Source organism: Psychrobacter sp. JCM 18900 (assembly GCF_904846625.1).
In the GTDB taxonomy this organism is placed as follows: domain Bacteria; phylum Pseudomonadota; class Gammaproteobacteria; order Pseudomonadales; family Moraxellaceae; genus Psychrobacter.
This window is the reverse complement of record NZ_CAJHBL010000004.1, coordinates 346,030-403,700: the sequence shown is the minus strand read 5'-3', so window position 1 is coordinate 403,700 and position 57,671 is coordinate 346,030. Positions and strand designations below refer to the sequence as shown.

Here is a 57,671-nt window from a genome sequence, read left to right as displayed (position 1 = left end):
TGGCAAGACCATAACCATTGATATAGACCATACCAGTATCAAATTGCTCACGTGCTAAACGAACAGCTTTCTCTTCATCTTTCGAGAAAATCGCGCCACCTAAACCATAACGACTGTCGTTAGCGATGCGCATTGCGTCGTCTTCATCTTTTGCACGAATTAGTGAAGCGACAGGGCCAAATAGTTCGTCATCGTATGCAGGCTGACCTTTTTCAACGTTCTCTAAGATAGTTGCTGGATAAAAGCTACCTTTACCTTCAGGTACCTTACCGCCAACAGCAATCGTTGCACCTTTAGCCACACTCTGCTCTACTTGCTCATGTAGTTGCTCACGTAAATCTGCACGTGCTAATGGACCGATATCTGAGCTATCATCCATTGGATCACCCGCTTTGGTACCTTCAAATTTCTCAACGATACGTTTACGGAACTCATCATATACGCTATCGACTACGATAAAGCGTTTGGCCGCTACACAAGTTTCGCCGTTATTGATTAAACGTGCTTGAGTACAAGTTTCTACTGCAGTTTCGATATCTGCATCTTCTAATACGATAAATGCATCATTTGAACCTAGCTCTAATACCGCTTTCTTAATCGCCTTAGCTGCTTGTTGTCCAACGATTACACCTGCTTTGTCACTACCTGTTAGTGTCACGCCGCGTACTTTGTTATTGCCAATCAATGCTTCTGATTGATCATGGTCAATGATAATCGTACGGAACAAATCACTTGGTAATTCAGACTCGTGAAGAATTTTTTCAATTAGTAGACCAGAGCCTGTTACGTTTGATGCGTGTTTTAGTAAAACACTGTTACCTGCCATCAAGTTTGCGATGGTATAGCGGAATACCTGATACGCTGGGAAGTTCCAAGGCTGCATACCATAGATGATACCGATAGGTTGGTACGTCACTAGCCCTTTCTCCATGCTTTCGATATCGCGTACATCATCAGCTAAAGAAGCGACGCCATTTTCAGCAGTGTAGTCACAAATGGCTTTGCAAAGATCAATCTCTTGCATGCTTTGGCTATACAACTTACCACGCTCTTCAGTCATCAGTTTAGCCAACTCTTCTTTATACTCCATCAGCTTATCACCGATAGATTTGATGACACGACCGCGCTCTTCGTGACTCACTGTACGCCATTCTAAAAATGCGTTATGTGAAGCATCGACAATCTTATTGACTTCGTCGTTGCTCATATAATTATAGTTACTGATTTCTTCGCCCGTGGTTGGGTTAATAGTAGTAATGTCTGACATAGTTACTGTCCTTATTATTCGAATTTATAATTGGAGTTACCGCCACTTGTAATTATTTTGCTGTGACAGTTTTAATTATTAAATTTACGTCGATAGCACAATCTATTGGTAGCTCGTTTTCTATCTGCCGTTATCTTAACAAGCTATTTGATGAAGAGTTTTACAATATATTGTGAAGTGTGTTGAAGATGTTAATAGTGTGACTGAATTATTAAGTATAACTAAATATTATATACTAACTATTAAACGCTAGAACACAAAAAACCAGCCTAGTGGCTGGCCTAATAACTATATAGAGTGGGAGCTAAAGAGAAATATTTTTATTAAAAATTCAGATAATCAGGAATATTCCGCTCTGATAAAAGATAGATTCAACTCACACAAACCAATCAAAACAAATGATTAATGACCGGTATCTCTTGTGGTGGATTTTCTTCTTCAGCGACGACTTGTCGTGCCACATGCATAATTAACTGACGTAACCAGCGATGGGCTGGGTGATGCTGCAACAAAGGAGACCATGCCATCGTAAGCTCAAACTCAGGAATAAAAAACGGCGGATCTTCCATCATAATGCTGTCATTGTTTGCCTGCATTCTTGCCACACGCGTGGGCAAAGTCGCTATCAAATCTTTATTTGCTGCAAGCATAGCAGGCATTTGATAATGTCGAGTAAAGACACTGATTTGGCGTTTTTGACCAAGACGCTGCAGGGCCTGATCGATAGACCCTAGTCCACCAGATTTTTCTGGATTGACCCCAAAGCCCACGCCCATCCCTGTTTTAGATACCCAAACGTGCTGTGCTTTAAGGTAGTTCTTTAAATTAAAACGATTGGCATAAGGACTGTCAGAAGATAATAGGCAGCTAAAAGTATCACGCCATACTAGAACCTGATGGAAACTTTGAGGTATCTCATTAAAACGGTTAATCGCTAAATCAACTCGTCCCTGCTCCATATCTCGATAAGAGACGTCTGATGGAGTCAAAAAGTCCAAAATAACATTGGGTGCTTCAGAACGTAGTGCTTTTACTAGCTTAGGTACTAGGGTCGCTTCGGCATAATCTGATGTCATGATACGGAACACACGAGAAGTACTATAAGGACGGAATTCAGTACGTGGCTCCAACACTTGAGTCAAGTCAGCGAGTATCTCACGGATACGTGGCTGTAACTCAAGGGCACGTTCAGTCGGCGTCATACCCTCAGATGAGCGTACCAATAATGGATCATTAAACAGCTTACGCAAACGGCGCAAGATATTACTCATAGCAGGCTGAGTAATCCCAAGCTGCTCGGCTGCGCGAGTAACGTTTTTTTCTCGTAGCAACACATCTAGATGGACTAACAAATTTAAATCAACCCGCTGCAAATTCATATTTGGTTCTCTTGGCTTTTGAATAAACGCCATATTAAGGCTGGCATTTGTAGTGCTGCTACGGTGATTTGTGCGCTGTAACAGCATAATTTCATTATTTTTTACTAATTTTGTTCTGGATTTTTCTATTAGCTATCCATTATAACTCATTCAACCTATCGTAAGGCCCTGTTATATAAACATTATATCATACAGAAATACCAAAGATAACTATCATAAATTAGATAAATCTTGGTAAGGTGGTTATAGTGAGTTCTATAAAGGATTTGCAGCATAGATGACGAACTTTAGGTTCATAAGCTGTTTTCATCCGATTAAATATTGTCGCTAAGTAATATATTAATGGTTTTTATCAGTCGTTAAATACGGTTAATTGACCTCATTATTGTAACATCTCTTGCTACCAATTATGACATCACTGCCTATTAAGTATTCAGATACCTTTTAGATATATAGTGAGAATCGATAAATATTTATAAACCAGCAATTATTTTCAACTGTTGAGTTCAGCAAATTTCTTGTAATAGCGTAGCGGTTTGTTTAGGGTAAATAGAGCTTCGATAGATAAACGATAGACCAAATTTTGAATATTATTTTTTAGCACAAAGGTTTTAGTAAAGCGGATTTTAGTAAAGCGACAGACCCATTATTTTAACAATTAACTTATTTGTTTTTACACCCCACCAAGGAGACTATAGATGTCAACTGCATATAAATCAGCGATCGACTTAGTACGTGAATTAAAGCAAAAGCACGGCAACTGGCAGAACATTAGCGAAGTTGATGCTGCACGTATGATGTCACAGAACCGTTTCAAAACGGGTTTGGATATCGCAAAATATACTGCAAAAATCATGCGTCAAGACATGGAAGATTATGACAATGATACGTCTCAGTACACACAGTCTTTAGGTGCATGGCATGGTTTTGTTGCACAGCAAACTATGTACGCTAAGAAAAAATATTTCGGTACGACTTCTAAAACTTATATCTACCTTTCAGGTTGGATGGTAGCTGCCCTACGCTCTGAGTTTGGTCCACTACCTGACCAATCTATGCACGAAAAGACGTCAGTACCTAAGCTAATCGAAGAAATCTACACCTTCTTGCGTCAAGCAGATGCTAAAGTATTGAACGACTACTTCCGTGAGCTAAACGCTGCTGAAGAAGCTGGCCAAGACACTTCAGCTATCCTAGAAAAAATCGAAAACTTTGATTCACATGTTGTGCCAATCATCGCTGATATCGATGCAGGTTTCGGTAACGAAGAAGCCACTTACCTATTGACTAAGCAAATGATCGAAGCTGGTGCTTGTGCCATTCAGGTTGAAAACCAAGTATCTGACGCTAAGCAATGTGGCCACCAGGCTGGTAAAGTAACGGTACCGCATGAAGACTTCATCTCTAAGCTAAACGCTATCCGTTATGCATTCCTAGAGCTTGGTGTTGAAGACGGTGTTATCGTTGCTCGTACTGACTCTGAAGGCGCATCACTAACGCAAAAAATTCCAGTATCAAATGAGCCAGGTGACCTTGCTTCTAAATACATCGATTTCATCGAAATGGAAGAAGTAACGCTAGAAAATGCTCAAGAAAATGACAGCCTACTTAAGCATAACGGCAAGCTAGTACGCCCAGTTCGTCTACCTAACGGTCTATATCAGTTCCGTGAAGAGACCAACATTGACCGTGTTGTACTTGACTGTGTAACTGCTCTAGAAAACGGCGCTGACCTACTATGGATCGAAACACCGACTCCAGATGTAGAGCACATCAAAATGATGGTTGACCGTATCAAGGAGCAACAGCCTAAAGCAAAGCTTGTATACAACAACAGCCCATCATTCAACTGGACGCTTAACTTCCGTAAGCAAGTTATCGCACAGTGGGAAGAAGAAGGCAAAGACATCTCTGCATACAATAAAGATGACTTGATGAGTGCTGATTACGACGGTACTGAACTTGATGCTGCAGCTGACGTAGCCGCTAAGAACTTCCAACGTGATGCGTCACGTAAAGCTGGTGTATTCCATCACTTAATCACGCTACCGACTTACCACACGACTGCTCTTAGCGTTCATGAACTTGCTAAAGGCTACTTCGGTGAAGAAGGTATGCTTGCTTATGCAGCTGGCGTACAGCGTAAAGAAATCCGCGAAGGCATCTCTTGTGTTAAGCACCAAGCAATGGCTGGTTCTGACCTTGGCGATGACCACAAAGAAATTTTCTCAGGCGATAACGCTCTGAAAGCTGGCGGCGGCAAGAACACAATGAACCAGTTCTAATAGCCGACAGACTAGCAGTATTTATCAAAAAACCGCCCTACATCATGTAGGGCGGTTTTTTATTGCGGTTTAAATAATCAGAGAATGGTAGACTAATAATTGTTTATCACAACTATCGATCAGAGCCATCAGTCAGAATTATTAGGAGCTAATATGCAAGAGATAGAGCTGAAGTTTTTGGTACCAGAGTCGCGACTAAAGGGTTTAATGCGTCAAACGCACGTTAAATCTTCACAAGTGACGCAACTGGCTGCACATTATTACGATACGCCTGACCAACAGCTTGCACAGGCAGGTATCGGTCTGCGTATTCGCAAAGAAGGTGATACATGGGTCCAAACCATTAAAGCTGGTGGTGATGGTATCGCGGCACGCTTGGAGCACAATGCCGTACTCGATAATGAGCAAGTACAAATAATGCTCGATAATAATGAGCTGATGCCTGATTTAGCGATATATCAAGACACTCCAATCGCTGCAGCATTGGCTGACTTTAAACTCAAAAAGTTAGCGAAGACGCTAACACGCCTGTATGTTACTGACGTCGAGCGCACTACGCGGTTGCTAACAAAAAGTAATGAAGATGAAACCGATAGCTGTATCGAAATGGCTTACGATCAGGGAGAGATTATTCATGGTACTGATGACTCGCTACGTAAAGCTATTCAAGAGATAGAGTTTGAACTGGTGTCAGGAGATTTAGATTTTCTATTTACGACTGCCAAAACATGGTGCAAGCGCTATAAGCTGTGTCTATCTACCGTTACCAAAGCTGAAAACGGTAGCTTACTTATTAACGGACAAAATCACAGTCCAGCGGTCAACGCAAATCTAAGTCAATTGCAAATAGACAAAGACAGTAGTGCGCCTGCTTTTATACGTGCGGTCGTACATAATTGCTTATTACAGATACTACCAAATAGCAGTGCTATCGTCGCTGGCAGCATAGATGACGATCATATTCTACAGTTGCGAATTGGTATTGATCGCTTGCGTACTGCGTTGAAAGCATTTACCGACTTCTCTGATGAGATCAACCCTGAATGGCTGCCGATACTAAAGCAAACTGCAACCTTGCTTAGCGATTACTATCAACTTGCTTATATCAATGTACAGATCGAACCTGAGCTACAAGCATGTGGCGCGCCTGCCGTCGACTGGACAGCAGATATTGAAAATATCAAAATCACGCCCATCAATACGCTACAAGCCAATGATTTTCAGATAACCTTGCTAGAGCTGATTGCCTTTACTATGAGCGACCCAAGCATTGAACCTCAGACTGATCAGCTTGCCTGCGATAAGCTAACGAAAGTCCTCTCTAAACAATATAAGAAATGCCTTAAAACCAATAAAGAAGCTGACGAAGTAAGTGATGAAGTAAGTGTTGCTGAGCTTGTGAGCGATGACACAAATGTAAGCACAGATGTTGCTGATAATGACCAACCTGAAAGCGACCTGCTTAATCAGTTAAAAGATTTGCGTTACATCAGTGAATTTTCCACACCTTTACTAAGTAAGAAAAAAGCTAAAAAGAAAACCAAACGTTGGCTAAAAAGGCTGATAAAAGCGCAAAAAGCGTTAGAAAAACTAAACGATGATAATCAACATCAGCAGTTCTATGAGTTGAAATCAAAGACAGATACTAATGCTTTATATGGTACAGGTTGGTTTACGGCCATACTGACTGATGACCAGAGTCATATTGATGCACGTTTAGCAAAATTTGCGGACAGCTCAACGTTTTGGTAATAGTAATATCATTTTTATGACAGATACTGCTTTCATAAAGTAAAACCGCTCCATAAAAAAGACAGCTAGTTATATAACCAGCTGTCTTTTTTTATTGTGTTTAAATAGTTTCTGTCAGCGCCATAGCTAAATTTGTGCGCAACACGACCTAGTCAGCAACAATCGTAACAGGCATACCTTCTTCTACTTGCTCAAATAATTCTACAATATCTTTATTACGCATACGGATACAGCCATGTGATAGCGGAATACTCATTGGTTCAGTATCTGGTGTACCGTGAATATAGATATAGCGCTCATAAGTATCGCAACCACCTTGGCCATTACTACCTTTGTTTAACCCTTCTTCAAGACCGCTTAACCAAAGAATACGGCTCAATATCCAGTCACGCTTGGGATGTAGCTCACCAAGATTGGCATCATATATCTCACCTGTCGGCACACGCCCGACAAATACCGCATTCATAGGCTCGCTACCACCTATTTTTTGTTCAATGACATGCCTACCAAGCGGTGTGCAACCACTATCCTGCTGACTACCAATACCATTCTTTGCAGTGGAGACTACGTATCTCGCGACCTCAGTCTGCTGCTGGTACAGCGTTAATGTTTGCTCAGCGATATTAATCACGAGTTGTTTATCAAGCGTCTTATTATTGGTCATAAATGCTTCCGACTATTAGTCATTCATCAGATTACTATCAAGGTTATTAGTAAAATGATTGAAAATTTCTATTATCAAGGGATTGTATCAAGACATTTGGCACCGTAATATAGGGGCACACTTTTTGATGCTAGCAGATTATGACGACTATTTCACCGACACGTGTGTCGATGTATGATTTTTTATATCATGATACCCAGCCTATGCTGTCACTTTTGGCCGATGCGGCACAGCTCTCTCTACCGCAAGCTCGCTTAGGGATGGATGCCAGTCTACAAGCCATCGTAAGTGCGCTGCTCGCCTATCAGCAGCGTCATCAAGGACAGGCAGTCAGCAAAAAACTGTTTAGTCGTAGTGCTGTCAAAGAGTTACGACAGTATAACTCAATGAACTTTGCCACCATTAGCGCCACACTCTATCATCGTCACGATGCGGCAGATGCTGTATTTAGTGATAATGCCCGTGTCATAAAGGCAAGCGAACATATCGCTGAGAAGATTGATGCAACGATGCAGCAAGCTCAAACTCTACTCACTTCATTGTGCGTAATTGTGCTACGTGAATTGGCTATCCTGACAGAATACAGTCAACTAGACAGTGATGAGATCAATAAATGGTTTGCACTACAACCACAGTTTTTATCAGCGGCTCGATTTATCCCAGAGCATACGCATACCTTATCTGCTGAGACAGAAAGCAATAGTGACCTGCTCGAATTAACTACTGAAGCTGCTGAAGCGATAGAGAACAATCAAGAGAATAATGCGGAGCATACGTTATTAAATGCTAAGCAGTTATCAAGCACTCCACCTTCTTTTGATCCTTACTGGTATGAGCTGACCGGATTCAAACCTGAAAACTATGAACCCGTGCAAGACATGCAAATGGCAACAGGCAATTACTTAAAAGCCATTGGACGCTCACCTGACAATCTACAGCAAGGTCGTCACAACGATATGCTGGTATTTACGGACATGCATGCCGTTGCCTTACCACATCAACGTTGGTTATTACAGTTAGCCAAAATATCAGATATCTATCTCAGTCGAAATCGACTGCGCGTTAATTCTGAACCAGCCAATCCGCCTAAACCGCCTTTGGTGAGTTTGGGACTAATCGGCGGCAATAACGACAACACACCGACCACTACTAGTGAAAAGCCCATCGAGTATGAGGCTTCCACACCGCTATGGAAAAATCCTGTCATTCTTATCATCATACTTGTCGTTGGTGTCCTTGGTGCGCTCGCTACCTTAAAGTACCAATCGCAAAAATCTAACGGTGCTATCCTTGCAACTGAAGAAGTGTTAGAACAAGATGCTATTGATGAGCGTCAACAGCAAGATGTGGCCATTGTAATGGTAGACGAAGATGAATCTGACGTTGTAGAGACAGAAAAAGCTGAATAAAAAGATTTACTGTTAAGACAGCCACTCTCAAAGTAATGGTTTTATTAATAAGTTATTAGCCATAAAAAAAGAGGCTCTATATTAATAGAGCCTCTTTTTTGTTGTGCGATCTAAGTTACGAATTGGCTATCAGTAGCCCAAAAACTTACTTAGATAAATCGCGACCACGGCTAGCTTCGATAGCTAGACGTAAGCCATTTAGACGTATAAAGCCTTCTGCGTCTTTTTGATCATAAGCACCCGCATCATCTTCGAAAGTGGCGATTTTTTCATCAAATAATGAATCGTCAGATTTACGGCCGACGACGCTCACGCTACCTTTATACAGTTTTACACGTACAGTACCGTTGACGTATTCTTGTGACTTGTCAATCAATGCTTGTAGCATCATACGCTCAGGGCTGAACCAATAGCCATTGTAGATGATTTTTGCATAGCGTGGCATTAGCTCATCTTTTAGATGGGCAGCTTCACGATCAAGCGTTAACGACTCAATACCTCGATGCGCTTTTAACATAATAGTACCCGCTGGCGTCTCATAGCAACCACGTGACTTCATGCCTACGTAACGGTTTTCAACGATATCTAAACGGCCGATACCGTGTTTGCCACCGATTTCGTTCAGCTTAATCATGACTTCATAAGGCTTAAGCGCTTCGCCATCGATAGCAACGATGTCGCCTTTTTCGTATTCTAGTTCTAGATATTGCGCTTCATCAGGTGCTTCTTCTGGGCTAACAGACCAGCGCCACATGTCATCTTCTGCTTCAGTATATGGTTCTTCTAGGACACCGCCTTCATAAGAGATGTGTAATAAGTTAGCATCCATTGAGTAAGGAGATTTTTTCTTATTGCCCGCATAATCGATTGCGATATCATGCTCTTCAGCATATTTCATCAGGCTTTCACGGCTTGATAGATCCCACTCGCGCCAAGGAGCAATAGTCACTACGTCTGGTGACAAAGCGACAGCACCTAGCTCAAAACGAACTTGGTCATTGCCTTTACCAGTCGCACCATGGCTGATAGCATCGGCGTTATGTTCTTTAGCAATCTCAACCAAACGCTTGGCAATCAATGGACGAGCAATGGACGTACCTAATAAGTACTCACCTTCGTAAATGGCGTTAGCACGGAACATAGGGAATACATAATCACGAGCGAACTCTTCGCGCAAGTCTTCAATATGGATATGCTTGATACCCATTGCTTGAGCTTTGGCTCGTGCTGGCTCAACTTCTTCGCCTTGACCGATATCAGCGGTAAAGGTGATTACTTCCGCATCATAAGTTTCTTGTAGCCATTTAGCGATGATTGAGGTATCAAGACCACCTGAATAAGCCAAGACGATTTTATTGATATTTTTTGGATCAAGTTGAGCCATGAATAACTCCCATTATGAAATATAGTTTTAGAAAAGGCGACGATCAAATCAAAAGCAAGTCGAACGATAATTACCTGCTCAGTGTACATCATATTTACTATGGGCAAAAGTCTAACTGCCATAAGGCGTGCGCTTTTGACTTAAATTCTAGTCAACCTCATTTTTGCCATCAGAATTTAAACATCGTTTAAAGATAAGATATTCATCTTAGCTCGATGAATTATGTACAGATATCTAGCCTTATATTTAGTCAAGTGGGCAAATCTGTTATGATAGACCCACAGTATTACTCCCTTTTGTTTCCTTTATTTGACGATATAGAGCGCTTTGACACTATGACTGATTCGATTAGAGAATTGACCATCCTTCAGCCAGATGACTGGCATATTCATTTGCGTGACGATCTCGCTTTGAGCACGACCGTACCTCATGCAGCAAGCAGCTTCAACCGTGTCATCTGTATGCCAAACCTTGTGCCTCCAGTCAAAAATGCACAAGAGGCTATTGCCTACCGCGCACGTATTATGGAGCAGTTAAAATCAAGCAATTTAAGTCTTGAGCGCAAGTCAGCTTTCGATCCGCGTATGACTCTATACTTAACGGATAACACCACTGCCCAAGATATTGAGTTGGCAGCGCAGTCAGGTATCGTACAAGCTGTCAAACTCTACCCTGCTGGAGCGACTACCAACTCTGCAGACGGCGTCACCAACATCAATGCCTGCGTCGATGTCTTTGAAGCATTAGAAAAGTACAACTTGCCACTACTGATACATGGCGAAGTGACACAAGACCATATAGATATCTTTGATCGCGAAAAGCGTTTCTTAGACGAAGTATTAGCACAAATTATCGTGAAATTCCCTACGTTGAAAATAGTAGTAGAGCACATCACTACCAGCGATGCGGCAGATTTTGTATTGTCACAAGGCAACCATGTTGCTGCCACCATCACGCCGCAGCATTTGATGTTTAACCGCAATCATCTCTTGGTTGGTGGTATCAAACCGCATTTTTATTGCCTACCTATTTTAAAGCGTGAAAGCCACCAGAAAGTGCTATTAGATGTGGCCACCAGTGGTAATCCAAAGTTCTTCTTGGGTACTGACTCTGCGCCACATGCGACAGATAAAAAAGAAGCCGCTTGTGGCTGTGCAGGTTGCTATAGTGCAGCCACGGCGCTGCCTTTGTATGCGACCGCCTTTGATAGTGTTGGAAAAATAGACAAGCTGGAGGGTTTTGCCAGTCGTTTTGGCGCTCAGTTCTACGGCTTACCTCTCAATGAAAGCACGATCACGCTTGTCAACACGCCTATGCAAGTACCGACTGACTATCCTTATTTTGATGGCGCATCATTGACTCCCCTAATGGCAGGTGAAACGCTACCTTGGTCGATTAAGGCTTAACGCCCGCAAAGCTTAGTATTCAATAAACGACCTATTATTTTATCCTATGATACTAATGATACCTTTGTAGTAGATTTCTTTGTACTAAAGGTACAGTTAGTATCATAGGATGTTTATTTTTTATTCAATATATTAGTACGACTGATAAAGGTGATTTAACTTTATATGACCAATCAAAACATAGCGACCTTGCCTGACGAAGACTTATCAAACCCTAAATCTGCTAGTCCTGATGCTACTCTAAGCACTTCCGCTGAAGATGCAGCTTCAGCGACAGATGAGCAAGCGCCTATGGCCTTAAAAGACCGCTTTCGCAAGTTCTTGCCTGTCGTCGTCGACGTGGAAACAGCAGGTTTCAACGCCCAGACCGATGCACTGTTAGAAATTGCCTGTATTCCTGTCTTACTGAATGAACAAGGTGTATTTTATCCAGGTGAAGCTTTCAACGCTCATATCGAGCCTTTTGAAGGCGCAAATTTAGAGCCAAGTGCGCTTGCCTTTACCGGCATTGACCCTAAAAACCCAATGCGCAAAGCTATTGCTGAAGATGAAAAAACAGCATTGCGCCGCATCTTTAAAGGGTTAAAAGACGTACGCCGTGACGAAGAATGCCGTCAATGTGTCTTAATTGGGCACAATGCTCATTTTGACTTAGCTTTTTTGAATGCAGCTGTGCTACGAACTAATAGCAAAAATCACAATCCATTTCATAATTTTTCAGTATTTGATACCGTCACCTTATCAGCATTAGCGTTTGGTCAAACCGTTCTAGCACGCGCTTGTAAGGCAGCAGGGTTAGAGTTTGATGGCAAAAATGCTCACTCAGCTCTGTATGACACTCAAAAGACTGCTGAGCTATTCTGTCATATACTGAATAACTACCCTATGTTGGCCAATGCACTGCATAATGAAGACGCGAAAGAAGAGTCAGCTGATAGCGACAGTCAATAAGTCACATATCCTATATTGCCAATAATACATAATAGTGCTATTTGTAATACTTGATGACTTTGACATCTTGATTTGGCAATCAATAGGGATATGATTGATATCATAATAAATAGACGGAACTATTTTAGTGATTACAGACATAGTTGTTCTATTGGATATGAATAAATAACTATAAAATATCACTCCTAAGCGATGCAGTTATATCCTATAGATGGTTTAAGTTGCTCACACTGTCTTGATAGCAAGCACTATCAAGATTAATAGGAGGGACTTTATTATGGATCCACAGCTCAAGTTATGGGGTACCATTCTCGGTTATATGCTGCTTGCATTGACGATTAGCGCCTGTACTTCTTTATGGATTCGCTATCATTTAAAGCGAAATGACCTGCATCCACGTCGCGCAATTAAAAAAAGATATTTAATTTTAAAAAGACGTAGAAAAAGGCTTGACAGAAAGCGCCGACGCTATTAAAATACGCACCACTTCAGCATAAATGGTGAAAGCAGTTGAAGTGTTGTTACTAGTCCCCATCGTCTAGAGGCCTAGGACACCGCCCTTTCACGGCGGTAACGGGGGTTCGAATCCCCCTGGGGACGCCACTATTTGGCGTCACTTGTTAGCACTATTGCTTAGCATTAGATTAGACTAACAAGCGTACCACCAAAAACCCAGTTCATAATTTATTATGAACTGGGTTTTTTTATGTCTGTCATTAAGAGCCAACTTATTCTTTTAAATAAAAAAGCCAGCATCAATTGAATGCTGGCTTTTTTATTTGGTTGTCTTATTGATTATAAATATAGCTTGGCTCAATGGGAACTTTTTTCATATCTATCGATTACAGCAGCAACCATAGCAACGTAGCCACTATCATCAATCCCAATATCGTCTGGATTAAAAAGAACGCCTGATGCTGCCCTACAACCTTACTTAGAGTCACCCCTAGCGTACTATATTTGACAGGAGGCGTATCAACGTTACCTGTTCTCGTTTGCTCTTCATAGTAGCCTTGCAACACGTCCAAGAACTTCTGCCACTCATTAGAATCCCACTCATAAGGCTTAAATGGCATTAACTTTTTAAGCTCAGGCTCTTTAGTCATCCAACGCTCAAGGGTAATTGAACGTAATGACCAACTGGCAAAGCGACGTTCGGTAATCTCAGAAAAATCTAAAATCTTTAATTCTTTATGTCGATCATCCACCAACAAACGATTTTTTAGATTGGTTAGTGCCTGCTCTGAGCCTTCGACACACTGCAAAAAGTAGCCATTGCCATAGCAAAGAATACCCGTGACATTATCTATTTGATTGCGTTCAACCGCGGTCTCTGAGATATCATTAAGCGTGCTAGGACTTGAAAGACCAGTAGAGGTAATCCGGCTTATATATACAAGCTGGCAGAGATCTGTCGTTACTGGATTTGTTGAATCGTTGATTGTTGACAATCAGCTTCTCCCTATTATCAGGTAAATGTCGCTAAAACAATCATACTAACTTCAGAAAAAATATAGAGACAACATAACTAAGCGTAATGAATCGGTCTGATATATTATTGATTTTATAAGTTTTTATATTAATTGTATTAAGTTAGTTACATCATAGGTTAGTTTGGTCATTAAAGCAACCTATTACTGGACATAGGCCCGCTCAGAAACAAAAAACATATGTAATAACCATATTATATTCCAAAGTAGATTATATATATTCTCGGTATAGGTTTTAGTAATAGATTATTTCTGAATTCATTAATTTTTTAGAATAGTACAGAAAAGTTTAACGAGGATATAGTGGCTACTGAAGCCATAATTCTTATCATGGCCACCATTAAGTATAAAAGGAGTAAAACTAATGCTCGTTAGCGGAAGCAGAGTTGAAACTAAGACTGAAGCGCCATAATCGCTGTTAACAGTACCGCATCATCAGGATAGGTCAGTTTTATATTCTGGCGACTACCAGAGACTAAGCGTATTGGTAAACCTAGTTGTTCAAAAGCACTGGCCTCATCTGTGATGCTTAGCTGATGTTCAAACACATGATTTAGGACTTTTTTTAATTGACCTAAACGGAATACTTGCGGGGTTTGTGCTTGCCACATATTGCTACGGTCGATAGTAGATTTGGTATAAGAATGTGGACGACTCTCTTCTACGGAGGTAGCTAGCTGATAGGAAGCTTTTAACGTATCGGCCACTGGTGTCGCTAGAATAGCGCCGTAAGGCTCCAACATCGCTGCTTCAATCACTTGATCGATATCTGAACTTGGTACAGCGGGACGTGCTGCATCATGGATAAGCACCAAATCCGAATCATCAGCACTTGTCTGACTAATCGCTTCAACGCCTGCTTGTACTGACTGCCAACGCTCTGCTCCGCCGACTGCATAGCGTACAGGAAGTGCAAACTCTAATTGTTGAGCCGTGCTGTCATCGGCTGATATGACCAATAGACACTTATCAATGTAATCGCTATAAGCAAGTCGTGCCACGCTATGCTGCAATAGTGTCTGACCTTCTAGCATTGTATATTGCTTGGCGATAGACGCACCAAAACGGCTGCCGCGACCAGCTGCGACGATCATGGCATGTATATTAGGGGTTGTATTCATAGTAGTGTACTCATGGTTTAAGCCCATGACAGTATATGTAAAGAGGAATAAAGCAGGTGTTAAGTGTGATGAATGGTGTCAGATAACAACATTATGATGCTGCATCATGAAAATTAATTCATGTCGTGAAAATTAGTGTATTCGTGAAAGCTAGTGTATTTATAAAGCTAATAGTTGCTGTGCGTGGTTGGTGCGGTGGATACTTGAACAAAAGTCTCATTAGGTTTGATTAAACCTAAATCTAAGCGAGCATGCTCTTCTACGGCCTCAAGTCCCGTTTTTAAATCTTGAACATCCGTGCGTAGTAAGTTGTTCGCTGCAACTTGATTGTCATTCAAACGTTGTTGCTCTTCAATTTGAGCCGTCAACTTATTGTGTTCAAAGCGACCATTTTCACCCAACCAATACTGATATTGCAATCCTAAAAGCACTGCAACGGCTAAAGCAAGTAGTATAAATTGGCTAAAATATTTCATAAGGTGATAACGCCAAACGGTATAAAAGAGGATAGTAAAATTTAAGCTGATTAGGCGATATAAAAATGATTATATATCGCCTAAATATTGACTTCAGCTGATGAGTTTAGGCTTTTTAGCGTATATTACTTAACGTATATTATACGCCAAAGAGCCAGTCAGACTCTTAGCCACGTAGACCAATAAACTCTTCACGGCCACGATAGCTTGCGCGTACTTGCTGCTCGATACGTAGCAATTGGTTGTACTTCGCTACGCGGTCTGAACGGCATAGTGAGCCAGTTTTGATCTGACCAGCGGCGGTACCAACTGCCAAGTCTGCAATGGTGCTGTCTTCAGTTTCGCCTGAACGATGTGAAATGATAGTTGCATAGCCATTTTTCTTAGCCATATAAATCGCATCTAGCGTTTCTGACAAGGTGCCAATTTGATTAAATTTAATCAAAATAGCATTGGCAATATGCTTATCAATACCTTCTTGCAAGATTGTAGGATTGGTTACAAACAAATCATCACCAACCAATTGAACTTTATCGCCAATCTGCTCGGTCAGATATTTCCAGCCGTCCCAATCCGACTCGTCAAGACCATCTTCGATAGAGATAATCGGATACTGACGTGCCAGCCCAACTAGATAATCTGAGAACCCTTGGCTATCAAAGGCTTTATTACCTTCGCCTGCCAAGACATATTGACCGTTTTTGTAAAATTCACTAGCTGCACAATCTAGCGCAAGATGAATATCTTCACCCGCTTTGTAGCCAACCTGCTCAATCGCTTGCATGATAACCGTGATGGCTTCTTCGTTGCTACGTAGGTTTGGCGCAAAACCACCTTCATCACCAACGGCGGTATTTAAACCTTGTGATTTCAACACAGACTTTAAGCTATGGAAAATCTCTGTACCAGCACGCAATGCTTCTGAGAAGCTTGTGAAGCCCACAGGCTCAATCATAAACTCTTGGATATCAACGGTGTTGTCCGCGTGCTCGCCACCGTTCAAAATGTTCATCATCGGCACAGGCATTGTCAACGACGTTTGATTACGTAGATTAGCGATGTATTGATGTAATGGCAGATTCTGTGACTTGGCTGCCGCTTTGGCTGTCGCAAGTGACACAGCTAGCATGGCATTAGCACCCAAGCTTTCTTTGTTTTCTGTACCATCTAGCGCAATCATAGCATCATCAATAGCCTGTTGCTCAGTCACATCTTTGTCAATCAAGGCACTGCGGATTTGACTATTAACATTAGAAACGGCTTTTTTGACGCCTTTACCCATAAAGCGGGTCTTGTCGCCATCACGTAGCTCAAGCGCTTCACGCGAGCCTGTTGATGCGCCACTTGGAGCAGCAGCACGGCCGACAGTACCGTCAGCTAAAATAACATCAGCTTCGATAGTTGGGTTTCCGCGCGAGTCTAAAATTTCACGAGCGCGAATGTCTTTAATTGCGGTGACGTTGTTGGTTTCTTCAGCGTACATAATGTCTGTTAATTCCTTTGGTCATGCCAAGTTTGTGAGATAAATAACGGCAGCTAGCATATAAAAAAGATAAAGCAAAATATCATATAGCGCATAATCCTAAAAACCCTTCATACCTTTCTATCTTGTGGCTATCGTTACCTAGCAATTAGAGGGATATAAAGCAGATTAATAGTCGGCTATAGTGCTTGGCATCATAGCATATATTTTACCAAACTTCCCTTATCTTACACCGACTTGCCGTCATAAAAACGATCTTAGATATACACATATGCGATGGCTATCTGTTTTATATTTATAAAATACCTAAGCAAATATGATAGCTACTATTTCGCTATGCGTTCTTTATCCGTATGAGAGGTAGATACCGTATTATCTAGCTCAACCTCTGTCTTAAACCGTGTCAATCGTAGTGCATTCATGAGTACTGAGATGGAACTAAGCGCCATAGCAGCGGCGGCAATCATCGGATTTAAAAACCCAAACGCAGCAAGCGGAATACCAAGACAGTTATAAATGAAGGCAAAAAATAGATTTTGTTTAATATTGCGTAGCGTTGCTTGAGCGATTTTTTGTGCCGCATCGATATGCATGAGCGACTCACCCATTAGACGTGCAGAGGCACTATGCTGAGCGACATCAGTCCCCTCAAACATCGCAAAACTGGCGTCGGCAGTGGCCATCGCTGGTGCATCGTTGACGCCGTCTCCTGCCATCGCTACCTTATGACCAGCAGTTTGCAATAGTGCAATTTGACTGGCCTTGTCACGTGGGCTCATCTTGCCATAAGCCTTATCAATACCCAACTGCCCTGCTACATGATCGACGACGGACTGCTTATCACCACTCATCAAAATGACATTGATACCCGCATCTTGTAGTGCAGCGATTGCTTGCGGCGTATCTGCTTTTAAGTCATCGGCTAGGGCAAACGCGCCTAGTGGCTCATCATTGATACTAATCGCAACGGTACTGGCAATTTGCCATACTTTTGGCATGAATCTTGGTAACGTCAAGTTCGCAAACTCTGCCGTACCCACTTTTATCAGCCCAAGACCTTCGATATTTGCTTGTATACCAGCACCTTTTATCACACTGATGTCAGTCACATTAAATAGATTTAATTGGCGGTCTTTAGCTGTATTGACGAGAGCCGTTGCTAATGGATGACTGGCGTGCGCTTCGACACTGGCTGCAATCTGCAATACATCATCCACAGCAAGCGATTTATCCACCATGACATGATCGACGATAGTAGGTTTACCAATCGTCAATGTACCTGTTTTATCGAGCACTACCGTATCGATATTACCTGCTGCTTCAAGACTTTGTGCATCCTTGAACCAAACACCATGACGCGCGGCAACACCCATACCAGCCATGATCGCCGCTGGCGTGGCCAAACCAAGCGCACAAGGACAAGCAATGACCAATACCGATACCGCGTGCATTAAAGCAGTATCAACCATACCTGTCAGCCACCATGTGACCCCAAAAGTAACCAACGCAATCGTTACTACTACGGGGACAAAAATAGCCGTTACTCGATCCGCGAGACGCGCTAGATTGGCTTTTGAGCCTTGTGCATCACTCAACGCTTGTACCATATCGCCGAGTTTCGTGTCGCTGCCCTTCGCACTGACACGGTATAGCAGACTGCCATTCTCTACCAAGGCACCTGCCAGCAATCCATCGCCTTGCTCTTTTTTGAGGGCTACCGACTCACCAGTTAAATGACTCTCCACGCACCAACCACTGCCTTCTATGACTGTACCATCTGTAGCGACGCGGCTGCCTTGCTTTGCACGTAAGACGTCACCCACTTGCACATCAGACAATGCAATACGATGGAAGTCACCATTTGGCTGCTGCTGCTCTACTTCATCAGGTGTCAACGACAGTAATAAATCGATACTGTTTAGGCTGTGCTTCTTGGTACGTTCCTCTAAGTATTTACCTGTACGCACAAAGGCAATGACCATCACCCCTGCTTCAAAATATACGGCTGGGCTATTACTCGCACCGTGTCCGCCTGTGTGTCCACTTTGCAAGAGGCTGTTTAAAGTCCCATCGCCATGCGTGAGCCAAAGGTAAGTCGAATATGCCCATATCGTCACTGTACCAATGACCACCAGTACATCCATATTGGCAAGGCCACCTTTTATAGATGCCCATGCGCTCTTATAAAACGGTAACGCTAAGCCAAACTGTACTACAGTCGCTAAAATAAATTGCACCCAGACTGGCGGCATCCACGCCATACCAAAACCCGTCAGCATACCTGCCATACCCACCAAAAATGGCACCAAACAAACCCATAATCCGATCAAACGCCATGGGTATTGAGTGGCGGTGTCTTCGTCAGTCTGAGCAAATAAGCTATCGGCTGCCTGCACATTAGCGACAAAGCCTGTTTTATTCACCCACTCCGTCACCTGTTCGGGCGTCGTTTGGGTCGGATCATAATCGACATTGGCAGTCTCGCCAGCAAAACTCACACTTACCTCATACACCGAAGGCTTTTTGTTAAGTACTTTCTCAATTCTCGAGGCGCAGGCCTGACAAGTCATGCCGTCAATCGCTAATTGCAAATGCGCGCGTTGCGGTGTCAGTGTCGTGTTGGACTCAACATCAGTTTCGACATCATAAGACTCATCTTTGGTAGTACGGGTGGTATCGTTCATAAATAAAACTCGTCATGGTGCCTATAAATTTGTAGGAACCACGATAAAATATCAGTGGGTGGGCAAGAAATTCAAATAAAGCAATTGGGTTATATCGTATTCAGTATTAGTGTTTTAGACAAAGTAGCAATTTATCAAAGTATCGAGACTGAATACTCGTAATCGTTAATCATTAAAAAACCAGCTATCATGCTTGTAATAACATGTTAGCTGGTTTTTTACATAGAAGATGAGATTTATGAGTTAGCAACTGTCGCCTCAAATCCCGCATCGTCAATAGCTGAAGCAATAGCCTCTGCACTGGTTTTGCTATCATCAAAGGTTATCGTCGCTAGATTATCAGCGAGGTCAACAGTAATAGTTTCTAATCCATCAATATCGGCTGTTGCTGTATGTACGCTTGCTACGCATCCGCCACAAGTCATACCGTCAATTTTAATAATACGTGTTTGATCTGCCATATTGGGCTCCTTATTTTTATTAGTAATGAGCAACTCTAATAGTGATTCTGTTAATACTTACTTTGACACCTTTTAAGTTATCAAAGTAAGAGCAACTATCAAAGCTACATTAAATAAGCATAAGCCCTATTATCCTCGACAACAAGACTGTTTGGTTGTTGCTTTATTAACGAGATGCTATTAACGAGACAGTAACTTATTAATAAAAACGTAAAAGAGCGCACCAACAAATTTATAGCAATAGCTATTTGTAATTATAAATCGTTATGGTGCGGGTTCTGTGGTGAATCAATCGGAAATGGCTGAGTCACATAGTCCACCATACTAATCGCTGCTGTTAAGGCATGGATACTAGTATCTGTATCATCATAGCTTACCGTTGCGACATTATGCTTAGGATCCAAATTAATAGCCGTCACGCCTGAGATATTCTTAAGCACAGTCATTACGCTATCTAAGCCTTCTTCATCGTCAATATTTTCGATGCTTACTTGCGCCATCTGAATTGCCATTGTATAGCCCTCTTATTACGTACCGTATCAATGAGTATCCAATACCTCAAAACCTTTGACCAAATCATCGATTTGCTTAAGCTGACGTAAGAACGGCTCTAGTTGGCTCATACGCAGCGCACATGGACCATCACATTTTGCAGTCTCTGGGTTTGGATGCGCTTCTAAAAATAACCCTGCCAATCCTGTAGCCATACCTGCACGGGCAAGCGTTGTAATCTGCTCACGACGTCCACCAGCACTATCACTACGTGCACCTGGCTGTTGTAAGCTATGCGTCACGTCAAAGAATACGGGGATATCCATCTGCTTCATGGTATCAAAACCAAGCATATCCACGACTAAATTATTATAGCCAAAGGCACTACCACGCTCACAAAGTATGAGCTTATCATTACCGCCCTCTAAGCACTTATTGACGATATGACGCATCTCATGAGGGGCCAAAAACTGCGCCTTTTTGATATTAATAATGGCATCTGTTTTTGCCATCGCATGCACTAGATCCGTCTGACGCGACAAAAATGCAGGTAGCTGAATAATATCAGCCACTTCAGCGACTGGTGCTGCCTGATGTGGTTCATGCACATCAGTGATAATCGGTACTTGGAATTTTTCTTTGATCTGACCTAACCAATCGATACCTTGCTCTAAACCAGGCCCACGATACGAATGCAGACTTGAACGATTGGCTTTATCAAAGCTCGCTTTAAAAACATAGCCGATACCTAAGCGCTGGCAAATATCAACATACTGCTCAGCAATCTCAAATGCCAATTCTTTAGACTCTAAAACATTCATACCACCAAACAATACAAAAGGCTGGTCGTTACCAATATTAATCGTATCGTTGTTAGGAGTATTGAGCGTGATATGTGATTGTGCAGTCAATAAGTTTTCCATGAAGCCCTTACCTCTTATTTTGTTATTAATATCTCTATCCCATATTGTAACCGATAGGCTGATTAAAAAAAGTATGCAAGCGTAATTAGACGTCATTAGTAAAAATGATTTTGGCTAATAACTACTAGCAGTTTGGAGTAAGCAAAAAAAAGACCAATCCGAAGATCAGTCTTTTTTATAATAAACGCTTTCAATATACTACATTCTGAGAGCTATTTTGCTTCGCTATGGTTCTTAGCGGCTTTTACAAAGCTATTAAACAATGGATGACCACCGCGTGGTGAGCTAGTAAATTCAGGATGGAACTGCACAGCGACAAACCATGGATGCTCAGAAATCTCAACCGACTCTACCAAATGCTGCTTGGCAGAATAACCAGATATGGTCATACCTGCTTGCTCTAGCGGCTCGATATAACGATTATTCATCTCATAGCGATGGCGATGACGCTCAGTGATATTGCTTGCACCATAAATTTGGCTTAGCTTACTGCCAGAAACTAGCTCTGCTTGCTGTGCGCCTAGACGCATCGTGCCACCAAGGTCTGAATCATCACTACGAATCTGTAGCTCGCCGCGCTCATCTAACCATTCAGTGATTAGACCAATGATAGGCTCAGCTGTCTTACGATCAAACTCAGAAGAGTTGGCGTTAATGTTAAGTACGTTACGTGCATACTCAATCACAGCCAACTGCATACCAAGACAAATGCCTAAATATGGGACGTTGTTTTCACGAGCATAAGTGATGGCTTTTATCTTACCCATCGTACCGCGCTCACCGAAACCGCCTGGTACTAAGATAGCATCAGCATCGTTTAGCTGCGCAAGTAAAGTATCATCATCTTCTAGACGTTCAGCATCGATATAGTCAATCTTCACGTCTACTTTATGCGTGATACCTGCATGTAGCAATGCTTCGTTAATAGACTTATAAGCATCTGGAAGCTCAACATATTTGCCAACCATCGCAACTGTCACTGTTCCTTCTGGGTTCAACTGTGCTTCAACCACTTTGTCCCAATCGCTCAAATCAGCTTCAGGCACATCAAGACCGAAACGCTCACAGATTAGATCATCAAGATCCTGCTCGTGCAATGTACGCGGTATCTGATAGATACTCTGTGCATCTTCACACATAATGACTGCACGCTCTTCAACGTTGGTAAATAGCGCAATCTTGCGACGGTTGTCTTGTGAGATATGATGATCAGAGCGGCAGATTAAGATATCAGGCTGTAGGCCAATAGAGCGCAGCTCTTTTACTGAATGCTGCGTTGGCTTAGTTTTGGTCTCACCCGCACTAGCAATATACGGTACTAAAGTAAGATGCATTAGCATGGCTCTATTACGACCAAGCTCTACTTGCATCTGACGTACGGCTTCCATAAATGGAAGTGATTCGATATCACCAACCGTACCGCCAATTTCGATAATAGCGATATCATACCCTTCGCCACTGGCAAGGATTTTGTTTTTGATTTCATCAGTAATATGTGGAATAACCTGTACAGTACCGCCTAGATACTCACCGCGGCGTTCTTTATTCAAAACATTCTGATAAATACGGCCACTGGTGAAGTTATTACTCTTACTCATTTTTGAGTGACGCAAGAAGCGCTCGTAATAACCCAAATCTAGATCGGTCTCTGCGCCATCTTCAGTGACGAATACTTCACCATGCTGAAACGGGCTCATTGTACCTGGATCAACGTTAATATACGGATCCATTTTGGTCATCGTGACAGTCACGCCACGTGCTTCTAAGACCGCTGCAAGAGAAGCTGCGGTGATACCTTTTCCTAGTGAGGACACTACCCCACCGGTCACGAATATAAACTTGGTCATAGTACTCTGTCGGTAATTGGTAAAGAAGGATTTTACTAAAAATACGCCATAAAATATAGGGCAAAAATGCAAACTGTCTGAAACTCTTATGTTTTCGTGCTGGTAGCAAACATTTTTCTATTGTTAAAACGCTACACAACAAAAAACTCACCCCGAAGGATGAGTTTTTATGAAATCAGATTCTAGTTGTTACTAGAATAAGTATTCTAGACCAGTACCAACTACGACTACTTGCGCATCACCGTTTGACGTTGCGAATATATCTTCGTTAGTAATAGGATCTTGATTACCAGTATTATATGTATATCCAACATTATCAGCATTGTTTACGCCAGCATAGGCATGAGCAATGATATTGTCCTTGAAGAAGTATTTACCACCAACAACGATTTGGTCTGAATCAACATTGTTAAAACCATTCAAGTTGTCAGTTTTGTTGTACTGTGCATATACAGCTGCTGGACGGGCAAAGTTATTTAGACCCATCTGAGCACTAACAACTAGACCTTTCTCATCTTTATCTTGACCGTCGTAGTCACCTACTTGGTATAGCGCGCCTAGAGTAACAGGAGCTGCCATATATTTACCTAGATCAACAGTCGCTGTACCACGGATGATTTCACCATCGATGTTTTGGTCTTTATCGTACGCAATACCAGCAGTATAGCCAGTACCTTGGTCAAACAACATGGCTACACCGAAGCCTGCATTGTCATTACCATTTGCATCGTCAGAGCTATACATTGCAGACAATTGTAATGGTAGGCCTTCATATTTTGGTGCAGTCCAAATAACTGAACTGTTGATACGGGCACTATCCGCCATGTTTAGAGCATTAACAACTTCACTTTCGTTTTCAGTTTGGCCTAGGTTATCCCAGTAACCTTGGTTAACAACAACGTTGTCAATACGAGCTAGGCTTGATTGGTTTTTACCAACACGGAACTCACCGAACTGCTTGTTTACAACACCAAGATACGTATCACGGTTACTGAAAGTAGCGTTATCACCATCGATACTTGTACCGTACTCTAAACGATAGATAACATCAGTATTAGCAGTCATCGCTTCAGAACCTTTAAGGCCAATACGTGAAGCATGAGAGTTAATCTGTACTGTATCTTCGTCATACATATTATTGCCAGCAGCATCAAAATCAGCATTTTCATAGTCAGCTGCTAAGAAAGCTTTACCGTATAGAGTTGGTGCTGCATTGGCTGCAGATACAGATAGGGCTGCGATTGCTGTAGCTAAAAGTAGTTTTTTCATGGGGTATCTCCACTTTACAATTGTAGTAATGAGCAAGCTATTATTAGCTGGCGCCCATAATGGTATCGTCACAAATCCTCAAAGATATAATGTGTAACTGGCTACCGAGATTAGTCAGAAACAAGTGTGGCGAAGTTCTATTACAGTAAGATGAAAAAAACCATGATTTACATAACTGGGATTAAAAAAGTAACTGCCATGTAATCTTTAGTTTTTATCCTTCCATTGCGTAACATCCGTTACCAAACTCATACTTCGAGTACAAGCATAACAACTTTGACATAATTTGCAACATATTTTTTTGTCTTTTCGATACATCTATTATCAAATAACAGATACTTTATTTTATTTGAACGATTGTAAAAAAACTTCTACTTACTCAATTAGATACGAATAATATTGGTTAATATGATTACTAATATTCTTAAATTTTTATAATAAACATCGAATAATAGTCCAAAATGAAGCGCTATTTACTAAAAAATAAATAGCGCTAATTAAAGAGTCAACAATCTGTATGAGCAGATTTATCAGTTACAAATGAGCAAGACTGACTGGCATACTTGCTCATCAAATATGCTTAAATACCTGTCATATTTGGTCTGTTCTCCTAAGCGTTTGCTTTAAGATCCAAACGTGCTTGATGCAATAATGGCTCAGTATAACCACTAGGCTGCTCACGACCTTTGAATACTAAATCGCAGGCTGCTTTGAACGCGTAAGAGCTATCAAAGCTATCTGCCATTGATTGATAGTCATCGTCACCTGCATTTTGCTCATCGACGACCTTGGCCATACGTTTCATCGTATCCATCACTTGCTGCTCACTAACCACGCCATGATGTAACCAGTTAGCAATGTGTTGGCTTGAGATACGCAAAGTAGCACGATCTTCCATGAGACCGACATCATTGATATCAGGCACCTTGGAGCAACCAACACCTTGATTTACCCAGCGTACAACATAACCCAAAATACCTTGAGCATTGTTTTCAAGCTCTTGCTGCTTTTCTTCGTCAGTCCAATCGGTATTTTTTGCTAATGGAATGGTCAAGATGTCGTCCAAGCTAGCACGCTCTCGTGATTTTAGCGTGTCCTGTATATCAGCTACGCTCACTTGATGATAGTGTATGCTATGCAAGGTAGCGCCCGTTGGTGATGGTACCCACGCAGTGCTAGCACCAGACTTAGGATGAGCAGCCTTAGTATCCATCATCTCTTTCATTTCATCAGGCTTAGCCCACATACCCTTACCGATTTGCGCGCGGCCTTGTAGGCCTGTCTCGAGACCGATATCGACGTTCCACTGCTCGTAAGCAGGCTGCCATGCTTGCGATTTCATCTCGCCTTTTGGTACAAATGGACCTGCATGCATGCTGGTATGCATCTCATCACCAGTACGGTCTAAGAAACCTGTGTTAATAAAGATAACGCGTTCTTTGGCTTGGCGGATAGCTTCTTTTAAGTTGACCGTCATACGACGCTCTTCATCCATGATGCCGATTTTTAGCGTATTGCGCTCTAGACCTAACAGATCCTCTGATGCATTAAATAAGTCATTAGCCATTTTAACTTCTTCAGGGCCGTGCATTTTTGGCTTCACGATATACATTGAGCCTTGACGTGAGTTTGATAGCTCGTTTTTGCCTTTGATATCATTAAGTGATAATAGTGGCGTGATTAAGCCATCCATTAAGCCTTCAAATATTTGCTCTTGACCATTGCCTAAATCAACCAAAATAGCAGGATTCTGCATTAAATGACCGACGTTACGAATTAATAATAGCGAACGACCTGGCAAGATCAGCTTGCCTCCATCTGGTGTGTTATATTCACGATCTGGGTTTTGCTTACGTGTACGCGTCTTGCCACCTTTTTCAAAGGTTTCTTGTAGGTCGCTATTCATCAAGCCAAGCCAGTTACGATAGACTTCGACTTTTTCTTCTGCATCTACCGCAGCGACTGAGTCTTCACAATCCTGAATGGCTGTCATAGCCGACTCAAGCAATACGTCCTTGATGTTTGCTGGATCATCTTTACCAACTGGATGGTTGCTATCGATTTGAATCTCAGCATGCAAGCCGTTGTTCTTTAACAGTACACCTGTAGGAGCTTCAGCGTCACCGACAAAGCCGACAAACTTAGCCGTATCTTTTAGCTCGGTACTGCTATCACCTTGTACGACCTCGAGCTTGCCATCGATTATTTTAAAACCAGTCACGTCATTGTAAGAGCCGGATGCTAGAGTGAAGTGCTCATCTAAAAATGCTTTGGCGTAAGCAACAACAGCAGCACCGCGAGTAGGATTATAACTACCACCCGCTTCTTGGCCATTATCACTACTGATAACATCGGTACCATACAACGCATCGTATAAGCTCCCCCAACGTGCATTGGTCGCGTTAAGCGCATAACGAGCGTTGCGAACTGGTACAACCAGCTGCGGCCCTGCGATGTGTGCAATTTCGTCATCGACGTTTTTGGTATCAACCGTAAACGCTTCGCCTTCAGGTAGCAGATAACCAATTTCTTGCAGGAATGTCTTATAAGCTGGATAATCGATTTCGCCATTTTTTGCAGGATTATCTAGGTGCCACTGGTCAATCTGCGCTTGAATCTTGTCACGAGTTTCTAGTAGTGCTTTATTGCGTGGGGTAAATTCTTTAATAACCTTTTCGAAACCTGACCAATAATCGTCTGAATCCACACCGACTTTCGGTAGTACTTCGTTTTCAATAAAGTCATATAACTGCTGATCGATGGCAAGACTGCCTTTTTGAATACGATTGGTGTTAGAAGACTGGCTCATATTGTTATCCTTATCTGTTCGTGAGGGGTACTAATACTGAATTGTGACAGTAACTGTTTAAGAGTTTTTAATCTTGTGAGGTTTTAAACGTTCATATCTCATTCGTTATGGAATCTTTGATTCTCTAATTTTTCTACGAAGATATATCTACAAATTTAATGTTCTAATAAAAGGTAACTTATTAATGTCAGGTTTACTCTTTACTAATAGTGAATCATAAAAGTAAAACGAAATGCTTAAAGAGCAAAATCTCATCCTACTATCAAATAATAAAATTAACAAGGAAACATCATTCACTAAGTAAATACTTAGGCTGTTTGATAATGATAATGTATGAGTGGCTTACTCTAGGAGCTATAATCATCATTTAGAAATTAGATGCAGCAAAACCAATATAAACAGTAAGTAATCATTAATACCTTTAATTATGCTTAACCGTTATCTATTAATAAACACCTATTGATGACTGTCAGATATTTAGCATCGTATCTAGGTCAGACTAACGATATAATTACTGGTATTACCATTCATAAATAAAGCTTCCTTAGACTATGACTATCAATCAACAAGACCTCACGACATTACAATCAACAGCAAATACTATAGATAACGATAATATCGAGAAAAAATCTGTCGAAGAAAATGTCTCTCAAACTGTAAATAGTAGTGCTGAATCTGATCTAATCGAAGAAGAGCTGCCTGAAGAAGACAGTGTCGATATTACGCATCTGCGCACTCCTATAAAGGTAGACTTATCTCCTGTTTATAACTTCTTGGGTGCTCGAACCACGCAATCTTGGGTAGATGCCGCGATTAAAAACCTACCTATGATTATTCAAGACCATGCTAACTGCGAAAAAAAGGCCGCTGGCACCGCGATGAATTTGATATTTCGTTATGAGTTCTCGTATGACTTGCAACGTAAATTGGCGCAGCTGATACGTGAAGAGATGCTGCACTACGAGCAAGTACTGGGTATCATGAATGAGCGTGGGCAGGAATGGAAATATCTGAGTGCTGGGCGCTATGCTAAGGGTATGTTGAAGCACAAACGCACTTACGAGCCAGCAGCGATGGTTGATGTATTGATAATTGGGGCGTTTATTGAGGCGCGCTCTTGTGAGCGTTTTGCAGCGTTGGCCGAAGTCATTAATGATGAACGCTTAGCGAAGTATTATCGTTATCTGCTCAAGTCAGAGAGCCGTCATTTCGAAGATTATCTTGCACTCGCTCAATCATTGTCAGATGAGAATATAGACGAGCGAGTCGCGTTCTTTAAAGAAGTAGAAGCTGAATTAATCAGTAGCCCAGATGCTGAGCTACGTTTTCACAGTGGTACACCTGCTTAAAGCCCATGCCTTACCTAAACATGTCTACCTATATAATGTAGAAAGTAAAAATGTAAGAAACAAGAATGTAGGAAGCAAAAAAGGCACTGTGTTTGATACGAGTTATATACTCTTACCAAACACAGTGCCTTTTTATCTATGTACAGATGCCTGTTTATGTACAAATACAAATAGCTATTAATGTAGTGAATTCTTACTTTTTATCTTCCATCAATGGACTATCATACTGTTTGTTGCTCTTGGCGACATTATGCGGATCATGATCTTCCGTAGCCTTTTCTGCTGCAGCTGGATTTGCCTTTTGTAATGCATCATCAGGAACAATACCATTATTATCATCTGCATCTTTTAAGCTATGATCGTTATTGACGCTTTCGTTATGTGAGTTATTCATTAATACTCCCTACTATGATAATTACTCGTCTAACCCAAGAAACGCTATAGATCTGTCGAAATGTAAACCTATCTAATCTTTTTCATCAGGATTTAAGATACGGGTTTGTGCGTTATCAATGTTGGCATAACGATTTAAATCATTAATACCCTCACTCTTGGGTGCTGCACTACCGACAGTATCTTCATTGATATTGTCATCAAATGCGGTACTACCTTCTTGATCACGACGATCTGGTTGGCGCGCTGGATTGTCATTATCATTTACGTGTTCTGAGTCGACCACAGACTCATCAAAAGTATCAGTTCCTTTGTTCTCGGTAGTATTTTTTTCAATTGCACTATGATCATCAGATCCTAGTACCTTTGTCTTGTCTATTGCTGAGTCTTTGGCTTGCATTATCATATCCTCTTTTTATATTTATAATTTTGTCGATTTGATTAGCACACTGTTATCTATAGTCCTTTACTCGTTACCTTTTTGGCTCAAGTCGTAGGCACTTAGTTCTGCTGCATTCTTGCCACCAGCTGGAAGATTCTCTTCTTTACGTGGATCAGCATAAACTTCGTCGGTCTCTTGTGAGTCTTGCTCAGGGCCATCGATTTCAGGCTTGTGCTTGCGCCCTGCGTAGCTATCTTTAGGGTTTTCTAATTCATTAGCAGCAGGGTCATCTACGATTACCTTTTCTTCTGTGTCTGTTACTACTGGTTCTTGCATAGTCATGGCATATCCCTTGCTTTATTATTGGTTATTAATTCGATGTTTGATGTCGTAGATTACTTATCAGTACGTAGATCATCATCGATAAAAGGCGTTTGCTCTTCTTCGCTTAATGATTCAGAAGCGTCAACCTTTTTATTCTCTGCTAAGTTCTTCTCAACTTCCTGACCATTTACCTGTTCTGCAGCTTGCTTGATATCTGAATTGTCATCGTTAGTAGTACTCATGGTTTATTTCCTATTATTATGATTTGATTACATGGTTTTGAAACGTTAAATAGATATATGTTTCAAGACTGTACCAACGCCCAAATGAGTAACCAATACTTATCAAGTAGCGTCAGAATTGATATTAATTATAGGTATGACCTTGGGTAATGCACCAGTGTACTGCCGTATCAATATGTGAATAATTGTGAGGTTGCAAGTCGGTTTGTAACTTTTGCAATTGGTAAGCACAAAAAACCAAGCACCAGTATTTACCAGTGCTTGGCTAGATAGATAATTGAATAGTTGAATATCAGCTAAAAGTGCTTTTACAGATTAGCTAGATTCCTCGACACGATTAATCGTTTTTAATAAATGCTCTTGTGCGACGTGTGGCTCCTCACCTGCTGCTGGCTGTAGCTGCTGCCACACGCCAGTGCCATCAAGTGTCCATGCTTGCGTATTATCCTGTAAGTAGTTAATTAAGCCATCTTGATAAATCTGCTTAAATAGCTTTTTATTCTCAATCGGGAATGCCACTTCTACGCGATGGAACAGGTTACGATCCATCCAGTCTGCACTACCGCAGTACAAGCGCTCATTGCCATCGTTGTAGAAATAATAAACGCGCGTATGCTCCAAAAACCGACCGATAACAGAACGCACAGTGATGTTTTCAGAGAGTCCTTTTACTTGTGGACGTAGACAACACATAGAACGCAGAATTAATTCAATCTTAACGCCTGCCTGCGAGGCATCATATAATTTATCAATGAGGCGGCGCTCAGTGAGCGCATTGGCTTTGATAATAATATGAGAACGTTTGCCCGCTTTGGCATGAGCGATTTCATCATCGATAAAGCTCATCAATTTCTCATGCAAAGTAAACGGTGCATGTAGCAATTTTTTGAGGTTGGCTGGCTTACCCATGCCGGTTAGCTCTTGGAATATTTTGTGAACATCTTCTGAGATATCAGGGTCGGCGCTAAACAGACCATAGTCGGTATAGACCTTAGCATTTGCCGCGTGATAGTTACCAGTGCCCAGATGCACATAACGGCGGATTCGATCATCCTCGCGGCGTACGATTAGCATAAGCTTGGCATGGGTTTTATAACCGACGATACCGTAGACCACGACCGCGCCTGCTTCTTGTAGATAGTTGGCAACTGCGATATTAGATGCTTCATCAAAACGCGCACGCAGCTCGATAACAGCCGTGACTTCTTTGCCATTACGAGCGGCGGCGGCAAGTGCTTTGACAATTTCTGAATTGGTGCCTGAGCGATATAGCGTTTGTTTAATTGCCAATACTTTAGGATCGCTGGCAGCCTGCCAAAGTAAATTAATAATCGGTGAGAACGCATGAAAAGGATGATGAACCAGCACATCGCTTTTACGCATGGCAGCGAACATACTGGTCGATTTATCTGACTTATCCATTTCTCGGCGAAATGCCTTTGGCACGACATGAGTAAATGGCTGATAGCGCAGCGCAGGAATATTAAAGTCAAACAGCAAACGCGTTAGGTTAACGGGGCCATTGACACGGTATAGCTGATTGTCATGCAGCTCAAACTCATTAAGCAGATACTCACTGATATGCGTTGGGCAATCAGTTGTGACCTCAAGGCGCACCTTATCACCGAAGCGGCGGTTTTCAAGCTCGCCTTCTAGTGCTTTGGCAATATCTTCGACATCATCGGCCAAGTCTAAATCAGCATTACGTGTCAGCCTAAATTGGTGACAGCCAGTTACACTCATGCCAGGGAATAGCTCACCGATATGCTCATGAATGATAGCGGATAGCATTACATGATGCTCTTTACCACCAGTTAGCTCATCTGGCAGACGAATCACACGCGGTAGACTGCGCGGCGCAGGTACAATCGCTAAGTTGATATCACGTCCAAAGGCGTCTTTGCCTTCCAAGGTAGCGATAAAGTTTAAGCTTTTATTTACAAGACGCGGGAATGGATGCGCCGGATCAATACTAATCGGCGTCAATACGGGTACGACTTGCTCCGTAAAATAACGCTTCATCCATGCAGACTGCTCAGCGTTTAGTTCATCACGTTTGAGATAGCGAATATCTTCGAGCGCAAGTGCTGGCAGGATATCCTCATTGAGAATACGGTACTGCTCACTGATTGCGGCATGAGTGATAATAGATATCTCGTTTAGCACTTCGCTAGGACGCATACCATGAGCACTGGTCGATACATCACCGATGTTAAGCTTTTGCATGATGCCAGCGACACGAATCTCAAAAAACTCATCGAGATTGGATGAAAAAATAATCAAGAAAAATAAGCGTTCAAGCAATGGGTGACGCGAACTAGATGCCTGCGCTAATACTCGCAGATGAAACTGTAGTAAAGACAAGTCACGATTGATATAACTGCTCGGTGAATAGCTGCCATCTGCTGAGCGTTGCCATTCGATTTCGGCCAAGTCGTTCTGGCTATTATCTATATTGATGTCTTTATTAATATTATCATTAGCGCCATCTTCAACATTATTAACGTCAATCATATCGTTAACATCACCACTGCCCTGATTACTAGTCATCTCTACCACGTCACTACTCCTTTTGCGTTATCGATACGCCATCATCTTTTATCGTTCTGTCTTTATTAGGGTCTGTCCTAGTTTTATTCGAAATAGCCGAGCCTACAACATTCGATCCTATAATCTAGGGCGTGTCCTCAATTCAAACGAGTGTCCTCTAAATGGGCTAAAAACAGCTAAATTTTGCCAAACATCGTCAAATAGTTGGTCAATATCTCGATATTATCTGCACTATTTTCCTTGTTTGACGGCAATTTATCTCATTTTTATCACCATTTTTAAAATGAGGACACGCCCTAGCCCAACCCTAATGCTTTATATTTACGAAGCTGCTTGCGGTAATACAGCATTTTTCATGCGTTTTTTGATAATACGTTGCTTGTTACGCAAACGCTTATCGCCTTGATTATCTTCGTAGTATTTTGGATTGGTGAGCATCGCAATCAGAAGCGCTGACTCATCTCGGTTTAGATTGGCCGCAGACTTATCGAAATAATGATGCGCTGCCGCGTCTATACCATAGATACCATTACCAAACTCCGCCACATTTAGGTAAGCGGTCATGATGCGCTGCTTATCCCATAGCGTTTCAATCATCACAGTGATGACAGCCTCTTCCGCTTTACGCACATAAGAGCGATGCGAGGTGAGGAACAAGTTTTTTGCCAATTGCTGAGTAATCGTTGAGCCGCCAGCAGACATTTTTCCTGTTTCTTCATTTTTCTTTTGTGCGGCTTTGATACCTTTAAAATCAAAACCACTGTGCTGACTAAACGTCGAGTCTTCACTCACAATCGCCGCTTGCTTGGCAGATTTGGCAATCGCATCATATTCAGCCCATGTCTGAGTGACCGTGCCGCCCGTTAGGCGATGCGTCAACATAAACATACTGTTGTTAATTGGCTGCGTTTTCCAAATTAATAGTAGCCCAACGACCAATATATGGAATGCGACAACCAATAGCATAATTGCCAATAACAGACGTTTGATAAATGTGCCAAAACTTGCCATGCGCGATATCCGAGTGGTTAAAAAAGTAATAAGATAAGATAGATACTCTATTAATGACTATAAAACATCAACTAAGAATCAATAATTGTAAACGGGCTATTTATAGCCGATCATCGACCGTTGAGCATTCGTCATTAATAACGATCAATAGCAGGTCATCTTACCTAATCTCACAATCGCTGTCATTATTTACCCCACTTCTTTATGATGTAATGACCGTTAAAGTATTTTATGTTTTAAATAAGCGCGTGCTGAGCATCAGCGCTTTGCAATCAGTATGAAGATAAGAGATTACCCATGCACGATGATAATATAGAAGTATTACGAGCGCGTGTTATTGCAGCAAATCCAAGCCTCAACACCGCTGAAAATAACAATCAATGGTGGCTACTCGGCACCTCAGGCTGCCATTTATGTGATATCGCTGAGCAAATACTCACTCAGTTTCAGGCCGTACAACCGATTAGTTACCAAAATGTCGATATTGCAGACTTTGATGAGGCGCTGATGATGGAATTTGCCACAGCTATTCCTGTGATTTTGACACCATCCAAACGATTAAACTATCCGTTCTCGGTGATGGATTTGCAGCAGCTGCTCGCTTAATAGCATTAGACCTATAACAAAGACGCCCTATTACGATGATAAAGTGGTGAGAAATCATGAAAGATTTAAAACCAGTACTAAAGAAAATAACAGAGATCGAAGACCTGCGCCGTGTCGCCGAGCGTAAAGTGCCGCGTATGTTTTATGACTATGTCGATTCAGGCTCATGGACTGAGACCACGTATCGTAGTAATGAAACTGACTTTGACCGTATCAAACTGCGCCAGCGAGTATTGGTCGATATGGACAATCGCAGTCTAGCAACACAAATGATTGGCGAGTCCGTCAATATGCCTGTCGCCATCGCTCCGACTGGATTCACTGGTATGATGTGGGCAGATGGCGAGATTCATGCTGCGCGTGCCGCCGAAAAATTTGGCGTGCCCTTCTCGCTCTCGACTATGAGCATCTGCTCTATCGAAGACATCGCCACTCATACCAGCAAGCCGTTTTGGTTTCAGTTATATGTCATGCGCGATCAAGACTATATGGCCAATCTGGTTCAACGGGCCAAAGATGCCAATTGTTCAGCCCTAATATTAACTGCCGACTTGCAGGTCATGGGTCAGCGTCATAAAGACATCAAAAACGGCTTGTCTGCTCCGCCTAAACCGACACTTACCAACATCATGAATCTAATGACTAAGCCGCAGTGGTGTATGAATATGCTAGGCACCAAACGTCGTAGCTTTGGCAATATCGTCGGTCATGCCAAAGGTGTCGAAGACTTGTCATCATTAAGCTCATGGACGGAAGAGCAGTTTGATCCACGTTTGAGCTGGGATGATGTGGCGCGTATCAAAGATATGTGGGGTGGCAAGCTCATCATCAAAGGCATCATGGAACCTGAAGATGCCATCATGGCGGCCCGTAGCGGTGCCGATGCACTGGTCGTCTCAAACCATGGTGGCCGTCAATTGGATGGTGCACTGTCTTCTATTTCTGCGCTGTCTGACATCGTACAAGCCGTCCATGCTGAAAATAGCGATATTGAAGTGTGGTTAGATAGTGGCATTCGCTCCGGTCAAGATGTGCTAAAAGCGATATCGCTGGGTGCAAAGGGCACAATGATTGGTCGCGCTTTTCTCTATGGACTGGGCGCTTATGGTGAAGATGGTGTACGCCGCGCGCTCGAAATTATCTATAAAGAGTGTGATATCTCAATGGCGTTCTGCGGTCATACCGATATCAATAAAGTTACGGATGATATCTTGGTAAAAGGTACTTACGAAAATCTTAAAGTTGGTAATTTTTAGAGCTATTCATTTTTAAGAGCTATCCGTTCTTAAGAACTTTCGATTTCTAAGAATTTTCGATTTCTAAGAGCTTGCTAGTTTTAAAAGCTATCAGCCATCAAGATTATGAAAACTTGTACCATGATGACCTGCCGATAAATAACATTGTCTGACCATACCCTTTATACTATATATACAACATTTTGATGATATCTCGCTTTTATGACCATTCAACAACTATTAAAAACAGCACCCGTCACTACCCTGCTATTAGCCAGCTTTATCGGGCTATTTATTATGCAGATATTGACAGGTGTCGATGCCAACAATCCTTCCACTGAAGCGCTGCTCAAATGGGGTGCTAATGCGTTGCCATTTACCATGGGCGATGATCCTTGGCGACTGGTCAGCAGTGCGTTTTTGCACATTGGTTTGATGCATTTATTGTTTAATGGGTTTGCCATGTATTTCTTTGGGCAGATTGCCGAGCCGATGTTTGGCTCAGCCAAGTTTTTGGCGTTATTTTTGCTGGCGGCAATCGGTGGTAACTTACTCAATAGTTATGTGACATGGCAAAGTATTTTGGATGGCACAGGACAGCCTGGACTATCAGCTGGTGCCTCTGGCGGTATCATGGGTATTGGCGCGGCATTATTAATCGCTGCACTGTTTAAAATATCGGTCAATGGCATGGTGCTCAATCTAAAAAGCCTGATATTCATTATGGGCATCAACCTCGTCTATGGGTTTGCCGTACCGGGAATTGATAATGCTGGTCATATCGGTGGCGCAATCACGGGACTAGTGATTGCATTGGCTTTTGCCATTGGCTACCGTCAGCGTCTAGCAGTTGCTATACAAAACGCAGCGATTCAACAACAGCGCACGTTCAACGCTTATCAAACCAACTATTCATACAGCGCTCACGACACCCCATCATATAACAGTCATTATAGTGGCCAGTATAATGACCAACACGATAACCAAAGCCGTTATGATGCTACTCCTCTCAATCAATCACCTTACTTTGCTGCCAATTCAACCGAGCAAGATACTGTGGTTGCAAACAATGAAACGAATACGGCAGACGTATATGCTAAAAGCATTACTGCTAACAATTCATCGTTAAGTCATGAAGCTGTTCATAATAGTATTGAACCCGAAGCACTTAAAAAACCCTCCATTATTTGGCAGCTCTTACCATGGCTTGCGATGTTACTTATCAGTATTGGTTTTGTCTGGTGGTGGCAAGATATTCATCAGCAATTACTGCAAGTACTAAAAGCCATTGAGTAAATGCTCATACTTATCTATCATTGCTATATAGACTCCAAAAACAGCATACTGATCAACATTACTGGTTCGTTTTATTGCTTACTCTTTCGAACACGTTTTGCTTAATCGCACCACTCAGTTATTTATACTCACTTACGAGATCCAATTATGTTAAAACTTGCAGCGCTACCTAATATCTCTACACGTACTATGTTTGGCGCGTTCACCGCTACTGCACTACTTAGTGTGGCTAGCATGTCTAATGCCGCACTTTTTAATGACAACTTGCCGACTGACAAAGATGCTGAGCTCAGCGTTGGGGTCAATGTCATGGCAGTCAAATCAGCCTATGATCTCGAAGACAGTACTGAAGTGCGCGTGCTACCAGGTGCATTTTATGACAACAACAAAGTCTATGTACGCGGTGCCCAAGCTGGTGCATATCTGATCAACGATGGTGTCAATCAGCTATCTGCTTATGCCAAGCTTGCGGGTTCTGAGTTTGAACCTGATGATGCCAATGGCGCACTACAAGGCTTAGATGAGCGTAAATCATCAGCAGAAGCAGGTCTTAGCTATCAACGTCGTACTGCTATTGGCGGCATCCGCGCGCAGATAGGTGCTGATGTATTAGATCGTAGTGGCGGTAACACGGCTCGCTTGACCTACCTTTCTAGAATTACTAGAGGCAAGCTGACGGTCTATCCAAGTATTGGCTTTGAATATCATGATGCTGACTACAACGAATACTACTATGGTGTCAGTGAAAAAGAGTCAGCAGAGACAGGCGTTGACGCTTATAAATCTAACTCAAGCCTAAATCCGTATATCAATATCAGTGCCAACTATGATTTCAATGAACGCTGGGCAGGATTTGCCAATCAAAGCGTGAGCTATGTACCAAATGAGCAGTATGATAGCCCAATGGTCGACTCACGTACTGAAGCGGCGACCACGCTTGGTTTGCTTTATAAGTTTTAACTAAGCTTAGAAGTTTGATATGAAAAAGCCAAGCATTTTGCTTGGCTTTTTTGTAGGTACTTTAGATAAACACATATTTTGAGTTTTTAAGAAGTCAGAGAAGTTTAGTTGTTTGAATAAAATTACTTTTACTGACTCTAGCTAGCCTTTGCGGATCGACATTTTATAAAAATCACTTCGCCCTATTTTTTTACTACTGCTTGACGAACAAAATCATCATACGTGTCATTTGTCATTATAAACCCATTTGGCTTCCAATTTATTACTCTAGGCCATATTGGTGGTGTAGCGTAAACGGTTTGAGAGACTTTGAAGAACTTTTGATTTACTTTAATTTCAGAAACATCAATTCGATTTTCATCTCTTATCTTACCGTCAGAATTATCTGAAATGTAAAACTCTGTTTTATGGCCTTGCAAAGATTTTGAATACTCCACTTTATTATGAAGACTCTCTAGATATCGGGCACTATCAGGATTTGCTGTGTATATATTAGCTCGACAATTCAGTAACTGAAGATAGTTAAAAGCATCTACATCACACCTATTTTTAAGCTGAACCCACCCTTTTACGTTAGCAATACTATAAACATCTTTATCATAGGCCAACATAAGAATTCTAGGAGTAAGAGGTAAAATAAACAGTCCTCCTGCTGACTGTAATCCAAAAGATCTAAATTGCACTTTTTTATTGAGAAAATACCATCGATTTGTGAGTACTGCTGGATGGTCTGAGGTTATGAAATCAGTTTTAGTATTGTTCTTTAAAATACAAACCTTTAAGTCATGAATTAAATGCCTATCTTTTAAGATCGACTGCATTACTTTGTGAACAACTTCTTTAACTTCCATTTTAATGTCAATAGAAAGCAAAGTTTTTATATCTTGTTCAGTTGATTCAGCAGTAGACTTAGAAAACTCCTCAGTTCTTGCACGTTGAAGTAGCCAAAATTCTATGAGAAATAGCTTGTCTTTGTCTGTCAGAACGTAATTTATATTTTCAAGATTGCGAACTATTTCAGAGAACTGCCCTTCAATCGGCTGTAACGCCTTCTCTAAAGCTAGGTCTTCGCCATAGAAGTAGTTTTTTGAACACTGGTTCTTTATAGGTGCATTTTCTATTAGTTTCTTTTTGTTCAGATTATAGAGACAAATAGCTGCTTTTGATTCATCAGTAGAAAATTTTTTTAAATAGCACTGAGGTACATAATGTTAGTTCTTATTGGAAGCCATTGTTTGCCTCATTGAACGTAATTTTGATATTGAGAGTAAACTTAATACAATAATAAGTAAATTGTATTATTTCTATAGCGAATGAAACATTTAATAGATAAAAGTAATATCCAATCGAAAACAAAAAAAAGACCTTGCCACATTCTCATAAAGAAGTGACAAGGTCTTTTTATTTCTAAATTCTCAGTGGAAAAAATATGATGCTGCTACCAGAAAGACGAATGCAAATTGCACTTATCGTACATTAAGCGAGTCTGACGCCGTAGCAGGTCATTATTTGGTCTACTGCTTACTTAGGATGTACCATATCAGCAGGAATTACCCACTCATCGAACTGCGCTTCAGTTAATAGCTCTAACTCAACCGCCACTTGCTTCAACGTTTTGTTTTCTTTATAAGCAGTCTTAGCGATTTTTGCTGCATTTTCATAACCAACATGACGGTTCAATGACGTTACTAGCATCAATGAGTTATGCAAGAAGTCATCAATTTTGTCTTTCACTGGCTCGATACCCACTGCACAGTTTTCGTTGAAGCTGTTGCAAGCATCGCCAAGCAGTTTGATAGACTGTAACAAGTTAAAGGCGATAACTGGCTTATACACGTTTAGCTCAAAGTTACCTGATGCGCCAGCCATGCTGATCGTCACATCGTTACCCATGACTTGAGCGACAACCATCGTCAATGCTTCTGACTGAGTTGGGTTAACTTTACCCGGCATGATAGAAGAGCCTGGCTCATTTTCAGGAATCGTTAATTCGCCTAGACCACAACGAGGACCAGATGCCAACCAACGTACGTCGTTAGCGATTTTGTTTAAGCTGCCCGCTAGCGTTTTTAGTGCGCCTGAGGCAAATACTTCTGCATCACGAGCGGCTAGTGCTTCGAATTTGTTTGGTGACGTAACGAATGGCAAGCCAGTCAAAGTCGCTAATTGCTCAGCTGATTTTACTGCATAGTCAGGATGGGCATTTAGACCAGTACCAACCGCAGTACCGCCTAGTGGCAATTCATATAGACCTTGTAGCGCGTTGTCGATACGAGTTAATGAATGGTCAAGTTGGCTTACATAGCCGCTGAACTCTTGGCCTAGAGTCAAAGGCGTAGCATCTTGTAAATGGGTACGACCGATTTTTACGATGCTATCGAACTCTTTGGCTTTAGCCGCTAGCGTATCGCGTAGTGCTTTTACCGCTGGGATCAACAAGCTGTTGATCTGACGAGCAGCAGCCACACGAATCGCCGTTGGGAAGCTGTCGTTGGTAGACTGTGCATGGTTCACATGGTCATTTGGGTGAATTGGCGTGTAGCTGCCACGCTCAGAACCAGCAATTTCGTTAGCACGGTTGGCCAATACTTCGTTCATGTTCATGTTTGACTGCGTACCAGAACCTGTCTGCCATACGACCAATGGGAACTGATCGACCAGACCACCATTGATGATTTCGTCAGCGGCTTGTACGATGAGATCACGCTTGTCGCCTTCGATACGCTCTAGGCTTGCATTGGTAATCGCAGCGGCTTTTTTGACCAGTGCCATCGCTTCAATCATTGGACGCGGCAACGTCTCGCCACCAATTTTGAAGTTCTCGCGGCTACGCTGAGTTTGCGCACCCCAATAAGCATCAGCTGGGACTTCCACGTTGCCCATGGTGTCTTTTTCGGTACGAGTTGCCTGATTCTGTGTCGACATAACTACCCTCTTTACTGGTTTGTTGTTAAATAACTGAACGATAAAAAGTGCAACAGCTGCTGCACATAAACGGAAATACGATGTAAAGTGGCGTTATGATAGCATGACTAAGGCGTGTTGAATATTCACAAATAGCCTTGAGCAATGCCTAAAAACGAATGTCTAAAAACGTCTGTCATCACCAATCTGATACTTCATTGGATAAGATACCTATGCACTCTAAAATTACGCACTCTGAAACTATGCATCCTAAACCAATACGACCTGAGCAAAACAACCTTGATTCAAACAACCTTGATTCAAACAACCTTGATTTAAATAATTCGGATTCAAACAACACTGAAACATCCGAACCTGTCATCAGCAATCCGCCTAGACGACACTTTACTCGCCAGCGTCGTCAGTTAAGTGATGGCGCACGTAGACAATTTGCTCAGTCTGCAAGCTTGCATCTATCTAAGCTGCAGAAGTGTTTGCCAAAGCGTGCGCGTATTGGCCTATACTATGATGGATTTGGTGAGCTACCTACTCAGCTAATATTAGACTGGTGTCAACGCTTAGGCTATTTACCTTATTTACCAGTTGTTGGCTCGCTTGGTCGTACTAGCAATGGTAATGATGATAAACGATTGCGCTTTGTACCTGTTTATCATTCAAAACTGGTGAATATCCCCACTCGCATTCATCAATTAGGCATGAAACAGAACCACAGCCGCGCTCTGCTATGGGCGTCGGAATTGAATGTGATTATCTGTCCACTTGTGGCGGTTGATCTAAATGGTAATCGTATGGGCATGGGTGGCGGGTTCTATGATACGACGCTTGGTAAAAGCTATTGCTCAGGGACTTCAAGGCCGTTAAAGATAGGTTGGTGCTATGATTTTCAAGTGGTTGAACAATTGGCGCGGCAACCGTGGGATGTGCCATTAGATGGCTTAATTACGCCAAGCGGCATAAGGTGGTTTTGATGAAAGACGATAAACAATTTGAAAAAGACTCTAGCGCTGCTGATTCCAGTGCAGATAGTGTGGATGAATATTTGCAGACATTAGGCAATGAGGACGCTAGAGAGATACGTTACTACAGTCAAGAGCAACCTTTTAGCTCTGAGGAGATGACAAGGCTCGTCAATGAAGATCGTCTAAATGAGCTGCTCGCGCAAAGTGATGCATTTTTGAGTAGTCTAAGCGGTGAGATTAGAGATTTTGATGATGAGTATTAAAAGACATATTAATTAAGCAATAAAGAGAAATGAAAAAGGCGAGCATAGCTTATAGCTATACTCGCCTTTTATACCAAACCCAGTCGTTCAAATCACTTACTACAACACCATCGCTGCAATCCAACCAAATGCTAGTAGCGGAATATTGTAATGCAAAAATGTTGGTATCACACTATCTTTGATATGGTCATGTTGACCGTCGATATTTAGACCAGAGGTTGGCCCCAATGTCGAATCTGACGCAGGCGAACCCGCATCACCCAGCGCGCCAGCCGTACCGATAATCGCCACAGTCGCCAATGGCGAAAATCCTAGAGAGATACACAGCGGCACATAAATCGCAGCCAAAATAGGAATGGTCGAAAATGACGAACCAATACCCATGGTCACAATCAAACCGATTAGTAGCATAATAAATGCCGCCATCGCTTTATTACCAGCGAACAGTGACGCTGCCCCATCGACCAATGGCTGAATCTGCTCAGTCGCTTTCATTACTTCAGCAAAACCTTGCGCGGTAATCATAATAAAACCAATCATCGCCATCAGTTTGATACCATCATTAAAGACGCCATCAGCATCACGCCACTTCACCACGCCGGTCGCCATGAAGACACCGAAGCCAAACATCGAGCCAAGTAGTAGCGAGTCAGTATATAACTGCACCACAAAAGCCGTAACGATAGCAGCCAGTGCAACCAATGTCTTAAGCTTGCTCTGCGACTGTGCACCAGCAGCAGTTTTGCTTAATGCATCACCTTCTACTACAGCATCATGCGCTTGCTGATCTATCGCAATCTGCTGATATGCGCGTGGCTTACGGTAGCTGATACATACAGCAACCAGCAAACCAATCAGCATACCCAATGCAGGAATCGCCATGGCTTGCACCACAGAAATATTGGCAACATCAATGCCCGCTTCACCCACGTTTTTTAGCATAATCTGATTCAGATAGATATCACCAAAGCCATAAGGAATAAACATATAGGTGGTGACCAGTCCAAACGTAATCAGACAAGCAATTAGGCGTCTATCAATCTGCATGCGATTAAACGCTAACAGTAGTGGCGGTACCAGTAGCGGAATAAAGGCAATATGAATAGGGATTAAGTTTTGACTAAAGCAGCTCATGGTAATGAGACCTGCAAACAGCATGTACTTAATCATGCCACTCGTGCCAGCAGCATCAATACGCTTGATGACCGCACCTGCCAATGACTGCGGCAAGCCCGAATGAGCAATCGCTACCGCAAACGCCCCGAGCAGTGCATACGACAGCGCAATCTCTGCGCCATTACGGATGCCTTCTTGAAAAGCATTGAGCGTATCAGTAATACCAAGCCCTGCTAGCAGTCCACCTGCCAGCGCGCCGATTAATAAACTGAGCACCACGTGCACTCGCGAAAGTGACAGTCCTAGCATGATAATAACTGCTAGCAATACTGCATTGATGGCCATGTGTTGCCCCTTGTTCTTTATACTTTGGTCTTAGTGAGACCTATGAATATTGAAACTAATGAATATCGCCCTGTTGTCTAAAACGTCCCAATATGAGAGCCTGTTTTAGACGCGCGCCAGTTTACCTTATTTTGGGTATAAAGCCTACGCATAGAACCGATCAGACATCATCACGGGTAGCCAAATATCACCTATACATCTAAACTCTCTTCTATAATTTCTAACTATTTTTATCACTCATATACCAGTCACACTATTGACGACACATCGTTATCCACATTAATTGCATTAATAACTGGACGCTCAGATAACTATTTAACAAAGATAAGCAGACGACTTTACCAATCAGCCTTGCAATTTTTTTCGTGAGCACCATTTATCTAAACATGAACCACGAACTTGACTTTACAAGTCTGGGGAACGAGGAAGAACATATGAGTGAACATAATATTGATAAAGACAACATCGACATCGATGTATCATCTGCCCTGAACACTGACACGACGTCTGATGCAAATACTGACACTGACGCTAACATCAGTGCTGACGCGAATAATGAGACAGAAAGCTCATCTACGGATGCGTTAAATGCCTCATCCAACGCTGTCAAAGACAATGAAGATGAAAGCTATCTGCCACTGTTGGCGTTACGTGACGTCGTCGTCTATCCACATATGCAGATTGCATTGTTTGTGGGACGCGCGCCATCGGTGAAAGCGGTTGAGTTGGCACAAGCTGAGTATGGCAACAAAGTACTGGTAGTCGCGCAAAAAGACTCACTGACCGAAGATATTGATCAAGATAACTTGTATCAGTACGGTACGGTGTGCCGCATCGTCAGCACTATGCCACACGATAGCGATGAGAACTGCATTAAAGTATTGATCGAAGGTCAATACCGCGCTCGTGTCGATAACATAGAAGGCCATGATGATTTATTGATGGCGAGATTTGAACGTGCCGACCTCGATGTCAGCATGGATGAGAGCCAACAGAAAAACACCATTCAAGCGTTAACTACGTTATTCGAAAGCTATGCAGATGCGCGACTTCGCAATGCACGTGAGCTGACTCGTGTGGCCAAACGTATCGACGACTTGCTTGAATTGGTTTATTTCATCTCAACTCGTGTGTCGATGGACCTTGATATCAAACAGTCTTTCCTAGAAGAAGACGATATCAAAACGCATATCAATACTTTGACTGAATATTTGGTTAAGCAAAGTGCTGAGCAAAACATCGAGCAGGATATCCAAGATGCTGTCCGTCAGCAAATGGAAGACAATCAGCGCGAATATTTTTTAAATGAGAAGATGAAAGCCATTAAAAACGAGCTGTCAGATATGAATGACGGCGCGTTCGATGGTGAAGATGATGTGGCTGAGCTAGAGCAGCGCTTAGAAGATGCTGACTTGCCAGAAGACGTGCGCAAAAAAGCTGAGCAAGAGTTCAAAAAGCTCAAAATGATGCCACCTGCGTCAAGTGAATCATCAGTGGTACGCAACTATATTGAATGGATTTTGGACACGCCGTGGAATGCGACGACCAAAGTATCTATCAATTTAGATAAAGCCAAAACAGTATTAGACGAAGACCACTATGGTCTACAAGATGTAAAAGACCGCATCTTAGAGTATCTCGCCGTACAATCACGCGTGAAAAAGCTTCGTGGCCCGATTCTATGTCTCGTCGGTCCTCCAGGTGTCGGTAAAACCTCATTGGGTGAATCAATTGCCCGTGCTACTGGCCGTAAGTTTGTGCGTATGGCACTCGGCGGCGTACGTGATGAAGCAGAGATTCGTGGTCATCGCCGTACTTATATCGGTGCAATGCCAGGTAAAATTGTTCAGTCACTTGCAAAAGTAGAAGTCAAAAACCCGCTGTTCCTATTGGATGAAATCGATAAGATGGCGCAAGACTTCCGCGGTGATCCAGCATCAGCGTTGCTTGAAGTATTAGACCCATCACAGAACGATACCTTTAACGACCATTATTTAGATATGGACTTAGATTTGTCGCAAGTGATGTTTATCTGTACTGCCAACAGCATGGATATTCCGCCTGCGCTGCTTGACCGTATGGAAGTTATTCGCTTGCCGGGTTATACCGAAGAAGAAAAAGTTAATATCGCACAGAAATACCTAGTGCCAAAAGCAATTAAGCAAAATGGTCTTAAAGAAGGTGAAATTGAGATTATTGAAGCGGCATTGCACAGCATTGTCCGTAGTTATACTCGTGAAGCAGGTGTGCGTAACCTTGAGCGTGAAGTGAACAAGATCTGCCGTAAAGTGGTTCGCGGTTCGGTTGAAACTCATGGCGCGCGTGCTCCGAAAAAAGCAGAACGTCAGCTAGTGACAGTCGATGACAAGAACATCGATGATTATCTAGGTGTGCATCAGTATGACTACGGTCTGGCTGAAGAAGAGCCTGAGATTGGTCGTATTACTGGTCTTGCTTGGACACAAGTCGGCGGTGAGCTATTGACCATCGAAGCGGTCGGTATGAAAGGTAAAGGCGAGCTTAGCTTTACTGGTTCACTAGGCGATGTGATGAAAGAGTCGATTCGCGCAGCTATGAGTGTGGTTCGTGCTCGAGGTGACAGCTTAGGTATCGACTACGAGACGTTTAAAACAACAGACGTCCATGTCCATATGCCAGAAGGCGCCACGCCAAAAGACGGTCCCTCTGCTGGTGGTGCACTAACGACAGCGCTCGTCTCTGCGTTGACAGGTATCGCTATCCGTCCAGATATTGCGATGACAGGTGAGATTACCTTACGCGGTAAGATCCTACGTATCGGCGGTCTAAAAGAAAAACTACTTGCGGCACATCGCGGCGGTATCAAGCACGTCTTGATCCCAGCGACCAATGAACGTGATCTGGCTGATATTCCTGACAACGTAAAAGAAGGCTTAACCATTCAGCCAGTCGCCACGATTGAGGAAATCTTAAAGGTTGCTTTGGTGAGTATGCCAACACCAATCAAACCTGCCAAAGTGACCGTTGATAAAACTTCTGGCAAAGCACTGCATAATTAATTGAACCTTTATTAAACTCGTCCTATAGATTAATAAGCCGCTCATCACTATGATGGGCGGCTTTTTTATGCCTGTTTATTATTTATCTACTTGCAATTCATAGCCTTCTTAGTAAGTTTCCCACGCATTTAAAGCCATTTAATTTTGAGAATCATTTACCTTAGTTCGTTTTTCAAACCCATACGTTACTTACATTTATTAACTGATTGTTGCGCATTTGATGAATAACTATAGAGTTAGCTTGGCTATACTGACTACGATGTTAACGAATATTGACGCCGATTTTTATAGAACAATAACGAAATATATTCGTGGCTTTAATGAAGATTAAAAATAACAACTCAAACAATTGGAGATAACAATGAATAAGACATTACTTGCAAGTACCCTGTTATGCGGTTCAGCGTTAGCAATGACTGGTTGTCAAACGGTAGAAAGCCAAATGCAAACAGGCAATCCTTTAGCACAGCCAACGCTAAAATCAACCATACAAACAGTAGATGGTGAGAAGAAAGAAGTTGGCCAAGTTTTCTTACGTCCAGTCGATGGCGGCGTCCAAGTTTACGGTAAACTCACTAACTTACAGCCAGGCAGAACTGTCTCATTACATATCCATGAAACGGGTAGCTGTGACGTTATGGGTAAAGCAGCAGGCGGTCACTTCAACCCAGACAACAAGCCACACTCTAATCCAGATGATATGAATGGTCATGCTGGTGACTTGCCAAACTTAACTGCCAACGAAGACGGTGTTGCTACTATTAACTATGTGAACAAGAAAATCGCAGCGACTGAAGCAGGTAAATACAGCGTAAATCGTTTGGCCTTTATCGTACACGCTGGCGTTGATGACTATACCAGTCAACCTTCAGGCAATGCAGGCGATCGTATTGGTTGCGGTATCATCGTAAAAAACTAATACTGTCCAAACCTATGGACTTAGGCTAAGTCTGAAAACATAGAAATGGCTTAAAAGAAATATTATAAGCACAAAAAAACCCTCTTAAATTATAAGAGGGTTTTTTATTGGAAGTAACTATTAGGTTTGTTTAAGCCAATACAAGAAAGACCAATGCAAATTGTACCTGTAGTACATTAAATGAGTCTGACGCTATAAAAGCACTATATTGGATTTAACAATAGTTACTCCTCTACCCATTCACCTTTACGCCAGTAAACACCCCAACGTGTGGCCTTACCGTTTTTCTCAGAGCCGATGTACTGCTCTTTTTTCTTACGCGACCAGCGCAATATGGTTGGGTTACCTTCAGGATCTTCATCTGGCCCTGCAAACAGATACTGAAACTTATCTTCCATTTTATCTTTGATTTCTCGTAGCTCAGCCAGCTTCGGCGGACGTGTCTCACGCACTTTTGGAAACTTAGACGCTGCTAAGAACATCCCAGCTGCCCCTTCACGCAAAATGAAATAATCATCATGCTTGGTCGACTTTAGCTCTGGAAGATGGATTGGATCCATACGCGGCGGCGCTGCTTCGCCTGTTTTTAGCACCTTGCGCGTGTTATCACATTTCTGACAAGCAAAGTACGGGCCAAAGCGTCCTGTCTTAAGCTCCATCTGCCCATCGCACTTGTTACAGTCAATAGTTGGTGCATCTGAGCCAGGAACTTCAAACTTACCTTCCTCTAGGATATAACCATCGCAATCAGGGTTGTTACCGCAAATGTGTAGTTTGAGGCCACCATCTACGATGTAACCATTCATCGCCGTGCCACATTTCGGACAGCGTTTTTTCTCCATCAAATCTTTAACTTCTGCCGCTTCGTCATCACCTTCCGCATCATCTAGATTGGCGAATGCTTCGACTGGCATTAGATTTTTGGTGCCTTTACAGCGCTCTTTTGGCGGTAAGTTATAACCAGTACAACCTAAGAATACACCTGTTGAGCCTGTGCGCAGCTGCATCGGACGATCACAGATATCACAGTGAACATCTGGTACATCGGTCGGATCGTTTGGACGCATGCCGTCTTTTTCTTTGGCACGCTCTAGAGTGGTTTTAAACTCGCCATAGAAATTATCAAGCACATCTTTCCAATCTTGATCACCTTCTGCCACATGATCGAGCTTGTCCTCTAACGCAGCAGTAAAGGTATAATCCATTAAATCTGGAAAGCTAGCTGTCAATCTATCAGTAACGATATCACCCATTTTTTCGGCAAACAGACGCTTATTCTCAAGCTTCACATAGCCGCGATCTTGAATGGTTGAGATAATTGAAGCATACGTCGATGGACGACCGATGCCTTTTTTCTCAAGCTCTTTTACTAGGCTTGCTTCAGTATAGCGAGGCGCAGGCTTAGTAAAGTGCTGACTTGGATCTAGCTTATCTAGGTTTAACTTATCGCCTTTTTTAACATCAGGGAGTAAGGTATCATCAGTTTTGGCTGGTGGCATGACTCTTGTGTAGCCATCAAATACCATGGTACGACCGCGGGCTTTTAGCTCGATATCATCTGCGCCTACAAACAGGTTCACTGATAGATATTTGGCAGGTAACATCTGACACGCCACAAATTGACGCCAGATTAGCTCGTATAGACGTATCGCATCACGCTCAACACCTTTGAGCTGTGTTGATTTCATATTGACATTAGAAGGACGAATCGCTTCATGCGCTTCTTGTGCGCCTTGCTTGTTACCATAGAAATTTGGTTTTTCTGGTACATATTTTGCACCATAGCTGTCTTCGATATGACCACGGACAGCAGCAAGTGCGTCGCCTGATAAGAATGTCGAATCGGTACGCATATAAGTAATATGACCCGCTTCATATAGACGCTGCGCTAAGATCATGGTTTTCTTAACAGAGAATCCTAAGCGCGTGCTAGCAGCCTGCTGCAAGGTCGAAGTAATAAATGGCGCGCTTGGGCGTGATTGCGTTGGTTTTTCTTCACGCTCTTTAACAATAAAATCGCTTGCTTTGAGTATCTCTAAGACTTTATCGGTTTGCTCTTTATTACCAAGCTTTAGGGTTTTGCCACCTTGTTTGGTCGCCTCTAAGCGTATACCGATTTGCTCAGCGTCTGAGGTTTTTTTGGCTTTGCCATTGGCGATGTGCGTGTCCGCATGAATCTGCCAGTACTCTTCTGGAATGAACGCGCGAATCTCATGCTCACGCTCAACGACCAAACGCATAGCGACTGACTGTACACGGCCTGCCGACAGTCCACGGGCAATCTTTTGCCATAATAGTGGCGATACCATAAAGCCAACGACACGGTCCAAGAAGCGACGGGCTTGCTGTGCGTTCACGCGGTCAATGTCTAATTTCGAAGGCTGTTTAAACGCACTTTGGATAGCTGACTTGGTAATCTCGTTAAAGACCACACGTTGATACTTGCTATCAGGGCCACCGATGACTTCTTTTAAATGCCAAGCGATCGCTTCCCCTTCTCTATCCATATCCGTTGCTAGATAGATTTTGTCAGCGTCTTTGGCTAGTGCTTTAAGCTCTTTGATGACTTTGGTTTTGTTTGGTAATACTTCGTAGACTGCTGCCCAATCATGCTCTGGATCTACACCCATGCGGCGCACCAGTGCTTGTTGCGCTTTCTCTTCTTTGGTCAGACTGTCATCTTTTTTAGCGGTCGTTGCTTTCTTTGCGCTTTTGCTCGCACTGACCGGCAAATCACGGACGTGACCGATACTTGAGCGTACGATAAAGTCATCACCAAGGTATTTATTAATCGTTTTTGCCTTGGCTGGTGATTCTACAATCACCAAAGACTTACCCTTTGGGCTGTCCGCAGCTGGTGCTGGACTTTTTTTGGTTGTGGTTTTTGCCATGTTTGACGACACCATAATATAAGTAAATTAAAAGTAAGGTTAAATTCAGCAGCACGGCAATTTATGGAAGCGGATACTCATGGCTTGACCACGGTTCAGCTATTTATAGTAATAATCGCTGCTGATAAAAAAGGTTATAAAACAAATAATAACCATAAAATAAAGATATAGTTATAAAGACGTTACACTGCTAAGCGTTAAACTGTCAACTTTAAATAATTTGAATATGACAAACCGCTTGCATATTGCCCTTTAATGGAGACGAAAAAACGCTTTACTAGGTTTATGCTGGTTTTTGCATCTGTAGCGCCCATTTCTCAAGGTTTTCTTTGAGCACTAATAAGTCTGCTTCGATCCGTTTTTGATGATACGTTGGGTTGGACGCTGGACGTACATAAGCAATATCTTCCCAATAAATAATAATGCTATTGGCCTTGGTCAATAGACCTTTAACAAACGGTTCGATACTTACTGGTAGCTCTAACGGCACTTGATCCAAGCTAAAATCAGTCTTTTTGACTACTGGATTATTGCTGATTTGACTAGAACGAATCGCACTGGGAATAGTAAGCGTCTTATCATCTGTACTGGTATCGACAAAACTGCTGTCTGGTCGCCACTGTCCATCAATCACTTGATAACGAGTATGCGGCAGTTTAGTGTCTTCAAATATCAGGCAGTACTGTCCAAGCATACCGCGGCCATACTCATTGTCACGGCCTTTGATCCAATCAGGGCACGAAACGAGCTTTGGATTGAGCTGTAGACGACGCGCGGTCATACGCAGCTTATCCAAACGCTGATCGATACCGTTCGGTTTGAGCGCCATCATACTCCCTAATACGAATAGTACAATGATAACGCCAATCAATGTTCCCATGATGGTCTGGCCTTTTGACTAAATGAAAAAGATACTAAGAGATATAGCGACAAATATCGCTAATGAACCGTTATTTGTAAATATTACGTGCAGATTGCAGTTAGCACGATAATAAACAACCATATGTAAGGGCTTATAATGAGCACGAACCATTAAAAATCAAGCGTTGTCGTCCAATCACGGTACAGCAAGTGCTTTTAAAGCATATTATAGTTTCGCTAGTTATACTATAAAATCAACTATTTAGCGTATACAAACTTACCGATCGCAGTACGCTATAAAAACCAGATACGAAAAGTGGTCAGCGCAAAAAAGTGCTATGATAAACCATAATTTTAAACGCGCGCAGGTTTATTATGAATTATCTTATTGAGTCAAACTCATCGGGCGCTTATCACGCTCACAAGCTGATGAGTAAAGTCATGAGCAAAACAGGCATGAGCCTATCGCTACTTGGCGCGGTCGTACTGACATTATCAGGCTGTGCCACGACTCAGAGCCTAACCCCGCAGCAATGTCAAAGCAGTAACTGGCAAGAAGTTGGCTATGCTGATGGCTCACAAGGTCGTTCAGGTGCTTACTTCGGTCACTATGCCAATAGCTGCGCCAGTGTTGGCGGAGCTAGTCCTAACCGTATCCAATGGGAACAAGGCCGTCAACAAGGTCTCAAAAACTACTGTACCGAACTTAACGCTTATAAGCTCGGTCGCGAAGGCTATGACTGGCAACCTGTCTGTCCGTTAGAAGGTATTGAGAAGTTAGAAGAAGCCTACTCCCAAGGACGCTACTACTATATTCGTCAGCGCGATCTCGACTACTTACGCTCACCTTACCCATTTGGCTACAGACATGCAGGCTTCGGTTACGGCTATCGTCCGTTTGGCTATGGCTGGTAAAAAAAGAAAACCTCACTAACGACTTAATTTGAGGTTTAAGTAGTTAATGAGGTTGGAGAAAATTTTATTATTTTAATTGTTTTTATTATAGCGGTGCTGGTTGTTTTACTGGTTGGGCTATTGATTTATCTAGCCAGTTTTCTAATATAGAGTCAAAGCTACTAGCACTGACTCACAGTGCTTAAGTTATTCAGTGCTTAAGTTATTCAATATCTAGCTACTAAGCTACTCATTCACAAATGTGATTTTAGTCAATCCAGCATTACTTGCCGCTGCTAAGACTTGAGCAACCGTATCGTACTTGCCTTCTTTATCCGCACGTAACTGTACCGCTGGGTTCTTACCAGTCGCGCCTTGTTGCTGCAAGCGTGTCTCTAACTCTTCCATGCTGATTGGGTCACTATCCCAGAATATCCCCGCGTCTTTATCAATGCTGACTTGAATCGCTTCTGGCGGCGTTTCATTGAGCGCGGCACTAGTCTCTGGCAAATCTAAAGGCACTGTCGGATTCAACACGGTCGCTGTCAATAAAAATATAATCATCAATACCAGCATGATATCGATAAGCGGAATGAGGTTCATCTCATCCATGCTTCGTACGTCATCATCACCCAATTGAAATGCCATAGTTACTCTCAATGCTTTTGGTTATTTTCACACAGCCAAGCCGCTTTTTGACGGTTTGTCGACTTGTCGTTTGAGCCTTTACAGACCTAGCGCTTGCAGCCTTAATGTTTACGGACCTAACGTTTACAGAATCAGAATCAGAATCAGAATCAGTATCTGTAGAATTGATATTGTCTATAGCTGCTTTGGCACAGAATTACTGTAATTACTGGTATGCTGAGTCTCGCTCGTCGTTGAACGACTGCTTGGTGCAGCATGCACTTGAGAGGCGCTAGCAGCATTGCTTGCAGTTACCTTGGTAGTATCCACAAGACCCGTTGATTGCGCCAATAAATCATGCGCTCTGTCGTTGGCTTGATACATTATGCGACGATTGATACGTACTGCAAGGTTGTAAAACACCACGGCTGGAATCGCTACTGCAATACCAAGACCTGTCATAATCAGTGCTTCACCCACTGGCCCTGCAACCTGCCCCAATCCTGCCTGACCACTCATACCGATGTTGTGTAATGCATGGAAAATACCCCATACCGTACCAAACAAGCCAATGAACGGTGCAATCGCTGCCGTCGTACCAAGAATCGGCAGACCGCGCTCACTAGCAAAGCGATAGCGACCGATATGCTTGAGCAAAGTCTGCTCAGTCACCAAACGGCGTGTGGCAGCATCAGAACCAGCCAAGTCAGACTGCCTGGCTTGTAATTGCTGACTCAAATCATCTGCTACATTGGTCGCCAGTTTACGGCTTTGCAATACGCGGACGATACCTGTCACCCAAGAGAGAATAGATAACGCAAGCAACAAAAAGAACAACGTTTTTGTCACCATGTCACTGATCTGCCAGTATTGCATAAAGTCCATGTCAGACTCCTTAATGTGTAATGCCATTACATGATACTGAGGTAAATATCATGTTTAGTTTTATAATGAAAGATTATCAATAAATACGTTGTTATAAAGTATGAGCTATCAAGGAACCGCGTAACTGATCGGTAGGGTCACATCACCCACCACGGGTACGCCATTCTTAGTAAAGGGTTTGAACTTGCCAGATCGCACTTGACGTCTGGCTTCTTTGTCTACTAGCGGATTACCTGATGATTGAGCAACGCGCACGTTATCAATACCGCCTTGCTTGTTGACTCGTAATACCAAGACAATATTGAGCGTATCACCAGAACGGGCCCTACGTGCGGCGCGCTCAGGAAAACTAAATTTTGGCGCAGATGCCCAGTTGGCTGAGCTAGCAGTAAAGCTCACAGGCTCATTACTCTGTGCTAAAGCAGCTGCTGCTTCCGCCTCAGCTCTTGCTTGTGCAGCGGCGGCCTCTGCGGCAGCCTTCGCTTGAGCGGCAGCTTTGGCATCAGCGACTCTTTTGGCTTCTTGCTCTGCCCTAGCTTGCGCCTCTTGCTCAGCTTTTCTGGCTTGACGCTCTGATTCAGCTTGGGCAGCTGCTTGACGTTGTGCTTCAGCTGCTGAATTATCAATCCTTGGTTTCGGTAGCGGCTCTTTTGAGGCTACTTTTTGACTGGTATCAGGACGAGGCTTTTCTGACGCTATCACAGGCGTCACTTTCGGCTCTGTATTTTTTACAACAGGCTCTTTTGGCTTTACGGGTGTCTCTGTTGGTTGTCTAACCGCCTCTTTAGGCTTTGGTTCAGGTTGCGGCGCTGGCTGAACTTGTACCTCAGGCGGTACTTCTTTTTTGGCTGTGACTGTTTGTTTTTCTACTTCAGTTGAGACCGTTTTTGCCGGTAATGACACAAACTTTATCTCAAGCGGTGACATCTCTTTTTTTGGCTCAGGTTTGAGTTCAGGCGTTTTTATTGCCACTAGTGCAATTGCGGCAAGCACATGGAGTCCTAAGACTGCAACAATAGCTAGCAATAACGACTTAAGTGGTGGCGCGTCTAAATCCGTTGAACTCATAACAGCCTAATGTTTATTACTCAGAGTAGAATGGCGTAGATAATAATGCAAACGATAATTATTATCAATAATAATTTATAATATTTTTGCTATTTAATACATCTCTGACACGTGACATTGCTTAGTAGTTTTACCTATCGCATCGCTCATTTCTATGAACATACCTTACTTCTAGATTTCACTACTATGAAACTTATATTTTTATCAAATGATACGTTGCGTTTAATATAACAATTACTGTTAATAAAAACCATTATCATTTATATTGATAATGAGTCTCAACTACTTTAGTATAACGTCTGCCTTGTCTACTCATACTATTTTATAAAAACTATTCGTATAAAAAATTAGTGAGTGGTACTAGGGCGTGTCTTCATTTTAAAAATGGTGATAAAAATGAGATAAATTGTCGTCAAACGAGGAAAATAGTGCAGATAATATCGAGATATTGACCAACTATTTGACGATGTTTGGCAAAATTTAGCTGTTTTTAGCCCATTTAGAGGATACTCGTTTGAATTGAGGACACGCCCTAAGTAGACTATTTATTTTATGCTTTTTATCTCAAGCATCTTTCAGACTTAATATTTTTAGCATCATTCATTTGCAATTATTTTAGACAATTGCTTAAACATTTTTTGATAGACCGAGTTCATTATGCCGACACCTTTATTATCTAGCAGATCTACCGCCTCTTTTTTCAAACGTCCATTATTGACTGCTGCCATGACAGCTTTGTTAGCTACCGTAGTGGCAGGATGTAGCTCGCCTGAATCTAATGACTCTGAGCCAGCAGATGCCAAAACCGAAAACCCAACGGCTGATGAATCACAGAACGTTGCTAATAACGACGCTGTATCTGCTGAGAAAATCATGGTCAATACCGTAAAAGGTGATGTTGAGCTGGCCATGAACCCATCGCCACTTGTCGTCTATGACATGACATTGATGCAAGACTTGGCGGCGCTAGATGTAGCAGTTGATGGTATGCCTGGTGGTCTACTACTAAAGAATCTACACTCAGAGACGCAACCTGATCCAAAATCGGTAGGTACTGTGTTTGAGCCAGATCTTGAAGCGTTAAATGCAATGCAGCCGCAAGCTATTTTGGTCGGTTCACGCATGGCAGAAAAATACGACGAGCTATCAAGTATCGCGCCGACATTGGACATGAGTATTGATACAGCCAATATCTATGAGTCAAGCAAGCAGCGCCTGCATGATCTAGGTGCATTGTTCGGTAAAAGCGATCAAGCCGCTAAGCTACAACAGAACATCGATGGACTCATCACTGAGACCAAGAATCTAACAAAAGAAAATAAAGGCACTGGCCTAGTCGTCATGGTCAATGGCAACAAAATGTCAGCCTATGGTGACAAGTCTCGCTATGGTTTTATCCATACTGTGTTAGGTGTACCAATGGCAGATGACAAAATTGCCGATGCGCCTCATGGTCAGCCCATATCGTTTGAATATATCCAAAAAGCCAATCCTGATTGGTTGTTTGTCATCGACCGTAGTGCTGCAATTGGTGAAGACGGTATTGGTGCCAAGGCCGTATTAGACAATCCATTAGTTGCCCAGAGCAATGCATGGAGCAAGCAGCAAGTGGTTTATCTTAGCCCAGATTCTTACTTAGCATTTGGCGGCTACTACCAGTGGATGCAGGATCTAACGACGATCAAAGATGCTTTTACTAACGCTAAATAACCTCGTTGGTGATAAAAGCGATTGTTGCACAAGTAAGTATTATTACCGTTAACCCTGCTCATTTTTAAGCCAGTAGAGATTATGTCGTTATTTTCACACCGTACTCATGCTAGGCTCAAATCCAGTACTGCTCCATCAGCGTCAAGCTGGCAAAGCGGTACTGGCAATGCGTTACATCGACGTACTGTCATACCACCGTGGTTCATCAATACAGCAAGCCTCATTCTTATGGGGCTTTTGGTGTTATTGAGCTTATCTATTGGGGTGGCTGACTTTTCGTGGTCAGGTATCTTGCAGAGTCTTCTGACTCAGAGTGCCAACTCCGATAGCTCATTGCTATTGGTGAGCCGCATACCGCGTACCATCGCCATTATCTTGACTGGCATTGCAATGGCAGTGGCTGGCATGATTATCCAAGTAGTGCTAAAAAACCGCTTTGTAGAGCCGTCTATGGTTGGTGCAACTCAGAGCGCTGCACTTGGTTTGCTAGTGGTCAGTTTACTGTTCCCTGCCAGTGCGCTCATTGTCAAAATGGGCGTAGCAACCATCGCTGCCGTTTTTGGCATGATGCTATTTATGCTGCTCATTCATCGTATTCCGCCCACTGATTTTTTGATGATTCCATTGATTGGCATTGTTTTCGGTGGCATTATCGAAGCAGTTACTACCTTTATCGCCTATCAAACTGAATCGCTACAGATGCTGAGTGTTTGGCAATTTGGGGATTTTTCGGGCGTATTGGCAGGGCGCTATGAGCTGCTGTGGCTCACGGGTGGACTGTGTGTGCTGGCCTATATTATTGCTGACAAGCTGACCATCGTCGGTTTGGGTGACAATATCGCCTTAAACTTGGGTATCAGTAAGCGTCAAGTCACTTGGATTGGCGTAGGTATGGTAGCCATGATGAGCGCTGTCGTGGTCGTGACTGTGGGCATGATTCCTTTTATTGGGCTGGTCGTGCCAAACATTGTGAGCCGTCTAATGGGAGATAAGTTGCGTCGCAGCTTGCCAGCAGTGGCCCTACTTGGTGCTTCAGCCGTGCTGCTATGCGATATTATCGGGCGCTCTATTCGCTATCCATTTGAAGTGCCGGTCGCCACTATTTTTGGTGTGGTTGGTACGGTGCTGTTTTTATGGCTGTTATTACGTGCACCAGCTGAGCAGTAGCACTATGTTTACTAACTATGTATTAGTTTTCAACACTCACTTACCGTCGTTCATTTTTTGCCTTATTAGATAAGCTTGGCACCATAGGATTTTTGTATGTTCT

Annotated in this window: 47 protein-coding genes, 1 tRNA gene and 1 pseudogene (2 of these 49 only partly in view); 20 read left to right on the top strand and 29 right to left on the bottom strand. The window is 42.5% G+C overall.

From position 1 onward, the window contains the following. Together JMX96_RS10010 and JMX96_RS10005 are read right to left on the bottom strand one after the other, a co-directional pair. Window positions 1-1,267: the 5' portion of an NAD-dependent succinate-semialdehyde dehydrogenase gene (locus JMX96_RS10010; protein ID WP_201568867.1), read on the bottom strand. Its footprint begins 107 nt before the window's first position; only the first 1,267 of its 1,374 coding nucleotides appear in the window; the start codon lies at window positions 1,265-1,267; its stop codon lies off the left edge, out of view. Between the two features lie 389 nt (window positions 1,268-1,656). Further along, on the bottom strand, window positions 1,657-2,646 hold the full coding sequence (locus tag JMX96_RS10005) for a LysR family transcriptional regulator (RefSeq protein ID WP_057761159.1): 990 nt from the start codon (window positions 2,644-2,646) through the stop codon (window positions 1,657-1,659). 698 nt (window positions 2,647-3,344) lie between these two features. On the opposite strand from JMX96_RS10005, the gene JMX96_RS10000 reads away from it, so the two are divergent. After that, window positions 3,345-4,931, top strand: a complete 1,587-nt coding sequence (locus JMX96_RS10000; RefSeq protein ID WP_201568866.1) for an isocitrate lyase — start codon at window positions 3,345-3,347, stop codon at window positions 4,929-4,931. 153 nt (window positions 4,932-5,084) lie between these two features. Then, window positions 5,085-6,683, top strand: coding sequence for a CYTH and CHAD domain-containing protein (locus JMX96_RS09995; protein ID WP_201568865.1), 1,599 nt, complete (start codon window positions 5,085-5,087; stop codon window positions 6,681-6,683). A gap of 148 nt (window positions 6,684-6,831) precedes the next feature. Here the strand turns inward: JMX96_RS09995 and JMX96_RS09990 are convergent, their stop codons facing one another. Beyond that, on the bottom strand, window positions 6,832-7,347 hold the full coding sequence (locus JMX96_RS09990) for a L,D-transpeptidase (protein WP_201568864.1): 516 nt from the start codon (window positions 7,345-7,347) through the stop codon (window positions 6,832-6,834). Between the two features lie 140 nt (window positions 7,348-7,487). Between JMX96_RS09990 and JMX96_RS09985 the strand changes: the two genes are divergently transcribed. Continuing rightward, window positions 7,488-8,756, top strand: coding sequence for a hypothetical protein (locus JMX96_RS09985; RefSeq protein WP_201568863.1), 1,269 nt, complete (start codon window positions 7,488-7,490; stop codon window positions 8,754-8,756). 145 nt (window positions 8,757-8,901) lie between these two features. Here the strand turns inward: JMX96_RS09985 and JMX96_RS09980 are convergent, their stop codons facing one another. Beyond that, window positions 8,902-10,140, bottom strand: a complete 1,239-nt coding sequence (locus JMX96_RS09980; RefSeq protein ID WP_057761167.1) for an argininosuccinate synthase — start codon at window positions 10,138-10,140, stop codon at window positions 8,902-8,904. Between the two features lie 335 nt (window positions 10,141-10,475). Here JMX96_RS09980 and pyrC point away from each other — a divergent pair, with 335 nt between their 5' ends. The 4 genes from pyrC (at window position 10,476) to JMX96_RS09960 (ending at window position 13,100) form a co-directional block, all read left to right on the top strand. Beyond that, window positions 10,476-11,546: a dihydroorotase gene (pyrC, locus tag JMX96_RS09975; protein WP_201568862.1), complete on the top strand. Its 1,071-nt coding sequence runs from the start codon at window positions 10,476-10,478 to the stop codon at window positions 11,544-11,546. Window positions 11,547-11,837: 291 nt separating this feature from the next. Beyond that, the gene (gene rnt / locus JMX96_RS09970; protein ID WP_101206451.1) at window positions 11,838-12,497 is read left to right on the top strand and encodes a ribonuclease T; all 660 of its coding nucleotides are present in this window, start codon (window positions 11,838-11,840) and stop codon (window positions 12,495-12,497) included. 277 nt (window positions 12,498-12,774) lie between these two features. Continuing rightward, complete coding sequence (locus tag JMX96_RS09965; RefSeq protein WP_134292217.1) at window positions 12,775-12,972, top strand: hypothetical protein; 198 nt, start codon at window positions 12,775-12,777, stop codon at window positions 12,970-12,972. A gap of 52 nt (window positions 12,973-13,024) precedes the next feature. Next, window positions 13,025-13,100, top strand: a tRNA-Glu gene (locus tag JMX96_RS09960). A 239-nt stretch (window positions 13,101-13,339) separates the two neighbouring features. On the opposite strand, the gene JMX96_RS09955 is transcribed toward JMX96_RS09960, so the two are convergent. The 11 genes from JMX96_RS09955 to JMX96_RS09905 form a co-directional block, all read right to left on the bottom strand. Next, window positions 13,340-13,948, bottom strand: a complete 609-nt coding sequence (locus JMX96_RS09955) for a BLUF domain-containing protein (protein WP_201568861.1) — start codon at window positions 13,946-13,948, stop codon at window positions 13,340-13,342. Between the two features lie 431 nt (window positions 13,949-14,379). Beyond that, complete coding sequence (ispD, locus tag JMX96_RS09950) at window positions 14,380-15,108, bottom strand: 2-C-methyl-D-erythritol 4-phosphate cytidylyltransferase (RefSeq protein ID WP_227677013.1); 729 nt, start codon at window positions 15,106-15,108, stop codon at window positions 14,380-14,382. Between the two features lie 167 nt (window positions 15,109-15,275). Beyond that, a complete protein-coding gene (locus JMX96_RS09945) occupies window positions 15,276-15,584 on the bottom strand; it encodes an FtsB family cell division protein (RefSeq protein ID WP_057761172.1) in 309 nt (102 codons plus the stop codon). 166 nt (window positions 15,585-15,750) lie between these two features. Beyond that, window positions 15,751-17,067: a phosphopyruvate hydratase gene (gene eno / locus JMX96_RS09940; RefSeq protein WP_201548211.1), complete on the bottom strand. Its 1,317-nt coding sequence runs from the start codon at window positions 17,065-17,067 to the stop codon at window positions 15,751-15,753. Window positions 17,068-17,393: 326 nt separating this feature from the next. Further along, window positions 17,394-19,751 carry a heavy metal translocating P-type ATPase gene (locus tag JMX96_RS09935; RefSeq protein WP_201568859.1) on the bottom strand — a complete coding sequence of 786 codons (2,358 nt, stop codon included), beginning with the start codon at window positions 19,749-19,751 and terminating at the stop codon, window positions 17,394-17,396. Window positions 19,752-19,987: 236 nt separating this feature from the next. Next, on the bottom strand, window positions 19,988-20,212 hold the full coding sequence (locus JMX96_RS09930) for a heavy-metal-associated domain-containing protein (protein ID WP_057761178.1): 225 nt from the start codon (window positions 20,210-20,212) through the stop codon (window positions 19,988-19,990). A gap of 254 nt (window positions 20,213-20,466) precedes the next feature. Beyond that, window positions 20,467-20,724 carry a heavy-metal-associated domain-containing protein gene (locus JMX96_RS09925; protein ID WP_165598099.1) on the bottom strand — a complete coding sequence of 86 codons (258 nt, stop codon included), beginning with the start codon at window positions 20,722-20,724 and terminating at the stop codon, window positions 20,467-20,469. A 27-nt stretch (window positions 20,725-20,751) separates the two neighbouring features. Next, window positions 20,752-21,627 carry a 3-deoxy-8-phosphooctulonate synthase gene (gene kdsA, locus JMX96_RS09920; protein WP_165598098.1) on the bottom strand — a complete coding sequence of 292 codons (876 nt, stop codon included), beginning with the start codon at window positions 21,625-21,627 and terminating at the stop codon, window positions 20,752-20,754. A 212-nt stretch (window positions 21,628-21,839) separates the two neighbouring features. Beyond that, on the bottom strand, window positions 21,840-23,474 hold the full coding sequence (locus JMX96_RS09915) for a CTP synthase (RefSeq protein ID WP_201568858.1): 1,635 nt from the start codon (window positions 23,472-23,474) through the stop codon (window positions 21,840-21,842). A 192-nt stretch (window positions 23,475-23,666) separates the two neighbouring features. After that, a complete protein-coding gene (locus JMX96_RS09910; RefSeq protein WP_201568857.1) occupies window positions 23,667-24,743 on the bottom strand; it encodes a porin in 1,077 nt (358 codons plus the stop codon). Between the two features lie 610 nt (window positions 24,744-25,353). Continuing rightward, window positions 25,354-27,552 carry a malate synthase G gene (locus tag JMX96_RS09905; protein WP_201568856.1) on the bottom strand — a complete coding sequence of 733 codons (2,199 nt, stop codon included), beginning with the start codon at window positions 27,550-27,552 and terminating at the stop codon, window positions 25,354-25,356. Window positions 27,553-28,103: 551 nt separating this feature from the next. On the opposite strand from JMX96_RS09905, the gene JMX96_RS09900 reads away from it, so the two are divergent. Beyond that, entirely contained in the window at window positions 28,104-28,901 is a 798-nt protein-coding gene (locus JMX96_RS09900) for a tRNA-(ms[2]io[6]A)-hydroxylase (protein ID WP_227677012.1), read from the top strand. 193 nt (window positions 28,902-29,094) lie between these two features. Here the strand turns inward: JMX96_RS09900 and JMX96_RS09895 are convergent, their stop codons facing one another. From JMX96_RS09895 to mtgA, 6 genes are all read right to left on the bottom strand, one after another. Continuing rightward, window positions 29,095-29,295, bottom strand: coding sequence for a hypothetical protein (locus JMX96_RS09895; RefSeq protein WP_201568855.1), 201 nt, complete (start codon window positions 29,293-29,295; stop codon window positions 29,095-29,097). A gap of 72 nt (window positions 29,296-29,367) precedes the next feature. Then, window positions 29,368-29,694, bottom strand: a complete 327-nt coding sequence (locus tag JMX96_RS09890; RefSeq protein WP_101205163.1) for a hypothetical protein — start codon at window positions 29,692-29,694, stop codon at window positions 29,368-29,370. A gap of 66 nt (window positions 29,695-29,760) precedes the next feature. After that, the gene (locus JMX96_RS09885; RefSeq protein ID WP_227677011.1) at window positions 29,761-30,018 is read right to left on the bottom strand and encodes a hypothetical protein; all 258 of its coding nucleotides are present in this window, start codon (window positions 30,016-30,018) and stop codon (window positions 29,761-29,763) included. Between the two features lie 53 nt (window positions 30,019-30,071). Beyond that, the gene (locus JMX96_RS09880) at window positions 30,072-30,242 is read right to left on the bottom strand and encodes a hypothetical protein (RefSeq protein ID WP_201568854.1); all 171 of its coding nucleotides are present in this window, start codon (window positions 30,240-30,242) and stop codon (window positions 30,072-30,074) included. 315 nt (window positions 30,243-30,557) lie between these two features. Continuing rightward, complete coding sequence (gene ppk1 / locus JMX96_RS09875; RefSeq protein WP_201568918.1) at window positions 30,558-32,756, bottom strand: polyphosphate kinase 1; 2,199 nt, start codon at window positions 32,754-32,756, stop codon at window positions 30,558-30,560. Window positions 32,757-33,113: 357 nt separating this feature from the next. After that, complete coding sequence (gene mtgA / locus JMX96_RS09870) at window positions 33,114-33,803, bottom strand: monofunctional biosynthetic peptidoglycan transglycosylase (RefSeq protein WP_102093061.1); 690 nt, start codon at window positions 33,801-33,803, stop codon at window positions 33,114-33,116. 297 nt (window positions 33,804-34,100) lie between these two features. On the opposite strand from mtgA, the gene JMX96_RS09865 reads away from it, so the two are divergent. The 4 genes from JMX96_RS09865 to JMX96_RS09850 all read left to right on the top strand — a co-directional run bounded on the left by JMX96_RS09865 (window position 34,101) and on the right by JMX96_RS09850 (window position 37,900). After that, window positions 34,101-34,409, top strand: a complete 309-nt coding sequence (locus tag JMX96_RS09865; RefSeq protein ID WP_201568853.1) for a glutaredoxin family protein — start codon at window positions 34,101-34,103, stop codon at window positions 34,407-34,409. A gap of 56 nt (window positions 34,410-34,465) precedes the next feature. Next, window positions 34,466-35,665 carry an alpha-hydroxy acid oxidase gene (locus tag JMX96_RS09860; protein WP_201568852.1) on the top strand — a complete coding sequence of 400 codons (1,200 nt, stop codon included), beginning with the start codon at window positions 34,466-34,468 and terminating at the stop codon, window positions 35,663-35,665. 201 nt (window positions 35,666-35,866) lie between these two features. Continuing rightward, window positions 35,867-36,940, top strand: coding sequence for a rhomboid family intramembrane serine protease (locus JMX96_RS09855; RefSeq protein ID WP_201568851.1), 1,074 nt, complete (start codon window positions 35,867-35,869; stop codon window positions 36,938-36,940). A gap of 147 nt (window positions 36,941-37,087) precedes the next feature. Further along, complete coding sequence (locus JMX96_RS09850) at window positions 37,088-37,900, top strand: MipA/OmpV family protein (protein WP_201568850.1); 813 nt, start codon at window positions 37,088-37,090, stop codon at window positions 37,898-37,900. 182 nt (window positions 37,901-38,082) lie between these two features. Here JMX96_RS09850 and JMX96_RS09845 read toward each other — a convergent pair. Further along, window positions 38,083-39,099: pseudogene (locus tag JMX96_RS09845) on the bottom strand (DUF4238 domain-containing protein); the annotation flags it as partial. 322 nt (window positions 39,100-39,421) lie between these two features. Then, entirely contained in the window at window positions 39,422-40,825 is a 1,404-nt protein-coding gene (gene fumC / locus JMX96_RS09840; protein ID WP_201568849.1) for a class II fumarate hydratase, read from the bottom strand. A 212-nt stretch (window positions 40,826-41,037) separates the two neighbouring features. Here fumC and JMX96_RS09835 point away from each other — a divergent pair, with 212 nt between their 5' ends. Beyond that, window positions 41,038-41,793: a 5-formyltetrahydrofolate cyclo-ligase gene (locus tag JMX96_RS09835; RefSeq protein WP_227677010.1), complete on the top strand. Its 756-nt coding sequence runs from the start codon at window positions 41,038-41,040 to the stop codon at window positions 41,791-41,793. Further along, window positions 41,793-42,047 (top strand): hypothetical protein, encoded by a 255-nt coding sequence (locus tag JMX96_RS09830; RefSeq protein ID WP_201568848.1) that lies wholly within the window; start codon window positions 41,793-41,795, stop codon window positions 42,045-42,047. The genes JMX96_RS09835 and JMX96_RS09830 overlap by 1 nt, the downstream gene beginning before the upstream one ends. A gap of 99 nt (window positions 42,048-42,146) precedes the next feature. On the opposite strand, the gene JMX96_RS09825 is transcribed toward JMX96_RS09830, so the two are convergent. Continuing rightward, a complete protein-coding gene (locus JMX96_RS09825; protein ID WP_227677009.1) occupies window positions 42,147-43,508 on the bottom strand; it encodes a Na+/H+ antiporter family protein in 1,362 nt (453 codons plus the stop codon). A 434-nt stretch (window positions 43,509-43,942) separates the two neighbouring features. On the opposite strand from JMX96_RS09825, the gene lon reads away from it, so the two are divergent. Continuing rightward, window positions 43,943-46,546 carry an endopeptidase La gene (lon, locus tag JMX96_RS09820; protein WP_227677008.1) on the top strand — a complete coding sequence of 868 codons (2,604 nt, stop codon included), beginning with the start codon at window positions 43,943-43,945 and terminating at the stop codon, window positions 46,544-46,546. Between the two features lie 361 nt (window positions 46,547-46,907). Continuing rightward, window positions 46,908-47,465 carry a superoxide dismutase family protein gene (locus tag JMX96_RS09815; RefSeq protein WP_179797811.1) on the top strand — a complete coding sequence of 186 codons (558 nt, stop codon included), beginning with the start codon at window positions 46,908-46,910 and terminating at the stop codon, window positions 47,463-47,465. A 224-nt stretch (window positions 47,466-47,689) separates the two neighbouring features. Here JMX96_RS09815 and topA read toward each other — a convergent pair whose 3' ends face one another. Together topA and JMX96_RS09805 are read right to left on the bottom strand one after the other, a co-directional pair. Further along, window positions 47,690-50,356 carry a type I DNA topoisomerase gene (gene topA / locus JMX96_RS09810; RefSeq protein WP_201568847.1) on the bottom strand — a complete coding sequence of 889 codons (2,667 nt, stop codon included), beginning with the start codon at window positions 50,354-50,356 and terminating at the stop codon, window positions 47,690-47,692. Between the two features lie 283 nt (window positions 50,357-50,639). Continuing rightward, window positions 50,640-51,236, bottom strand: coding sequence for a hypothetical protein (locus JMX96_RS09805; protein ID WP_201568846.1), 597 nt, complete (start codon window positions 51,234-51,236; stop codon window positions 50,640-50,642). Between the two features lie 356 nt (window positions 51,237-51,592). Between JMX96_RS09805 and JMX96_RS09800 the strand changes: the two genes are divergently transcribed. Beyond that, on the top strand, window positions 51,593-52,132 hold the full coding sequence (locus JMX96_RS09800) for a DUF2799 domain-containing protein (protein ID WP_227677007.1): 540 nt from the start codon (window positions 51,593-51,595) through the stop codon (window positions 52,130-52,132). A gap of 225 nt (window positions 52,133-52,357) precedes the next feature. On the opposite strand, the gene JMX96_RS09795 is transcribed toward JMX96_RS09800, so the two are convergent. The 3 genes from JMX96_RS09795 to JMX96_RS09785 form a co-directional block, all read right to left on the bottom strand. Further along, complete coding sequence (locus tag JMX96_RS09795; protein WP_201568845.1) at window positions 52,358-52,759, bottom strand: ExbD/TolR family protein; 402 nt, start codon at window positions 52,757-52,759, stop codon at window positions 52,358-52,360. A gap of 174 nt (window positions 52,760-52,933) precedes the next feature. Next, window positions 52,934-53,623 (bottom strand): MotA/TolQ/ExbB proton channel family protein, encoded by a 690-nt coding sequence (locus JMX96_RS09790; protein ID WP_201568844.1) that lies wholly within the window; start codon window positions 53,621-53,623, stop codon window positions 52,934-52,936. A 108-nt stretch (window positions 53,624-53,731) separates the two neighbouring features. Continuing rightward, window positions 53,732-54,691: an energy transducer TonB gene (locus tag JMX96_RS09785; RefSeq protein ID WP_201568843.1), complete on the bottom strand. Its 960-nt coding sequence runs from the start codon at window positions 54,689-54,691 to the stop codon at window positions 53,732-53,734. A 657-nt stretch (window positions 54,692-55,348) separates the two neighbouring features. Here JMX96_RS09785 and JMX96_RS09780 point away from each other — a divergent pair. From JMX96_RS09780 to JMX96_RS09770, 3 genes are all read left to right on the top strand, one after another. Next, window positions 55,349-56,401, top strand: a complete 1,053-nt coding sequence (locus tag JMX96_RS09780; protein ID WP_201568842.1) for a siderophore ABC transporter substrate-binding protein — start codon at window positions 55,349-55,351, stop codon at window positions 56,399-56,401. 81 nt (window positions 56,402-56,482) lie between these two features. Then, the gene (locus tag JMX96_RS09775; RefSeq protein WP_413772503.1) at window positions 56,483-57,568 is read left to right on the top strand and encodes an ABC transporter permease; all 1,086 of its coding nucleotides are present in this window, start codon (window positions 56,483-56,485) and stop codon (window positions 57,566-57,568) included. 96 nt (window positions 57,569-57,664) lie between these two features. Beyond that, a protein-coding gene (locus JMX96_RS09770) for an iron chelate uptake ABC transporter family permease subunit (protein WP_201568841.1) crosses the window boundary here: on the top strand, window positions 57,665-57,671 show its 5' end (the start). Its footprint extends 1,079 nt past the window's final position; 7 of the gene's 1,086 nt are visible here — the first part of the coding sequence; it begins with the start codon at window positions 57,665-57,667; its stop codon lies off the right edge, out of view.

Bases quoted from the DNA above. Each gene is read 5' to 3' on its own strand.
- JMX96_RS10005 (WP_057761159.1), bottom strand. From the start codon at position 2,646: ATGAATTTGCAGCGGGTTGATTTAAATTTGTTAGTCCATCTAGATGTG.
- JMX96_RS10000 (WP_201568866.1), top strand. From the start codon at position 3,345: ATGTCAACTGCATATAAATCAGCGATCGACTTAGTACGTGAATTAAAG.
- JMX96_RS09995 (WP_201568865.1), top strand. From the start codon at position 5,085: ATGCAAGAGATAGAGCTGAAGTTTTTGGTACCAGAGTCGCGACTAAAG.
- JMX96_RS09990 (WP_201568864.1), bottom strand. From the start codon at position 7,347: ATGACCAATAATAAGACGCTTGATAAACAACTCGTGATTAATATCGCT.
- JMX96_RS09985 (WP_201568863.1), top strand. From the start codon at position 7,488: ATGACGACTATTTCACCGACACGTGTGTCGATGTATGATTTTTTATAT.
- JMX96_RS09980 (WP_057761167.1), bottom strand. From the start codon at position 10,140: ATGGCTCAACTTGATCCAAAAAATATCAATAAAATCGTCTTGGCTTAT.
- pyrC (WP_201568862.1), top strand. From the start codon at position 10,476: ATGACTGATTCGATTAGAGAATTGACCATCCTTCAGCCAGATGACTGG.
- rnt (WP_101206451.1), top strand. From the start codon at position 11,838: ATGGCCTTAAAAGACCGCTTTCGCAAGTTCTTGCCTGTCGTCGTCGAC.
- JMX96_RS09965 (WP_134292217.1), top strand. From the start codon at position 12,775: ATGGATCCACAGCTCAAGTTATGGGGTACCATTCTCGGTTATATGCTG.
- ispD (WP_227677013.1), bottom strand. From the start codon at position 15,108: ATGAATACAACCCCTAATATACATGCCATGATCGTCGCAGCTGGTCGC.
- JMX96_RS09945 (WP_057761172.1), bottom strand. From the start codon at position 15,584: ATGAAATATTTTAGCCAATTTATACTACTTGCTTTAGCCGTTGCAGTG.
- eno (WP_201548211.1), bottom strand. From the start codon at position 17,067: ATGTACGCTGAAGAAACCAACAACGTCACCGCAATTAAAGACATTCGC.
- JMX96_RS09935 (WP_201568859.1), bottom strand. From the start codon at position 19,751: ATGAACGATACCACCCGTACTACCAAAGATGAGTCTTATGATGTCGAA.
- JMX96_RS09930 (WP_057761178.1), bottom strand. From the start codon at position 20,212: ATGGCAGATCAAACACGTATTATTAAAATTGACGGTATGACTTGTGGC.
- JMX96_RS09925 (WP_165598099.1), bottom strand. From the start codon at position 20,724: ATGGCAATTCAGATGGCGCAAGTAAGCATCGAAAATATTGACGATGAA.
- kdsA (WP_165598098.1), bottom strand. From the start codon at position 21,627: ATGGAAAACTTATTGACTGCACAATCACATATCACGCTCAATACTCCT.
- JMX96_RS09915 (WP_201568858.1), bottom strand. From the start codon at position 23,474: ATGACCAAGTTTATATTCGTGACCGGTGGGGTAGTGTCCTCACTAGGA.
- JMX96_RS09910 (WP_201568857.1), bottom strand. From the start codon at position 24,743: ATGAAAAAACTACTTTTAGCTACAGCAATCGCAGCCCTATCTGTATCT.
- JMX96_RS09905 (WP_201568856.1), bottom strand. From the start codon at position 27,552: ATGAGCCAGTCTTCTAACACCAATCGTATTCAAAAAGGCAGTCTTGCC.
- JMX96_RS09900 (WP_227677012.1), top strand. From the start codon at position 28,104: ATGACTATCAATCAACAAGACCTCACGACATTACAATCAACAGCAAAT.
- JMX96_RS09895 (WP_201568855.1), bottom strand. From the start codon at position 29,295: ATGAATAACTCACATAACGAAAGCGTCAATAACGATCATAGCTTAAAA.
- JMX96_RS09890 (WP_101205163.1), bottom strand. From the start codon at position 29,694: ATGCAAGCCAAAGACTCAGCAATAGACAAGACAAAGGTACTAGGATCT.
- JMX96_RS09885 (WP_227677011.1), bottom strand. From the start codon at position 30,018: ATGACTATGCAAGAACCAGTAGTAACAGACACAGAAGAAAAGGTAATC.
- JMX96_RS09880 (WP_201568854.1), bottom strand. From the start codon at position 30,242: ATGAGTACTACTAACGATGACAATTCAGATATCAAGCAAGCTGCAGAA.
- ppk1 (WP_201568918.1), bottom strand. From the start codon at position 32,756: ATGATTGACGTTAATAATGTTGAAGATGGCGCTAATGATAATATTAAT.
- mtgA (WP_102093061.1), bottom strand. From the start codon at position 33,803: ATGGCAAGTTTTGGCACATTTATCAAACGTCTGTTATTGGCAATTATG.
- JMX96_RS09865 (WP_201568853.1), top strand. From the start codon at position 34,101: ATGCACGATGATAATATAGAAGTATTACGAGCGCGTGTTATTGCAGCA.
- JMX96_RS09860 (WP_201568852.1), top strand. From the start codon at position 34,466: ATGAAAGATTTAAAACCAGTACTAAAGAAAATAACAGAGATCGAAGAC.
- JMX96_RS09855 (WP_201568851.1), top strand. From the start codon at position 35,867: ATGACCATTCAACAACTATTAAAAACAGCACCCGTCACTACCCTGCTA.
- JMX96_RS09850 (WP_201568850.1), top strand. From the start codon at position 37,088: ATGTTAAAACTTGCAGCGCTACCTAATATCTCTACACGTACTATGTTT.
- fumC (WP_201568849.1), bottom strand. From the start codon at position 40,825: ATGTCGACACAGAATCAGGCAACTCGTACCGAAAAAGACACCATGGGC.
- JMX96_RS09835 (WP_227677010.1), top strand. From the start codon at position 41,038: ATGCACTCTAAAATTACGCACTCTGAAACTATGCATCCTAAACCAATA.
- JMX96_RS09830 (WP_201568848.1), top strand. From the start codon at position 41,793: ATGAAAGACGATAAACAATTTGAAAAAGACTCTAGCGCTGCTGATTCC.
- JMX96_RS09825 (WP_227677009.1), bottom strand. From the start codon at position 43,508: ATGGCCATCAATGCAGTATTGCTAGCAGTTATTATCATGCTAGGACTG.
- lon (WP_227677008.1), top strand. From the start codon at position 43,943: ATGAGTGAACATAATATTGATAAAGACAACATCGACATCGATGTATCA.
- JMX96_RS09815 (WP_179797811.1), top strand. From the start codon at position 46,908: ATGAATAAGACATTACTTGCAAGTACCCTGTTATGCGGTTCAGCGTTA.
- topA (WP_201568847.1), bottom strand. From the start codon at position 50,356: ATGGCAAAAACCACAACCAAAAAAAGTCCAGCACCAGCTGCGGACAGC.
- JMX96_RS09805 (WP_201568846.1), bottom strand. From the start codon at position 51,236: ATGGGAACATTGATTGGCGTTATCATTGTACTATTCGTATTAGGGAGT.
- JMX96_RS09800 (WP_227677007.1), top strand. From the start codon at position 51,593: ATGAATTATCTTATTGAGTCAAACTCATCGGGCGCTTATCACGCTCAC.
- JMX96_RS09795 (WP_201568845.1), bottom strand. From the start codon at position 52,759: ATGGCATTTCAATTGGGTGATGATGACGTACGAAGCATGGATGAGATG.
- JMX96_RS09790 (WP_201568844.1), bottom strand. From the start codon at position 53,623: ATGGACTTTATGCAATACTGGCAGATCAGTGACATGGTGACAAAAACG.
- JMX96_RS09785 (WP_201568843.1), bottom strand. From the start codon at position 54,691: ATGAGTTCAACGGATTTAGACGCGCCACCACTTAAGTCGTTATTGCTA.
- JMX96_RS09780 (WP_201568842.1), top strand. From the start codon at position 55,349: ATGCCGACACCTTTATTATCTAGCAGATCTACCGCCTCTTTTTTCAAA.
- JMX96_RS09775 (WP_413772503.1), top strand. From the start codon at position 56,483: ATGTCGTTATTTTCACACCGTACTCATGCTAGGCTCAAATCCAGTACT.